General features: G+C 68.4%; 50 protein-coding genes and 1 tRNA gene (2 of these 51 running past the window's edge). 24 read left to right on the top strand and 27 right to left on the bottom strand.

Annotated elements, in window-relative coordinates; translation table 11 throughout:
* Both LPN01_RS01335 and LPN01_RS01340 read left to right on the top strand, forming a co-directional pair.
* Positions 1 to 289 carry the 3' portion of a TadE/TadG family type IV pilus assembly protein gene (locus LPN01_RS01335; RefSeq protein WP_262826555.1) on the top strand. 245 nt of this gene lie to the left of the window's left edge, so only the last 289 of its 534 coding nucleotides appear in the window; its start codon lies beyond the left edge, outside the window; the stop codon is at positions 287 to 289.
* Positions 290 to 313: 24 nt separating this feature from the next.
* Positions 314 to 1,813, top strand: a complete 1,500-nt coding sequence (locus LPN01_RS01340; protein WP_262826556.1) for a vWA domain-containing protein — start codon at positions 314 to 316, stop codon at positions 1,811 to 1,813.
* Between the two features lie 63 nt (positions 1,814 to 1,876).
* Here the strand turns inward: LPN01_RS01340 and LPN01_RS01345 are convergent, their stop codons facing one another.
* Entirely contained in the window at positions 1,877 to 3,265 is a 1,389-nt protein-coding gene (locus LPN01_RS01345) for a pyruvate dehydrogenase complex E1 component subunit beta (protein WP_262826557.1), read from the bottom strand.
* A 1-nt stretch (position 3,266) separates the two neighbouring features.
* Positions 3,267 to 4,307 (bottom strand): pyruvate dehydrogenase (acetyl-transferring) E1 component subunit alpha, encoded by a 1,041-nt coding sequence (pdhA, locus tag LPN01_RS01350; RefSeq protein ID WP_262826558.1) that lies wholly within the window; start codon positions 4,305 to 4,307, stop codon positions 3,267 to 3,269.
* A gap of 207 nt (positions 4,308 to 4,514) precedes the next feature.
* Here pdhA and LPN01_RS01355 point away from each other — a divergent pair, with 207 nt between their 5' ends.
* The 3 genes from LPN01_RS01355 to LPN01_RS01365 are packed head-to-tail and all read left to right on the top strand — an operon-like array spanning position 4,515 to position 8,112.
* Positions 4,515 to 5,867 (top strand): MFS transporter, encoded by a 1,353-nt coding sequence (locus tag LPN01_RS01355; protein ID WP_262826559.1) that lies wholly within the window; start codon positions 4,515 to 4,517, stop codon positions 5,865 to 5,867.
* Positions 5,864 to 6,784, top strand: coding sequence for a cysteine synthase A (gene cysK, locus LPN01_RS01360; RefSeq protein WP_262826560.1), 921 nt, complete (start codon positions 5,864 to 5,866; stop codon positions 6,782 to 6,784). The genes LPN01_RS01355 and cysK overlap by 4 nt, the downstream gene beginning before the upstream one ends.
* The gene (locus tag LPN01_RS01365) at positions 6,781 to 8,112 is read left to right on the top strand and encodes a cell wall hydrolase (RefSeq protein WP_262826561.1); all 1,332 of its coding nucleotides are present in this window, start codon (positions 6,781 to 6,783) and stop codon (positions 8,110 to 8,112) included. Before cysK ends, LPN01_RS01365 begins: the two co-directional genes overlap by 4 nt.
* Before the next feature lie 171 nt (positions 8,113 to 8,283).
* Here LPN01_RS01365 and LPN01_RS01370 read toward each other — a convergent pair whose 3' ends face one another.
* A complete protein-coding gene (locus LPN01_RS01370; protein ID WP_262826562.1) occupies positions 8,284 to 8,535 on the bottom strand; it encodes a Rho termination factor in 252 nt (83 codons plus the stop codon).
* Between the two features lie 128 nt (positions 8,536 to 8,663).
* Here LPN01_RS01370 and purF point away from each other — a divergent pair, with 128 nt between their 5' ends.
* The 3 genes from purF (at position 8,664) to LPN01_RS01385 (ending at position 11,754) form a co-directional block, all read left to right on the top strand.
* Complete coding sequence (gene purF / locus LPN01_RS01375) at positions 8,664 to 10,121, top strand: amidophosphoribosyltransferase (protein ID WP_262826563.1); 1,458 nt, start codon at positions 8,664 to 8,666, stop codon at positions 10,119 to 10,121.
* Between the two features lie 40 nt (positions 10,122 to 10,161).
* Positions 10,162 to 10,869 carry an SDR family NAD(P)-dependent oxidoreductase gene (locus LPN01_RS01380; protein ID WP_262826564.1) on the top strand — a complete coding sequence of 236 codons (708 nt, stop codon included), beginning with the start codon at positions 10,162 to 10,164 and terminating at the stop codon, positions 10,867 to 10,869.
* A 75-nt stretch (positions 10,870 to 10,944) separates the two neighbouring features.
* Positions 10,945 to 11,754, top strand: a complete 810-nt coding sequence (locus tag LPN01_RS01385; protein WP_262826565.1) for a glycoside hydrolase family 16 protein — start codon at positions 10,945 to 10,947, stop codon at positions 11,752 to 11,754.
* Positions 11,755 to 11,812: 58 nt separating this feature from the next.
* Here the strand turns inward: LPN01_RS01385 and LPN01_RS01390 are convergent.
* Positions 11,813 to 11,898, bottom strand: a tRNA-Tyr gene (locus LPN01_RS01390).
* Positions 11,899 to 12,038: 140 nt separating this feature from the next.
* On the opposite strand from LPN01_RS01390, the gene LPN01_RS01395 reads away from it, so the two are divergent.
* From LPN01_RS01395 to LPN01_RS01405, 3 genes are read left to right on the top strand one after another with little or no spacing between them, the layout of a single operon-like run.
* Entirely contained in the window at positions 12,039 to 13,634 is a 1,596-nt protein-coding gene (locus tag LPN01_RS01395) for a M20/M25/M40 family metallo-hydrolase (RefSeq protein ID WP_262826566.1), read from the top strand.
* A gap of 36 nt (positions 13,635 to 13,670) precedes the next feature.
* Positions 13,671 to 14,417 carry a 23S rRNA (guanosine(2251)-2'-O)-methyltransferase RlmB gene (gene rlmB, locus LPN01_RS01400; RefSeq protein ID WP_262826567.1) on the top strand — a complete coding sequence of 249 codons (747 nt, stop codon included), beginning with the start codon at positions 13,671 to 13,673 and terminating at the stop codon, positions 14,415 to 14,417.
* Between the two features lie 21 nt (positions 14,418 to 14,438).
* Positions 14,439 to 15,011, top strand: coding sequence for a hypothetical protein (locus tag LPN01_RS01405; protein ID WP_262826568.1), 573 nt, complete (start codon positions 14,439 to 14,441; stop codon positions 15,009 to 15,011).
* Between the two features lie 10 nt (positions 15,012 to 15,021).
* On the opposite strand, the gene LPN01_RS01410 is transcribed toward LPN01_RS01405, so the two are convergent.
* A complete protein-coding gene (locus LPN01_RS01410; RefSeq protein ID WP_262826569.1) occupies positions 15,022 to 15,339 on the bottom strand; it encodes a 2Fe-2S iron-sulfur cluster-binding protein in 318 nt (105 codons plus the stop codon).
* Positions 15,340 to 15,396: 57 nt separating this feature from the next.
* On the opposite strand from LPN01_RS01410, the gene LPN01_RS01415 reads away from it, so the two are divergent.
* The 11 genes from LPN01_RS01415 to LPN01_RS01465 all read left to right on the top strand — a co-directional run bounded on the left by LPN01_RS01415 (position 15,397) and on the right by LPN01_RS01465 (position 32,134).
* Positions 15,397 to 16,032, top strand: a complete 636-nt coding sequence (locus tag LPN01_RS01415; protein ID WP_262826570.1) for a DNA-3-methyladenine glycosylase family protein — start codon at positions 15,397 to 15,399, stop codon at positions 16,030 to 16,032.
* Between the two features lie 197 nt (positions 16,033 to 16,229).
* Positions 16,230 to 17,537 carry an Nramp family divalent metal transporter gene (locus tag LPN01_RS01420; protein ID WP_262826571.1) on the top strand — a complete coding sequence of 436 codons (1,308 nt, stop codon included), beginning with the start codon at positions 16,230 to 16,232 and terminating at the stop codon, positions 17,535 to 17,537.
* A 79-nt stretch (positions 17,538 to 17,616) separates the two neighbouring features.
* Positions 17,617 to 20,070: a glycogen/starch/alpha-glucan phosphorylase gene (locus LPN01_RS01425; protein ID WP_410482772.1), complete on the top strand. Its 2,454-nt coding sequence runs from the start codon at positions 17,617 to 17,619 to the stop codon at positions 20,068 to 20,070.
* Positions 20,067 to 22,232 (top strand): 1,4-alpha-glucan branching protein GlgB, encoded by a 2,166-nt coding sequence (gene glgB / locus LPN01_RS01430; protein ID WP_262826572.1) that lies wholly within the window; start codon positions 20,067 to 20,069, stop codon positions 22,230 to 22,232. Before LPN01_RS01425 ends, glgB begins: the two co-directional genes overlap by 4 nt.
* Before the next feature lie 24 nt (positions 22,233 to 22,256).
* On the top strand, positions 22,257 to 23,519 hold the full coding sequence (glgC, locus tag LPN01_RS01435) for a glucose-1-phosphate adenylyltransferase (RefSeq protein WP_262826573.1): 1,263 nt from the start codon (positions 22,257 to 22,259) through the stop codon (positions 23,517 to 23,519).
* Positions 23,516 to 24,958, top strand: coding sequence for a glycogen synthase GlgA (gene glgA, locus LPN01_RS01440; RefSeq protein WP_262826574.1), 1,443 nt, complete (start codon positions 23,516 to 23,518; stop codon positions 24,956 to 24,958). The genes glgC and glgA overlap by 4 nt, the downstream gene beginning before the upstream one ends.
* Positions 24,955 to 26,574, top strand: a complete 1,620-nt coding sequence (locus LPN01_RS01445; RefSeq protein WP_262826575.1) for an alpha-D-glucose phosphate-specific phosphoglucomutase — start codon at positions 24,955 to 24,957, stop codon at positions 26,572 to 26,574. Before glgA ends, LPN01_RS01445 begins: the two co-directional genes overlap by 4 nt.
* Positions 26,571 to 28,361, top strand: coding sequence for a glycogen debranching protein GlgX (gene glgX / locus LPN01_RS01450; protein WP_262826576.1), 1,791 nt, complete (start codon positions 26,571 to 26,573; stop codon positions 28,359 to 28,361). The genes LPN01_RS01445 and glgX overlap by 4 nt, the downstream gene beginning before the upstream one ends.
* On the top strand, positions 28,358 to 29,950 hold the full coding sequence (treA, locus tag LPN01_RS01455; protein WP_262826577.1) for an alpha,alpha-trehalase TreA: 1,593 nt from the start codon (positions 28,358 to 28,360) through the stop codon (positions 29,948 to 29,950). Before glgX ends, treA begins: the two co-directional genes overlap by 4 nt.
* A complete protein-coding gene (locus tag LPN01_RS01460) occupies positions 29,928 to 30,566 on the top strand; it encodes a TetR/AcrR family transcriptional regulator (protein ID WP_262826578.1) in 639 nt (212 codons plus the stop codon). The genes treA and LPN01_RS01460 overlap by 23 nt, the downstream gene beginning before the upstream one ends.
* The gene (locus tag LPN01_RS01465; RefSeq protein ID WP_262826579.1) at positions 30,536 to 32,134 is read left to right on the top strand and encodes a choline dehydrogenase; all 1,599 of its coding nucleotides are present in this window, start codon (positions 30,536 to 30,538) and stop codon (positions 32,132 to 32,134) included. Before LPN01_RS01460 ends, LPN01_RS01465 begins: the two co-directional genes overlap by 31 nt.
* A gap of 17 nt (positions 32,135 to 32,151) precedes the next feature.
* Here the strand turns inward: LPN01_RS01465 and cyoD are convergent, their stop codons facing one another.
* The 12 genes from cyoD to LPN01_RS01525 form a co-directional block, all read right to left on the bottom strand.
* Positions 32,152 to 32,532, bottom strand: coding sequence for a cytochrome o ubiquinol oxidase subunit IV (cyoD, locus tag LPN01_RS01470; protein WP_262826580.1), 381 nt, complete (start codon positions 32,530 to 32,532; stop codon positions 32,152 to 32,154).
* The gene (cyoC, locus tag LPN01_RS01475; RefSeq protein ID WP_262826581.1) at positions 32,529 to 33,152 is read right to left on the bottom strand and encodes a cytochrome o ubiquinol oxidase subunit III; all 624 of its coding nucleotides are present in this window, start codon (positions 33,150 to 33,152) and stop codon (positions 32,529 to 32,531) included. The genes cyoD and cyoC overlap by 4 nt, the downstream gene beginning before the upstream one ends.
* Positions 33,149 to 35,155, bottom strand: a complete 2,007-nt coding sequence (cyoB, locus tag LPN01_RS01480; RefSeq protein ID WP_262826582.1) for a cytochrome o ubiquinol oxidase subunit I — start codon at positions 35,153 to 35,155, stop codon at positions 33,149 to 33,151. Before cyoB ends, cyoC begins: the two co-directional genes overlap by 4 nt.
* Positions 35,156 to 35,158: 3 nt before the next feature.
* Entirely contained in the window at positions 35,159 to 36,016 is an 858-nt protein-coding gene (cyoA, locus tag LPN01_RS01485; protein ID WP_262826583.1) for a ubiquinol oxidase subunit II, read from the bottom strand.
* A gap of 236 nt (positions 36,017 to 36,252) precedes the next feature.
* Positions 36,253 to 36,573 carry a GCN5-related N-acetyltransferase gene (locus LPN01_RS01490; RefSeq protein ID WP_262826584.1) on the bottom strand — a complete coding sequence of 107 codons (321 nt, stop codon included), beginning with the start codon at positions 36,571 to 36,573 and terminating at the stop codon, positions 36,253 to 36,255.
* Positions 36,573 to 37,973 carry a dihydrolipoyl dehydrogenase gene (gene lpdA / locus LPN01_RS01495; protein WP_262826585.1) on the bottom strand — a complete coding sequence of 467 codons (1,401 nt, stop codon included), beginning with the start codon at positions 37,971 to 37,973 and terminating at the stop codon, positions 36,573 to 36,575. Before lpdA ends, LPN01_RS01490 begins: the two co-directional genes overlap by 1 nt.
* A 129-nt stretch (positions 37,974 to 38,102) precedes the next feature.
* On the bottom strand, positions 38,103 to 39,362 hold the full coding sequence (gene odhB, locus LPN01_RS01500; RefSeq protein ID WP_262826586.1) for a 2-oxoglutarate dehydrogenase complex dihydrolipoyllysine-residue succinyltransferase: 1,260 nt from the start codon (positions 39,360 to 39,362) through the stop codon (positions 38,103 to 38,105).
* A 48-nt stretch (positions 39,363 to 39,410) separates the two neighbouring features.
* Complete coding sequence (locus LPN01_RS01505; RefSeq protein ID WP_262826587.1) at positions 39,411 to 42,383, bottom strand: 2-oxoglutarate dehydrogenase E1 component; 2,973 nt, start codon at positions 42,381 to 42,383, stop codon at positions 39,411 to 39,413.
* Positions 42,384 to 42,574: 191 nt separating this feature from the next.
* A complete protein-coding gene (sucD, locus tag LPN01_RS01510; protein WP_262826588.1) occupies positions 42,575 to 43,459 on the bottom strand; it encodes a succinate--CoA ligase subunit alpha in 885 nt (294 codons plus the stop codon).
* A 50-nt stretch (positions 43,460 to 43,509) separates the two neighbouring features.
* Positions 43,510 to 43,779: a GIY-YIG nuclease family protein gene (locus tag LPN01_RS01515; RefSeq protein ID WP_262827041.1), complete on the bottom strand. Its 270-nt coding sequence runs from the start codon at positions 43,777 to 43,779 to the stop codon at positions 43,510 to 43,512.
* Between the two features lie 109 nt (positions 43,780 to 43,888).
* Positions 43,889 to 44,851 (bottom strand): malate dehydrogenase, encoded by a 963-nt coding sequence (gene mdh, locus LPN01_RS01520; protein WP_262826589.1) that lies wholly within the window; start codon positions 44,849 to 44,851, stop codon positions 43,889 to 43,891.
* Positions 44,852 to 44,956: 105 nt separating this feature from the next.
* A complete protein-coding gene (locus tag LPN01_RS01525; protein ID WP_262826590.1) occupies positions 44,957 to 46,036 on the bottom strand; it encodes an acyltransferase family protein in 1,080 nt (359 codons plus the stop codon).
* A gap of 122 nt (positions 46,037 to 46,158) precedes the next feature.
* Between LPN01_RS01525 and LPN01_RS01530 the strand changes: the two genes are divergently transcribed.
* Positions 46,159 to 47,757: a hypothetical protein gene (locus tag LPN01_RS01530; RefSeq protein ID WP_262826591.1), complete on the top strand. Its 1,599-nt coding sequence runs from the start codon at positions 46,159 to 46,161 to the stop codon at positions 47,755 to 47,757.
* Here the strand turns inward: LPN01_RS01530 and zapE are convergent.
* From zapE to LPN01_RS01580, 10 genes are all read right to left on the bottom strand, one after another.
* Positions 47,696 to 48,796, bottom strand: a complete 1,101-nt coding sequence (gene zapE, locus LPN01_RS01535; RefSeq protein ID WP_262826592.1) for a cell division protein ZapE — start codon at positions 48,794 to 48,796, stop codon at positions 47,696 to 47,698. The genes LPN01_RS01530 and zapE overlap by 62 nt on opposite strands.
* An 85-nt stretch (positions 48,797 to 48,881) precedes the next feature.
* Entirely contained in the window at positions 48,882 to 49,352 is a 471-nt protein-coding gene (locus tag LPN01_RS01540; RefSeq protein WP_262826593.1) for a PaaI family thioesterase, read from the bottom strand.
* A 7-nt stretch (positions 49,353 to 49,359) separates the two neighbouring features.
* Entirely contained in the window at positions 49,360 to 50,145 is a 786-nt protein-coding gene (locus LPN01_RS01545; protein ID WP_262826594.1) for a succinate dehydrogenase iron-sulfur subunit, read from the bottom strand.
* A gap of 81 nt (positions 50,146 to 50,226) precedes the next feature.
* On the bottom strand, positions 50,227 to 50,808 hold the full coding sequence (locus tag LPN01_RS01550; protein WP_262826595.1) for a ClpP family protease: 582 nt from the start codon (positions 50,806 to 50,808) through the stop codon (positions 50,227 to 50,229).
* 135 nt (positions 50,809 to 50,943) lie between these two features.
* The gene (locus tag LPN01_RS01555; RefSeq protein WP_262826596.1) at positions 50,944 to 52,746 is read right to left on the bottom strand and encodes an acyl-CoA dehydrogenase C-terminal domain-containing protein; all 1,803 of its coding nucleotides are present in this window, start codon (positions 52,744 to 52,746) and stop codon (positions 50,944 to 50,946) included.
* A gap of 18 nt (positions 52,747 to 52,764) precedes the next feature.
* The gene (locus LPN01_RS01560; RefSeq protein WP_262826597.1) at positions 52,765 to 53,190 is read right to left on the bottom strand and encodes a MerR family transcriptional regulator; all 426 of its coding nucleotides are present in this window, start codon (positions 53,188 to 53,190) and stop codon (positions 52,765 to 52,767) included.
* 37 nt (positions 53,191 to 53,227) lie between these two features.
* Positions 53,228 to 53,722 carry a hypothetical protein gene (locus LPN01_RS01565; protein WP_262826598.1) on the bottom strand — a complete coding sequence of 165 codons (495 nt, stop codon included), beginning with the start codon at positions 53,720 to 53,722 and terminating at the stop codon, positions 53,228 to 53,230.
* A complete protein-coding gene (gene hisI / locus LPN01_RS01570; RefSeq protein WP_262826599.1) occupies positions 53,719 to 54,078 on the bottom strand; it encodes a phosphoribosyl-AMP cyclohydrolase in 360 nt (119 codons plus the stop codon). The genes LPN01_RS01565 and hisI overlap by 4 nt, the downstream gene beginning before the upstream one ends.
* An 80-nt stretch (positions 54,079 to 54,158) precedes the next feature.
* Positions 54,159 to 54,575: a MerR family transcriptional regulator gene (locus LPN01_RS01575; protein ID WP_262826600.1), complete on the bottom strand. Its 417-nt coding sequence runs from the start codon at positions 54,573 to 54,575 to the stop codon at positions 54,159 to 54,161.
* Between the two features lie 16 nt (positions 54,576 to 54,591).
* Positions 54,592 to 56,283 carry a long-chain-fatty-acid--CoA ligase gene (locus LPN01_RS01580; protein WP_410482773.1) on the bottom strand — a complete coding sequence of 564 codons (1,692 nt, stop codon included), beginning with the start codon at positions 56,281 to 56,283 and terminating at the stop codon, positions 54,592 to 54,594.
* 121 nt (positions 56,284 to 56,404) lie between these two features.
* On the opposite strand from LPN01_RS01580, the gene LPN01_RS01585 reads away from it, so the two are divergent.
* Positions 56,405 to 57,387: the 5' portion of a thiolase family protein gene (locus LPN01_RS01585; RefSeq protein ID WP_262826601.1), read on the top strand. 154 nt of this gene lie beyond the right edge of the window; only the first 983 of its 1,137 coding nucleotides appear in the window; its start codon is at positions 56,405 to 56,407; its stop codon lies beyond the right edge, outside the window.

Below are 57,387 nucleotides of genomic sequence, written 5' to 3' on the forward strand. Positions count from 1 at the left end.
TTCGCCCTACGCGATGGCCAACGCCGAGATGGTCGTCAGCCAGGTGGTGATCGACGCCAGCGGCAATGCGACGGTGGCCTGGAGCCGTGGCCTGAACGTGGCCGCGCGTGCGCCGGGGTCGAGCTTCTATGTGCCCTCGGCGTACCGCCAGAATGGTGCGACGGTCATCGTCGCCGACGTGACGTACCGGTACAGGCCGACCTTCGCCTCGTCGTATATCGGACCGCTCGCGCTCACCGAGCAAGTGACGATGTACCCGCGCAAATCCTCCTCCATCACGAAGACCTGAGCCATGCGCGTCTGCACACTCACGTTGAGCCGGGCCCTGACGCGTGCGGCCGAGGCGATGCGGCTCCGGCTGCGGCGCGCGCTGGCCGACCGGCGCGGCAACGTGATGATGATCATGGCATTTGCCCTTATTCCCATGACGTTTGCCACCGGCATGGCGGTGGATTATTCCCGAGCGGCACGTCTTCAGACCAAATTGAACGCCGCCGCCGATGCCGCATCGCTGGCCGCGGTCACGAAACCGATGCTCGACCAGCCCTTGCAGGCGGCCTGCAACATCGCGCGCCAGACGTTCCTCAACGCCGTCCAGCAGAGGAGTGGCGGCCTGACCCTTTCCCCGGCCGACGTCATCATCACCGTTGCCGAGGCCTATGGTACGGCGACCACCACCACCACGGCGTGTGCGTCGTCGCTCGTGCCCGTACCGTCGAGCTTCACCAAGCCGACGAGCCGGATCGTAACCGTTACCTATACCGGACAGTCGCGCAACGCCTTTGCCGGCGTGCTCGGCAAGGCGACGATCGCGATCGGGGGCAGCGCGAAGGTCCGCGCCGGACTGGGCGGCTATTACCAGATCGTATTCCTCGTCGACGTCTCGAACTCGATGGCGATCGGCGGCACGCCTGCCGCGATCGCAGGACTGGGCGGGGAACGCACGATCCAGTGCGCCTTCGCCTGTCACGATCCCAATGGGCTGATCGCGGTCGGCGCGAGCAGCTATTGCAACGCCAATCCTCTCGACGCGAATTGCCGCCGCCAGGGGTCATGGTATTGCCCGTCGGGGGTCGCGTGCAATTGGCTCGCCAACTCGCCGGTCTATTCGGATCGTCGCGGGCTGGCCAAATTGTACGGGTACAAGCTCAAGATCGACTATATCCGGGACGCACTGAACAGTTTCATGGCCAAGCTCCAGCCGACGATGGATGCCAAGCCGATGAACTACAGCGTCGGGCTATACACGTTCGGGAGCACCTTCGCGCAGCTGCAACCCCTGACCAACAGCTCGCCCGCCATCCAGAGGGCGATCAACACCGTCGATATCGAGGTCGCGTCGCGTTACCTGCCCGCCTATGCCAACCAGGGCTGGACGTTCACCAGCGCCGGGCTGCAAAGCACCCTCGATTCCCTGACCAATATCGGCGACGGCAGCGCGCCGGACCGCCGCAAGACCTACGTCATCCTGTTGAGCGACGGCGTCGAGGACGATGTCGGCCAGCTGATGTACAACCGCGGCACCTATTACAACTATCTGCAGAAATGCCAGGCGATCAAGAACGCCAACGTGACGCTCTTCTCGATCGAGGCGAGCTATCCCGCGATCACCGACGACACCGACGGCCAATATACGACGCTGGTCGGCAATCTGCCGTCGCGCAACAACGGCATGACGATTCAGCAGGCGATGCAGCAATGCGCCTCGTCACCGGACCGTTTCTTTTCGGCCGACGACGGCCCCGGGATCCAGACTGCGGTGGATCACGTCTTCACGTCGATCAACGTCGACACGACCCGCCTGACCCACTGACGCGGGGGGGCGTGATCGTCGGGGGCGGACGTGGCCGGGACCGGCCGCGTCCACCCCCGGCGGTTACAGCACCTTGCGGACGGTCGCGACGATCTTCGCGGCGTCGATCAGCGCCTTTTTCTCGAGGTTCGCCGCATAGGGCAGCGGCACGTCCTCGTTGGTGACGCGCAGCACCGGCGCGTCGAGGTCGTCGAACCCCTCCTCCATCACGATCGCGGTGATCTCCGATGCGATCGAACAGGTCGGCCAGCCCTCTTCGACCACGACGAGGCGGTTGGTCTTGGCGAGGCTCTTCAGCACCGTGTCCTTGTCGAGCGGGCGCAGCGTGCGCAGGTCGATGACCTCCGCCTCGACGCCTTCGCCCGCCAGCTGCTCGGCGGCTTCCAGCGCCAGGCCGACGCCGATCGAATAGCTGACCAGCGTGACGTGGCTGCCCTCGCGCATGATCCGCGCCTTGCCGATCGGCAGGACATGGTCGTCGAGCCTGGGCACGTCGAACGAGCGGCCGTACATCAGCTCGTTTTCGAGGAACACGACCGGGTCTTCCGACCGGATCGCCGCCTTCAGCAGGCCCTTGGCATCGGCCGCGTCATAGGGCGCGATCACGATCAGGCCGGGGACGGATGCGTACCACGGACCGTAGTTCTGGCTGTGCTGCGCGCCGACGCGGCTGGCGGCGCCGTTGGGGCCGCGGAACACGATCGGGCAGCGCATCTGGCCGCCGGACATGTAGTTGGTCTTGGCCGCCGAATTGATGATGTGGTCGATCGCCTGCATGGCGAAGTTGAACGTCATGAATTCGATGATCGGCCGCAGCCCGCCCATCGCCGCGCCCGTGCCGACGCCGGCGAAGCCATATTCGGTGATCGGCGTGTCGATGACGCGGCGGTCGCCGAATTCGTCGAGCAGCCCCTGCGTGACCTTGTACGCGCCCTGATATTGCGCGACCTCCTCGCCCATCACGAAGACGCGCTCGTCGCGGCGCATTTCCTCCGCCATCGCATCGCGCAGCGCCTCGCGCACCGTGGTCTTCACCATCTCGGTGCCCTCGGGGATCGCGGGGTCGGACTTGCCCTTCTTCTCGGCGGAGGCGACGAGCTGCGCGGTGCCGGTTTCGGGCGCCTTGGGCGCTTCCGCCGGAGATTCCGCCTTCTGGTCGGACGGCGTCTCGGTGGCGGCGGGTGTGGGCGATGGCGTGGCGGTGTCCTCGCCCTCGCCCGCCAGCGTCGCGATGACGGTGCCGACCTTCACGTTGTCGGTGCCCTCGGCGATCAGGATCTTGAGGATCGTGCCCTCGTCGACCGCCTCGAACTCCATCGTCGCCTTGTCCGTTTCGATCTCGGCCATGATGTCGCCGGACCTGACGGTGTCGCCCTCCTTCACCAGCCACTTGGCGAGCGTGCCTTCCTCCATCGTGGGGGAGAGCGCGGGCATCTTGATCTCGATTCCCATCTCAGTACGTCTCCACCAGCACGTCGGTATACAGCTCGGCCGCATCGGGCTCGGGCGTGCTTTCGGCGAAATCGGCGGCTTCGTTCACGGTCTTGCGGATCTCTTGTTCGATGGTCTTGAGGTCGGCCTCGGTCACGCCCTGCGCTTCCAGCAGCTTCTTGACGTGCTCGATGGGATCGGACTTGTCGCGGACCCCCTGCACCTCCTCGCGGCTGCGATACTTGGCGGGGTCGGACATCGAATGGCCGCGATAGCGATAGGTCTTCATCTCGAGGATGACCGGCCCCTTGCCGGCGCGGACCCAGGCGAGCGCCTCCTCGGCGGCACCGCGACAGGCGAGCACGTCCATGCCGTCGACCTGGATGCCGGGGATGCGGAAGCTCTCGCCGCGGCGATACAGCTGGTCCTCGGCCGAGGCGCGGTTGACGCTGGTGCCCATGGCGTACTGGTTGTTCTCGATCACGAAGATGATCGGAAGCTTCCACAGCTCAGCCATGTTAAAGCTCTCGTACACCTGGCCCTGGTTGGCCGCGCCGTCGCCGAAATAGGCGAGGCAGACGCCACCGTCGTTGCTGTACTTGTGACCGAAGGCGAGGCCGGTGCCGAGGCTGACCTGCGCGCCGACGATGCCGTGGCCGCCGTAGAACTTATGCTCGGTCGAGAACATGTGCATCGACCCGCCCTTGCCGCGGCTGATGCCGGCGGCACGGCCGGTCAGTTCGGCCATAATGACCTTGGGATCGATGCCATAGGCGAGCATGTGGCCATGGTCGCGGTAGCCGGTGATGACCGAATCCTTGTCGCCGTCGAGCGCCGACTGGAGGCCGACCGCCACCGCTTCCTGTCCGATGTACAGGTGACAGAAGCCGCCGATGAAGCCGAGGCCGTAGAGCTGGCCCGCCTTTTCCTCGAACCGGCGGATCAGCAGCATGTGCTTGTAGAAGTCGAGCAGCTGCTCCTTCGAGGCTTCGAACGGTTTGGGATCGGCGGGACGCTCGCGGTTGGTGAGCGGTACGGCGGGAGGAGCAGGCGATTTGGCCACGTATTACCTCAACGGTCCTGGGGATGTGGGGCAGCCTATAGGCCGTGTTCGCGGGGAACATCAATTCCCCGGGGCAAGATGGCCGTAACGTTACGTTACCCGGGCCGCGCCGGACGCCGCGATCGGATGGCCGAAGGCCGCGCGGCCAGGCCGCGATAGCGCAACTATGTTGCCCTACCCGCGGCGGCCGTGCCAAAGCCGCCGGCGATGGACACCCCGATGCATCCGTTCCGGATCGCCAATTTCCGTGCCTACTGGCTGTCGCGTTTCAGCGGGACGATCGCGGTCAGCGCGATGTCGATCGTGATCGGGTGGCAGGTCTACAACCTCGCCCGCGAGACGATGGACGTGCGGCAGGCGGCGTTCATGCTCGGCATGATCGGTTTCGCGCAGTTCGTGCCGCTGTTCCTGCTGACGCCGGTCACCGGCCTCGTCGCCGACAGCGTTGACCGGCGCTGGATCGTGCGCGGCACGACCGCGCTGCTGGTGGCGACCGCGGCGGCCTTGTGGCTGCTGACCTGGTCGGGGCACCTCAGCCTGACCGCGCTGTTCGCCGCGGCGGTCGCATTCGGGATCGCGCGCGCCTTTTCCGGGCCGGCCTATTCGGCGCTGGCGCCCAACCTCGTCCCGCGTGCCAGCCTGCCGACCGCGATCGCGATCAGTTCGATCGCGTGGCAGGTCGGCACGATCGCGGGGCCGAGCGTCGGCGGGCTGCTCTATGCCATCCATCCGGAGGTCGCCTATGGCGTCGCCACCGTCCTGTTCGCGGTGGCGCTCGGCTTCATGTTCCTGATCGGCCCGGTGCCGCAGCCGCCCTCGCAAAGCGATCACCGGCCGCTCGCGCGAATCGCCGAGGGGTTCCGCTACGTGCGCCGCAACCGGCTGGTCCTCGCCACGATCACGCTCGACCTGTTCGCGGTGTTGCTCGCCGGCGCCACCTCGCTGCTGCCCGTCTATGCGCGCGACATCCTGCACGTCGGCTCGCAGGGCCTCGGCGTGCTCGCCGCGGGGATGGGGATCGGCGCGGCGGGGACCGCGATCTGGTTCTCGGTCCGGCCGATGACGCGCAACGTCGGGATCAAGATGCTGTGGGCGGTGGTGGTCTTCGGCCTCGCCATACTGACCTTCGGCGTCGCGACGATCGTCACCGACGCGCTCGGGCTGCACGCGGGCGCAGTGGCGCTCGGCGGCACGTCGGTGCCGATCCATCCGGCCTTCCTGCTCAGCCTTGCCGCGCTCGTCGTCGCGGGGGGCGCCGACATGGTGTCGGTCTACGTCCGCCAGTCGCTGATCCAGCTCCACACGCCCGATGCGATGCGCGGGCGGGTCAGCGCGGTGTCGCAGCTCACCATCTCCGCCTCCAACGAACTCGGCGAATTCGAAAGTGGCGTGATGGCGTCGCTGCTCGGTCCGGTCGGTGCGGTGGTGTTCGGCGGGGTGGGCGCGATCGCGATCACGCTGGGATGGGCACGGCTGTTCCCGGAACTCGGGGCCGCGCGAACCTTTGATCCCCCCGACATGCTCGAAACAGAACCCCAACACGGAGAAGCGAAGCCATGAAGGTCAACACCGTCCTGGAAACGATCGGCAACACGCCGCACATCCGCCTCGCCAAGCTGTTTCCCGATTCGGAGGTCTGGATCAAATCCGAACGGTCGAACCCCGGCGGATCGATCAAGGACCGCATCGCGCTGGCGATGATCGAGGCGGCGGAGGCCAACGGCGACCTCAAGCCCGGCGGCACGATCATCGAGCCGACCAGTGGCAACACCGGCGTCGGCCTCGCGATGGTCGCGGCGGTCAAGGGCTACCGGCTGGTGCTGGTGATGCCCGAATCGATGTCGCTGGAACGGCGCCGGCTGATGCTCGCCTATGGCGCGACGTTCGACCTGACCCCGCGCGAAAAGGGCATGAAGGGCGCGATCGAGCGCGCGCTCGAGCTGGTCGGGCAGACGCCGGGCGCGTGGATGCCGCAGCAGTTCGAAAACCCCGCCAACATCGACGTCCACGTCAGGACGACGGCGCAGGAGATCCTGAACGACTTCCGCGACACGCCGATCGACATCATCATCACCGGGGTCGGCACCGGCGGTCATATCACCGGCGTCGCCGAGGCACTCAAGCAGCACTGGCCCGCGCTCAAGGTCTTCGCGGTCGAGCCCGCCGCCTCCCCCGTCATCGCCGGCGGCCAGCCCGGTCCGCATCCGATCCAGGGAATCGGCGCGGGCTTCATCCCGCGCAACCTCCACACCCAGGCGCTCGACGGGGTGATCGAGGTCGACGCCGCGGTCGCCAAGGACATGGCGCGCCGCTCCGCCGCCGAGGAAGGGCTGCTGGTCGGCATCTCGTCCGGCGCGACGCTGGCGGCGATTCTGCAGAAACTGCCCGACCTGCCCGATGGCGTGCGGGTGCTCGGCTTCAACTACGATACCGGCGAACGCTATCTGTCGGTCCCGGACTTCCTGCCCGAACAGTGAGTCCCAAGGATCCAGGCGAACCGGCCGGCGTCGCGCGGGACGCGACGCCGGCGTGGCTGCGGCCGCTGCTGGCGGTGACCGCGCTCGCGGCGGTGGCCGTGCCGGCGTTCGTCGTCACCCACCCGCCGGCGATCGCGCGCCCTCACCAGCGCGTCGTCCTGCCGCGCCGGGTCGTACCCGCGGCCGAACTGCCCCCGGTCGAGCCGGTCGCCTATGTCGACCTGGCGCCGGAGGATGCGAAGGCGTTCAACGCGAGCGTGCCCTTCTCGACGCTGCCCAACCCGGCGGCGCGGCCGTTCCGGTTCTCCGGGGGCTCGGAGGATCGCGCCCGCGCGACCGACTGCCTCGCCGCCGGCGTGCTGTACGAGGCGGGCGACGATGCGCAGGGCGAGCGGGCGGTCGCGCAGGTGGTGCTCAACCGCCTGCGCCACCCCGCCTTTCCCAAGACGGTCTGCGGTGTCATCTTCGAGGGGCAGGAACGCAGCACCGGCTGTCAGTTCAGCTTCGCCTGCGACCATGCGCTGACCCGCTGGACGCCGACCGCCGATGCGTGGCGGCGCGCGCGCGAGGTCGCGGCGGCGGCGCTGTCCGGCTCGGTCTACAAGCCCGTCGGCTATGCGACACATTACCATACCGACTGGGTGGTGCCCTATTGGCAGGCGAGCCTCGACAAGGTCGTCGCGGTGCACAGCCATCTGTTCTTCCGCTGGACCGGCTGGTGGGGCACCCCGCCCTCCTTCAACCGTCAGGTCGGCGGCGAGGAACCCGTCATCGCGCAGCTCGCAGCGCTGTCGCCCGCGCACGGCGGAAGCGCGACGCCGGAGGATGCCGAGACGCAGGCGGCGCTGGTCGACGGCTCCACGGCGCTCGGCCTGTTCGGTGACGATGCCCCCGTCCTTGTCGCGGACACGCTCGCGCCGCCGGCGGCGCCCCCCGATGCGGACAGCCTGCTCGTGTCCCTGCCCAAGGCCGATTCGCCCGACGCCTATCCCGCGATCGCGGCGAAGGCGTGCGGCGATCGGAAGACGTGCAAATTTTCCGCCTGGGCCTATGGCGCCGCGCCGATCGGCCTGCCGCTGACGCCGGCGCAGGTCGCGGCAATGACCTTCAGCTATTGGCGCGATCGCGATGCGGGGATCGAGAAGACGCTGTGGAACTGTACGCAGGTGCATCGCCCCGATCGCCGGCAGTGCATGAAGCAGCAGGTGCTGCTGACCGCCGCGCCGGTGACACCGACCGAACCGCTGGGCGGCGTGCGGCGCAAGCCTGCGGCGGCGCCGCTGGGCGATCCGGTCCCGCCGCCGGGTAGTGCGCCGACAAAGCCCTGAGTCGATCCGGCTCGCACAGTCACGCCGTTCGACGTTTCTCCCCGACAAAGGCCGGGCCCGGTCAGGAAGGCCCCGGGATGACGCGCTACGTGCGCCCGGGATCGTTCGCCAACCCGGCCCCGGCCTTCGCCGAGGTGGCGACCGTGGCTGGAGCGGCTGCAATCGCCCCCCTTACCGATGGTTGCGGATCGCGCTTGCCAGCGCAGCCTTGTCCATCGTCGATCGCCCGGCGATGCCGATCTCGCGCGCTTCCTTCAACAGGTCGGCCTTGGTCCGGTCGTCGAGCCGGTCGCCGCGGTGATCGAGCGAGCCGTTCGCCTTCGCATTGGCGATCCGCGCGGCCTTCTCCTTCGAATCGCCCTGCTTGCGCAGCTCTTCGTAGAGGCCGTCGTCCTTGATCTGGGTGCCGTGATCCTTGGCCATCGCAACCGCTCCTTCCGGTCACGCCAACGCGGCGGCGGCAAAACGGTTCGACAGTGATATTACAAGCAGGCGACAAGCGCGGAATGCGCTCCTATATGGCCACCCGCACGATGTGAGCCCCCGCCACCATGCTGACGACCAATCCGTTCGAAGACGACAAGCTGCATGAAGAGTGCGGCGTGTTCGGTGTATCCGGCAGCGACAGCGCCGCCGCGCTCGTCGCGCTCGGCCTGCACGCCCTCCAGCACCGCGGGCAGGAGGCCGCCGGGATCAGCAGCTTCGACGGCCATCATTTCCACACCCACCGTGCGATGGGCCATGTCGCGGGCAATTTCGACCGCGACGACGTGATCCGCGCGCTGCCCGGCGATTATGCGGTCGGCCACGTCCGCTATTCGACGACGGGCGAAACCGCGCTGCGCAACGTCCAGCCGCTCTACGCCGAGCTTGCCAGCGGCGGCTTCGCGGTCGCGCATAACGGCAATATCTCCAACGCCATGAAGCTGCGCCGCGAGCTGATCCGGCGCGGATCGATCTTCCAGTCGACGTCGGACACGGAAACGATCATCCACCTCGTCGCGACGTCGAACTACCGGACGCTGCTCGACCGGTTCATCGACGCGCTGAAGCAGATCGAGGGGGCCTACAGCCTGGTGGTGATGACGCCCGAGGGCATGATCGCCTGCCGCGACCCGCTCGGCATCCGCCCGCTCGTAATGGGGCGGCTGGACGGTGCGGTGATCTTCGCGTCGGAAACGGTGGCGCTCGACGTGTGCGGCGCGACCTTCGAACGCCAGGTCGAGCCCGGCGAACTCGTGATCGTCCAGCATGGCGAGGTCCGCTCGATCCGCCCGTTCGCACCGATGGCGCCGCGGCCCTGCATCTTCGAATGGGTCTATTTCAGCCGCCCCGATTCGATCGCCGGCGACCAGTCGGTCTACACCGTCCGCAAGGAGATCGGCGCGCAGCTGGCGCACGAATCGCCGGTCGAGGCGGATCTCGTCATCCCGGTGCCCGATTCGGGCGTGCCCGCGGCGATCGGCTATGCGCAGGCGTCGGGCATTCCGTTCGAACTCGGCATCATCCGTTCGCACTATGTCGGTCGCACCTTCATCCAGCCCGGCGACAAGGTCCGCCACCTGGGCGTCAAGCTGAAGCACAATGCCAACCGCGCGCTCATCAAGGGCAAGCGCATCATCCTTGTCGACGATTCGATCGTCCGCGGCACCACCAGCCTCAAGATCGTGCAGATGATGCGCGATGCCGGCGCGGCGGAGGTGCACATGCGCATCGCCAGCCCGCCGACGCGGCACAGCTGTTTCTACGGCGTCGACACGCCCGAGCGGGCGAAGCTGCTCGCCGCCAAGCACGACGTCGGCGGCATGACCGATTTCATCCATGCCGACAGCCTTGCCTTCGTGTCGATCGACGGGCTGTACAAGGCGCTGGGCGAGGCGAAGCGCGCCGACGTGCGGCCGAAATATTGCGATGCCTGTTTCACCGGCGACTATCCGACGACGCTGACCGATCAGGACGACAGCGTCGCGGTCGATCAGTTCGCGATGCTGGCGGAGCGCGTCAACTAGCTCTTGTCCGACCCGCCCGGCTCCGGCTAGCGCCGCGGGGATGACCAAGCCTCTTGCAAACCAACTCGCGCTGGTGACCGGCGCGAGCCGCGGCATCGGCGCCGCCACCGCCATCGCGTTGGGCGCCGCCGGTGCCCATGTCGTGCTGACCGCGCGCACCGCCCGGGATCTGGAGGCGGTCGAGGAGACGATCTTCGCCGCCGGCGGCTCCGCGACGATCGCGCCGCTCGACCTGACGCAGAGCGACAGCATCGCACGGCTGGCGACGGCGATCGGCGAGCGCTGGCAGGCGCTCGACGTGCTGGTGCTCAACGCCGCGACGCTCGGCAGCCTCGCCGCGGTGCCGGCGATCGATCCCAAGGAACTGGCGCAGGTGCTGACGCTGAACGTCAGCGCGCAGGCATCGCTGATCGCCGCCTTCGACCCGATGCTGCGCAGGGCGCCGGCAGCGAAGGTCATCGGCCTGACGTCCAGCGTGGCGCGCAACGCCCGCGCCTATTGGGGAGGCTACGGCGCGTCCAAGGCCGCGTTCGAGACGCTGCTCGGTGCCTATGGCGACGAAACCAGCGAGATCAGCGGCATCCGCACTGCGATCGTCGATCCCGGCGCGACGCGCACGGCGATGCGCGCGCGCGCCTATCCGGGCGAGAGCCCCGATTCGGTGAAGCCGCCAGAGGTCGTGGCGGAACGGATCGTCGCCCTGGCGATCGCCGGGTTCCAGCCGGGGCATCGCGAACGCATCGGCTGACCGCACGCACGCGGCGGCCGCCTCCGCCGACCCACGACGACCGGGCGGCAGCGACCGCACCGGCGAGGAGAGACGATGATGCTGCTGATCCTGCTCGCCGCACAGGCCGCCACCGCGACGCTGGGCGCGGCCGACCATCAGGTCGACCGGCCGCTCGCGGTGCCGACGCGAAAACCCGACTTCGCCGATGAATTCCGCGGTACGCGCGTCGACACCCGCGTCTGGCGGTTCGACGCGTCGCGCAATGCCGAAGGCTGGGCCAACCACGAGAAGCAATATTACGACGCCCGCAACGCGCGGGTCGCGAACGGCACGCTGGTGATCGAGGCGCGGCGCGAACGGCCCAGGGGTGCCGACAGCGGCGGGCAGGACTATACCTCGGCCAAGCTCGTCAGTCGCAAGGCGCTGGGCTACGGCACCTACGAAATCCGCGCGAAGCTGCCCTGCGCGCGCGGCACGTGGCCGGCGGTATGGATGCTGCCCGCCACCGGCAACTGGCCGGCGATGGGCGAAATCGACATCATGGAGATGGTCGGGTGGGATGCCAACGTCGTCCATGCGACGGTGCATTCCGAAGCCTATAACCACGTCAGGGGAACGCAGCGGGGCGCGCAGGTCACGGTGCCGACCGCCTGTACCGCCTTCCACCGTTACCAGCTCGAATGGCGATCCGATGCGATCCTGATCGGGGTCGACGGCCGCGCCTATATGCGGGTCGCCAACGATCGCCCCGGCGGCGCGGCGGCATGGCCCTTCGACCGGCCGTTCCAGATGATCCTGAACCTCGCGATGGGTGGCGACTGGGGCGGCACCAGGGGCATCGACGATGCCGCGCTGCCGCAGCGCATGACGGTCGATTACGTGCGCTACTGGCGCCCTCGCTGAAGGCCGTCGATCCTGTCGGTGGAGGGGGGTCCGGGACCTCCCCGCCGAAGCGGGGAGGTGGTGGACAGGGCTGGATTCGAACCAGCGTACGCTTGCACGGGCAGATTTACAGTCTGCTGCCTTTAACCACTCGGCCACCTGTCCAGATGGGAGCTTCGTCGAAGCGAGGCGGCCTATTGGCGAAGCCCGGCGCGGCTGTCAACGCCACGGAAGCGCGAATTGCGCAACTTGCACGAAAGCCGGCACCCGCCTAGCACCGCGCTCGCCGCAACACCGGGGATCCCATGCGCCGTTCGCTGACCATCACTGCCGCCGTCGTCGCGCTCGGCGCCGCTCCCGCCCCGGCGCAGGATCGCGCCGCGGTCGCGACGATCATCGACCAGGGCACCAATCACAGCCAGGTCGTCCAGACCGCGCAATATCTAACCGACGTGATCGGCCCGCGGCTCGCCAATTCGCCGGGTGCGCGTCAGGCGGAGGAGTGGACGCAGCGCCGCTTCCGCGAATGGGGCCTCAGGAACGTCCGCAAGGAAGGCTTCGTTTTCGGCCGCGGCTGGTCGATCGATCGCGCCAGCGTGCGCATGGTGACGCCCCGCGTCGTCCAGCTGACCGCGATCCCGATCGCATGGACGCCGGGGACGAACGGCACGATCACCGCGCCGGTCGTGGTCGCGCCCATCACGCGCGAGCGCGACTTCGCGCGCTACCGCGGGCAGCTGCGCGGCAAGATCGTGATGGTGACGCTGCCCCGCGCCGCGGGCGATCCGACCGACATCGCCTTCCGCCGCCTGTCGGGCGACGACATCGGCAAGCTCGACCAGTTCCAGCAGCCCAGCTACGATCCCGCGACCGCCGACCGGCGGACCAGGCGCCTTGCCTTCGCCAAGCAGCTCGACGCGTTCCTGAAGGCGGAGGGCGCGGTGGCAATGGCGACGATGTCGTATCGCGACGGCAAGCTGGTGCACGGCGAGGGGTATCTTTTCGGCGTCGGCGACACCCCCTCGCTGCCCGCGGTTCAGATCGCGCAGGAGGATTACCTGCGCCTCGCCCGCCTCGCCAAGACCGGTCCCGCACCGACGCTGGAGATCGCGAGCGACGTCCGCTTCGACGACAGCGATACGCAGGCGTACAACGTCATCGCCGAACTGCCCGGCACCGATCCCAAGGCGGGCTACGTCATGGCCGGCGCGCATCTCGACAGCTGGGTCGCGGGCGACGGCGCCGCCGACAATGCGGCGGGATCGGCCGAGGTGATGGAGGCCGCACGCATTCTCGCCGCCAGCGGCATCCGGCCGAAGCGCACGATCCGCTTCGTCCTCTGGGCCGCCGAGGAAGAGGGGCTGCTCGGTTCGGTCGCCTATGCCAAGGCGCATCTCGCGCGGCGCGGCCCGGGCGATCCGCAGGGGACCGATCTGGGCCATGCCACGCGCTGGCCGATCGTGCCGCTTGCCGGCCATGGCGAGGTCGCCGCCTATTTCAACATCGACAACGGCTCCGGCCGCCTGCGCGGCCTGTATGCCGAAAACAGCCCGGCCGTGGTGCCGATCTTCCGCGACTGGCTAGCGCCGTTCGCGTCGATGGGGGCGGGCAACGTCGTCGCGCGCCAGACCGGCGGCACGGATCACATGACGTTCCAGCAGCTCGGCATCCCCGGCTTCCAGTTCATCCAGGATCCGCTCGACTATGGCAGCCGCGTCCATCACAGCTCGGTCGACACCTTCGACCACCTGCGCGCCGAGGACCTGCGCCAGGGTTCGATCGTGCTCGCATCGGTGCTGCTGTCCGCCGCCAATGCCGACAAGGCCCTCCCCCGCCCGCCGCTGCCGACGCAGCCGGTGGTCACCGACCCCTTTGCATATAGCGACCCGAACGATGACTGATCGACACGCCCCTTCCCGCCCCGCGGACGCCCGCTGATGGCCCGCCGCGGCCATCGCCCGTCGACGGGCACCGCCAACCGTCCCAAGTTCTGGGGCCGGCATCCCGTGACGGCCGCGCTCGCCAACCCGAACCGGGTGGTGCGCAAATTGTGGGGCACGCGCGAGGCGCTGGCCGCGCTCGACCTGCCGTCGACGCTGCCCGTCGTCTACGCCGATGTCGCAGACCTCGGCAGGCTCGTCCCGTCCGACGCGCCGCATCAGGGACTGGTCGCGGAGGTCGAGCCGCTCGACGACGCGTGGCTCGCCGACCTGCTGATCGAGGGCAAGGACGACCAGCGGCCGCTCGTCGTGCTCGACCAGGTCACCGATCCGCACAACGTCGGCGCGATCCTGCGCTCGGCTGCGGCGTTCGACGCGCTCGGCATCGTCACGCAGGACCGCCACGCGCCGCCCGAGAGCGGGACGGTCGCGCGATCGGCGTCGGGTGCGCTGGAGACGGTGCCGTGGATCCGCGTCGTCAACCTCGCCCGCGCGCTCGAGGAAATCGCCGAGGCCGGCTTCTGGCGCATCGGCCTGACCGGCCACGCCGACCAGACGCTGGCGGAGGCGATGGGCACTCAGCGCATCTGCATCGTCCTCGGCGCGGAAGGCGAAGGCATGCGCCAGAATACCGAGGCGCATTGCGACGAGCTTGCCAGGCTGCCGATCAGCGGCAAGGTCGAAAGCCTCAACGTGTCGAATGCCGCCGCGATCGCGCTCTACGCGGTGGCGGCGCGGGGCTGATCCGGCGGAAGGGGCGTGGTGATGGGTGGCTATGTCGAACCCGGAGCCGCGCGCCATCGGATCGTCGTCGTCGACGGGTTCGAGACGCTGCGGATACCGCCGCGCCGGCAATGGTTCGTCATCGCCTTCCTGCCGATCTGGCTGACGATGTGGACGTTCGGCGGCGTGCAGGCGATGAAACAGGTCGTGCTGGACCACGAACCGTTCCTCGTGGTCTGGCTGGTCGGCTGGGCGGCCGGATGGATCTATGCGACGACGACACTGGCGATGCAGGTGGCGGGATCGGAGCTGGTCCGCGTCGTCCATGGCGACCTGGAGGTATCGAGCGGCGTCGGCCCGCTGCGTCGCACCTGGCGGTATCGCGGCAGCGTGATCGGCGACCTGACGTCGCACGTCCCGACCGATTCGATATGGACTGGACGCGGGCTCGACCGGCCGTTCTTCCTCACCCCGACCTCGGGCGCGGTCCGCTTTTCGTACGGCGCCAAGACCGTGTACCTCGCCCCGGGTATCGACGAGCCCGAGGGGCGACAGATCGTCGCGTGGATGATGCGGCGCCTGCCGCAACGGGCCGCAGCCGCACCATCCGCCTGAACGGAAACGCTCAGTCCTCGCCGGCGATCGTCACTTTCAGCCCGTCGAGCGCGCTGGTCATCTGCAACTGGCAGGACAGGCGCGAGGTGGCGTTGCGCTCGTCGCTCGAATCGAGCAGGTCGTCCTCGTCCGGCCCCATCGGCGGCAGCATGTCGGCAAAGGCGGGGTCGACGTGGACGTGGCAGGTCGCGCAGCTGCAACAGCCGCCGCACAGCGCGAGCAATTCGTCGATGCCGGCATCGCGGATCACCTCCATGACCGACAGACCGGCCTCGCCGTCGATTTCGCGTTCTTCCCCCTCACGCGTGACGACGATAAGCTTGGGCATGATATTCTCCGCTGAAGTTGCCGCCGGCCATGCCGCGCCCGGGCACAAGGATCAAGCATGGGCCTGAGTGCAGAACAGATCCGCCGCGCGATGGATGCGCTCGCCGCCGCCGAACCCGCGTTCGCCGCCGGCCTCTCGCGCGTCGGCTATCCCCCGCCGCGACTGCGCGAGCGCGGCTATGCGACGCTGCTGCGCACGATCCTCGGCCAGCAGGTGAGCGTCGCATCCGCCGCCGCCGTCTATCGCAAGCTGGAGACGCTGGTCGGCGATCCCGGCGATCCGCACACCATCCTCGCCGCGAGCGACGAGACGCTGCGCGCCGCCGGCCTGTCGCGACAGAAAGCGAGCTATGTCCGCAGCCTCGCCGACGAGGTGACGAGCGGCCGCCTCGATCTCGACGATCTGCCCGCCGACGACGAGGCGGCGATCGAACAGCTCGTGCGCGTCAAGGGCATCGGTCGCTGGTCGGCGGAAATCTACCTGCTGTTCGCCGAGGGGCGGGAGGACGTGTGGCCGGCCGGCGACCTCGCGGTGCAGATCGAGATCGGACGACTGCTCGGCCATGACGAACGGCCGTCGGAAAAGCTGACGCGCGCACTGGCGGAGGCGTGGCGGCCGCATCGCGGCGCGCTGGCGATCTTCACCTGGCACCATTACGGCGCCGGCCCGGACGTCGACGCGGCGCCGGTCTAGGGCGGTCGGCCATACCGTCCCCACCGTCGGCCCGGCGACGATGTGGCTGGGGCAAAGCCGACCCCCGCAAGCCCAACTATCCTGCGGCCCCTAAACGATAAGCGCACCGCGCTCGCCGCCGTCGATGATACGGAGCGCCCGAAACCCGGCACGGCCCCGCTTGCCCACGCCGCCGCCTTCCGCCACAGACCGTCGCGATGACGCCGCCCGCCTCCCCGTCCACCGGTTCGCTGATGGGCAGCCATCGCAGCATCGCCCTGCCCGTCGGTGGATCTGGCTGGCGGCGGCTCGCCGCCTTCATGGGGCCGGGCTTCCTCGTCGCGGTCGGCTATATGGATCCCGGCAACTGGGCGACCGACATCGCCGGCGGGTCGGCATTCGGCTACACGTTGCTGTCGGTCATCCTGCTGTCGAACCTGATGGCGATCGTGCTGCAGGCGCTGTCGGTGCGGCTGGGCGTCGCGGCGGGGCTCGACCTCGCGCAGGCCTGTCGCGCCTATTACAGCCGGCCCGTCACGCTCGCGCTGTGGATGCTGGCGGAGGTGGCGATCATCGCCTGCGACCTCGCCGAGGTGCTCGGCACCGCGATCGCGCTGAAGCTCCTGTTCGGGGTGCCGCTGGTCTGGGGCGTGGTGGTGACCGCGCTCGACGTCTTCCTGATCCTGGCGCTGCAACGCTACGGCTTCCGGAAGATCGAAGCGTTCATCCTCGCGCTGCTCGTCATCATCGCCGGCTGCTTCGCCTACGAACTGTTCCATGCCGCACCCGACGTCGGCGCGGTGCTCGCCGGCTTCGTGCCGTCGCCGGGGATCGTCACCGATCCCGCCAAGCTGTACCTGGCGATCGGCATTCTCGGCGCGACGGTGATGCCGCACAACCTCTACCTCCATTCCTCGATCGTGCAGACGCGCGCCTTCGCCCCCACCGACGCCGGCAAGGCGGAAGCGGCAAAGCTGGCGACCCTCGACAGCACGATCGCGCTCGGCCTCGCCTTCTTCATCAACGCCGCGATCCTGATCGTCGCCGCCGCGGTCTTCCACACCGCCGGCCGGACGCATGTGGCGGAGATCGACGAGGCGTACCGCCTGCTCGCGCCGATGATGGGCGTCGGCGCCGCCAGCGTCGTGTTCGGCGTCGCGCTGCTCGCATCCGGCCAGAACTCGACCGTCACCGGCACGCTTGCCGGGCAGATCGTGATGGAGGGCTTCCTCAACCTGCGGCTGCCGGTGTGGCTGCGGCGGATGGTGACGCGGCTGCTGGCGATCGTGCCGGCGGTGATCGTCGTCGGCGCGGCCGGCGACAGCGGCGCGACGCGCCTGCTGGTGCTGAGCCAGGTCGTGCTCAGCCTGCAATTGCCGTTCGCGGTCGTACCGCTGGTCCTGTTCACCGGCCAGCGCCGGGTGATGGGACGATTCGTCAGCCCGATGTGGCTGCGCACGCTCGCCTGGGCGATCGCGGCGATCATCATCGGGCTCAACTGCACGCTGCTGATCGGCATGCTTTGATCCCGATGCGGGCGTTTAAGCGGGTGACAATCCACGCAAGCCAGCGTCTATTGCGTCCTCCTCTTGCTACGGACATGCCGTGACAGACAGCCAAGCCGCCGCCACCCCAGCCGTCGCCGACACCACCCTGCCCGCCCGCACCGAACTCGCCTCCGCCATCGTCGACACGCTGGTCCATCGCATCGGCAAGGACGCGCAGGCGGCACGGCCGCACGACTGGCTGGCGGCGACGATCTTCACGCTGCGCAACGAGATCATCGAACGCTGGATGGCGTCGACCAAGGCGGCGCATGCCGCCGGCGCGAAGCGCGTCTATTACCTCAGCCTCGAATTCCTGATCGGGCGGCTGCTGCGCGACGCGCTGTCGAACCTGCGCCACAACGACGAGGTCGCCGAGGCGCTGGCGTCGCTCGGCGTGAGCCTCGCCGAGATCGAAGAGATCGAGCCCGACGCGGCGCTCGGCAACGGCGGCCTTGGCCGGCTCGCGGCATGCTTCATGGAAAGCCTCGCCAGCCTCGACCTCCCCGCCTACGGCTATGGCATCCGCTACGTGAACGGCATGTTCCGCCAGCGGCTCGACGACGGATGGCAGGTCGAGCTGCCTGAAAACTGGCTGGCGCACGGCAACCCGTGGGAATTCGAACGCCGCGAGAGCGCCTATTTCGTCGGCTTCGGCGGCGAGGTGACGAGCGTCGCCGACGGCCGCGTCCACTGGTCCCCCGCCGAGGCGGTCGAGGCGGTGGCGTTCGACACGCCGATGGTCGGCTGGCGCGGCAAGCGGGTCAACACGCTGCGGCTGTGGAACGCGCGCGCCTTCGACCCGATCAAGCTCGACCAGTTCAACGCCGGCGACTTCCAGGGCGCGCTCGCCGGCCAGATGCGCGCGGAGACGCTGACCCGCGTGCTCTATCCCAACGACAGCACGCCGGCAGGCCAGGAACTGCGGCTGCGACAGGAATATTTCTTCTCCTCGGCCTCGATCCAGGACATCGTGCGACGGCATGTCCAGTATTTCGGCGACATCGCGACGCTGGCGGACAAGGCGGCGATCCAGCTCAACGATACGCATCCGGCGGTGGCCGTCGCCGAACTGATGCGCATCCTCACCGACTTCCACGACCTGTCGTTCGATGCGGCCTGGGACATCACCCGCGCGACGTTCGGCTACACCAATCACACGTTGCTGCCCGAAGCGCTCGAAAGCTGGCCGCTGCCGCTGTTCGAGCGACTGCTGCCGCGCCACATGCAGATCGTCTACGCGATCAATGCGCGGCTGCTGCGCGAGGCCGGGCGCACCGCGGGCATCGACGAGCGCGCCATCGCCGCGATCAGCCTGATCGACGAGGGCGGCGAACGCCGCGTCCGGATGGCGAACCTCGCCTTCGCGGGCAGCCACAGCGTCAACGGCGTCGCCGCGCTGCACACCGAATTGATGAAGAAGACGGTCTTTTCCGACCTGCACCGGCTCTACCCCGACCGGATCAACAACAAGACCAACGGCATCACGCCGCGCCGCTGGCTCCAGCAATGCAACCCGGGGCTGACCGGCCTGCTGACCGAAGCGATCGGCGAGGATTTCCGCGACGACGCCGCCCGGCTGACCGCACTGGCGCCATTCGCCGACGATGCGTCCTTCCGGGAGCGTTTCGCCGCGGTGAAGCGTTCCAACAAGGTGGCGCTATCGACCTACCTCAAGGACAGCATGGGATTGCGGCTGAACCCCGACGCGATCTTCGACGTGCAGATCAAGCGCATCCACGAATACAAGCGCCAGCTGCTCGGGATCGTCGAGACGGTGGCGCTCTACGACCAGATGCGCAGCCATCCCGAACGCAACTGGACGCCGCGGGTCAAGCTGTTCGCGGGCAAGGCGGCGTCGAGCTATCACAACGCCAAGCTCATCATCAAACTGGCGAACGACGTCGCCAAGCGGATCAACGCCGACCCGGCGATCGGCGACCTGCTGAAGGTCGCGTTCATCCCCAATTACAACGTCAGCCTGGCGGAACGGATCATCCCCGCGGCCGATTTGTCGGAACAGATTTCGACCGCGGGGATGGAAGCGTCGGGCACCGGCAACATGAAGTTCGCGCTGAACGGCGCGCTGACGATCGGAACGCTCGACGGCGCCAATATCGAGATCAGGGATCACGTCGGCGACGCCAATATCTTCATCTTCGGCCTGACCGCGGACGAGGTCGCCGAGACACGGGCGAGCGGCTATCGCGGTCGCGACGTCATCGAACGCTCGCGCGAGCTGGGACAGGCGGTCAACGCGATCGCGTCGGGCGTCTTCTCGCCGGACGATCCCGGCCGCTACGCCGGGCTGATGGACGGACTGTACGAGCACGACTGGTTCATGCTCGCCGCCGATTTCGACGCCTACGCCGCCGCGCAGCGCGACGTGGATGCGCGCTGGGCCGATGCCGACGCCTGGGGGCGTTCGGCGGTGCTCAACGTCGCCAACATGGGCTGGTTCTCGTCCGACCGGACGATCGGCGAATATGCCAAGCAGATCTGGGGGGTGATGTGAAACCACCACGTGGCGCCATCGCCGCCCTGCTGGAAGGGCGCCACGACGATCCGTTCTCGCTGCTCGGCGCGTTCGCGGGGCCGACGGGAACGTTCGCGCGGGCGTGGATACCCGGCGCCGAAACGGCGGAAGCGCACGATCTCGCCGGCCGTTCGCTCGGCGTGCTGGCGCGCGTCGCCGACGCCGGCCTGTTCGAAGGACCCGTGCACGGCGCGCCGCAGCCGGTGAAGTACAGGGCGCAGGGATTCGGCGCCGAATGGTGGGTGACCGATCCCTACAGCTTCGGGCCGGTCCTCGGCCCCACCGACGACTATCTGATCGCCGAGGGATCGCACCGCCGCCTCTACGACAAGATGGGCGCGCACCTGATCGAGCATGAGGGCGCGAGCGGGATGCACTTCGCGGTCTGGGCGCCCAATGCCCGGCGCGTGTCGGTGGTCGGCGACTTCAACGACTGGAACGAGGGCCGCCACGTCATGCGGCGGCGCGCCGACGTCGGCGTGTGGGAGATTTTCCTGCCCGACATCGGCGCCGGCCGCAGCTACAAATATGCGATCGTCGGCCCCGACGGCACGCTCCAGCCGCTGAAGGCCGATCCCTACGCCTTCGCCGCGGAACTGCGTCCCCGCACCGCATCGATCACCACCGCGCCACCCGCGCACGTCTGGGGCGACGATGCGCATCGCGCGACATGGGCGAAGGTCGATGCGCGCCGCGTGCCGATGAGCGTGTACGAGGTCCATGCCGGCAGCTGGGACCGCGACGAAAGCGGCTGGTACCTGTCGTGGGATGCGCTGGCCGACCGGCTGATCCCCTATGTCGTCGACATGGGGTTCACCCATATCGAATTCATGCCGATCAGCGAGCATCCCTATGATCCGTCATGGGGGTATCAGACGACGGGGCTCTATGCGCCCTCCGCGCGGTTCGGCGACGCGGACGGCTTCGCGCGCTTCGTCGATGGCGCACACCGCGCCGGCGTCGGCGTGCTGCTCGACTGGGTGCCGGCGCATTTCCCGGTCGATCCGCACGGCCTGACGCGTTTCGACGGGACCGCCCTGTACGAGCACGAGGACCCGCGGCTGGGCTTCCATCCCGACTGGAACACCGCGATCTACAATTTCGGGCGGCGCGAGGTGCGGTCGTTCCTCATCAACAACGCGCTGTTCTGGCCGGAACGCTATCATGTCGACGGCCTTCGGGTCGATGCGGTCGCATCGATGCTGTACCGCGATTACAGCCGCGACGCGGGCGAATGGATCCCCAACGAGGACGGCGGCCGCGAAAACTGGGAGGCGGTGCATTTCCTGCGCGACATGAACCGCGCCGTCTACGCCAAGGGCGACGGCGTCTTCACCGTGGCGGAGGAATCGACCAGCTGGCCGGGGGTGTCGATGCCCGCGTTCGAAGAGGGGCCGCGCCAGAACCTGGGGTTCGGGTTCAAATGGAACATGGGCTGGATGCACGACACGCTCCAGTATTTCGCGCGCGAGCCGGTGCACCGGCGCCATCACCACGACGAGATCACGTTCGGGCTGGTCTATGCCTTCGACGAGAACTTCCTGCTGCCGCTGAGCCATGACGAGGTCGTCCACGGCAAGGGTTCGCTGCTCGCCAAGATGGCCGGCGACGACTGGCAGCAGTTCGCCAACCTGCGCAGCCTGTATGCGTTCATGTGGGGCTATCCGGGCAAGAAGCTGTTGTTCATGGGGCAGGAATTCGCCCAGCGGCAGGAATGGAGCGAGGAGCGCGCGCTGGACTGGCACCTGCGCAGTTCCGCGGCGCACGAGGGCGTGCGCAAGCTGGTCCGTGACCTCAACCGCCTGTATCGCGACACGCCGGCGCTGCACGCGCGCGATTGCGAGAGCGAGGGGTTCGAATGGCTGATCGGCGACGATGCGACCAATTCGGTGTTCGCCTGGCTGCGTAAGGCGCCGGGTGAAAAGCCGGTTGCGGTGATCGCCAACCTGACGCCGGTGGCCCGCGCGCCATATCGCGTGCCGTTGCCGCATGACGGTCGCTGGCGCGAGATCATCAATTCCGATGCGCACGATTACTGGGGATCGGGCCTGGGCAATCTGGGCGGGGTCGAGGCCCGGCAGGGTGCGGCATGGGTGACGCTGCCGCCGCTGGCGACGGTGATGCTTCAATACGACGGCTGACAAGACGATAACAGGAGGGTGCCGATGGTAGACAGACGAGGACAGCCGCTTTCGCGCGACGCGATGGCCTATGTACTGGCGGGCGGGCGCGGCAGCCGGCTGATGGAGCTGACCGACACGCGCGCCAAGCCCGCGGTCTATTTCGGCGGCAAGAGCCGGATCATCGACTTCGCGCTGTCGAACGCGATCAATTCGGGCATCCGCCGGATCGGCGTCGCGACGCAGTACAAGGCGCATTCGCTGATCCGCCATCTGCAGCGTGGCTGGAACTTCCTGCGCCCCGAACGCAACGAGAGCTTCGACATCCTGCCCGCCTCGCAGCGCGTGTCCGAATTCCAGTGGTACGAAGGTACCGCCGATGCCGTGTTCCAGAACATCGACATCATCGAGGCGTATAACGTCGAGTATATGGTGATCCTGGCCGGGGATCACATCTACAAGATGGATTACGAGATCATGCTCCAGCAGCATTGCGACAGCGGCGCCGACGTCACCGTCGCCTGCATGGAGGTGCCGCGGATGGAGGCGGTCGCGTTCGGCGTGATGCACGTGGACGAGCAGGACCGGATCATCGATTTCGTCGAGAAGCCCGCCGATCCGCCCGCGATCCCCGGCCAGCCCGACATCGCGCTCGCCAGCCTCGGCATCTATGTCTTCCGCACCAGGTTCCTGATCGAGGAACTGCGCCGCGACGCCGATACCGAAGGATCGTCGCGCGATTTCGGCAAGGATATCATCCCCTACCTCGTCAAGCACGGCAAGGCGCAGGCGCACCGTTTCTCGGCCAGCTGCGTGCGCACGAGCGAGGAACCGGCGGCCTATTGGCGCGACGTCGGTACGCTGGACGCCTATTGGGAGGCGAACATCGACCTGACGGACATCATTCCCGAACTCGATGTCTACGATCACGAATGGCCGCTGTGGACCTATTCGGAGATCACGCCGCCCGCCAAGTTCGTCCATGACGCCGACGGCCGGCGCGGGTCGGCGGTGTCGAGCCTGGTGTCGGGCAATTGCATCGTGTCGGGCTCGGCGATCCATCGCAGCCTGTTGTCGACGGGCGTGCGCGCGCACAGCTATTCCTCGCTCGACGAGGCGGTGGTGCTTCCCTACTGCCACATCGGCCGCAATGCGCAGCTGAGCCGCGTCGTGCTCGATCGCGGCGTCGTCATCCCCGACGGACTGGTCGTCGGGCAGGATCCCGACCTCGATTCGCGCCGCTTCCGCCGGACCGAAAAGGGCATCTGCCTCATCACCCAGCCCATGATCGACCGCCTCGGCGCGTGACGCTCCGCGTCCTCTCGGTCGCGTCGGAGGCGTTCCCCCTCGTCAAGACCGGGGGTCTGGCCGACGTCGTCGGCGCGCTGCCGGACGCGCTGGCGCCGCATGGCGTCGCCACGACCACGCTGATCCCCGGCTATCCGGCGCTCGCCCCCGCCATGAAGGGGGCGAAGGTCGTGCATCGCTGGCCGGACCTGATGGGCACCCCGGCGCGGCTGCTCGGCCTGCGGCTGGGCGCGCACCCGTTGCTGGTGCTGGACGCGCCGGCGTTGTTCGCGCGCGCCGGCGGATTGTACGGCCATGACGACGACTGGCGGCGCTTCGCGGCACTGGGGCTCGCCGCGGCGGACATCGCGGCGGGCGCGGCGCCGAAGCTGCGCTTCGACCTGCTCCATGCGCACGACTGGCAGGCGGCGATGGCGCCCGCCTATCTGCGGTTCGGCCGGCCGGAGGCGACGGTGCCTAGCGTGATGACCGTCCATAACATCGCCTTCCAGGGCCATTTCGGTGCCGAGGTGTTCGCGCAGCTGGGGCTGCCCGCGGGCGCCTATGCGCTCGACGGCGTCGAATATTACGGCGGCGTCGGCTTCCTGAAGGGCGGGCTGGAGGCGGCGGACGCGATCACCACGGTCAGCCCGACCTATGCTGCGGAGATCCGCGAGGGCCGGTTCGGCATGGGGCTCGAAGGATTGATCGAGAACCGGCGCGGCAGCGTGCACGGCATCGTCAACGGCATCGATCCGGCGGTGTGGAACCCGGCGACCGATTCCGCGCTCGCCACCCGCTATACTCCGCGCGCGCTGGGACGGCGGAGCGCCAACAGGCGCGCGATCGAACGCGCGTTCGGGCTGGAAACCCTTGCCGGCGACCGCGGCGGGCCGATCTTTACCGTCATCAGCCGGCTGACGTGGCAGAAGGGCATGGACGTGCTCGCCGAATGCCTCGACGAACTGGTCGCGCTCGGCGGACGGCTGGCGCTGCTCGGATCGGGTGACGCGCATCTGGAGGCGGCGTTCCTCGCCGCCGCCGATCGGCACCCGGGACGGATCGGCGTCCGGATCGGCTATGACGAACCGCTCTCGCACCTGTTGCAGGGCGGGGCCGACGCGATCCTGATCCCGTCGCGGTTCGAACCGTGCGGGCTGACCCAGCTCTACGGCCTCGCCTATGGCTGCGTGCCCGTCGTGGCGCGGACCGGCGGCCTCGCCGACACGGTGATCGACGCCAACGAGGCCGCGATCGCCGCGGGCGTGGCGACCGGCTTCCAGCACGGCGAGACCGGCTATCACACGCTGGCCCACGCGATCCGGCGTGCGATCGATGCCTATGCGCGGCCCGAGCTGTGGAGCGCGATCCAGCGCAACGGCATGCGCGCCGATTTTTCCTGGGCGGAAAGCGGACGCCGCTACGCCGACCTCTACAAAAACCTGACAGGAGCCGCATGACCCGCACCGTCGCCACCCGACCGTACACCGACCAGAAGCCCGGCACATCGGGCCTGCGCAAGAAGGTGACGGTGTTCCAGCAGCCGAACTATGCCGAGAATTTCATCCAGTCGGTGTTCGACGTCATCGACGGCAAGGCCGGCGCGACGCTCGTCATCGGCGGCGACGGCCGTTTCCTCAACCGCGAGGTGATCCAGAAGGCGATCCGCATCGCCGCCGCCAACGGCTTTGCCCGTGCGGTGGTGGGCCGCGGCGGCCTGTTGTCGACGCCGGCGGCGAGCAATCTGATCCGCATCCGCGGGGCGCTCGGCGGGCTGGTGCTTTCGGCGAGCCACAATCCCGGCGGACCGACCGAGGATTTCGGGATCAAGTACAATATCGGCAACGGTGGCCCCGCGCCCGAGTCGATCACCGACGCGCTGTACGAACGGACGCGGACGATCGACCGCTGGCTGACGGTCGATGCCGACGACGTGGATCTCGACCGGCTGGGCGAAGTGCAGGTGGGCGGCATGACGGTCGAACTGGTCGACCCCGTCACCGATTACGCCGCGCTGATGGAAACGCTGTTCGACTTCGACGCGATCCGTGCCGCCGGCCTGACGATGGCGTTCGACGCGATGAACGCGATCACCGGCCCCTATGCGACCGAGATCCTGGAAAGGCGGTTGGGCTTCGCACCGGGCACGGTGCGCAACGGCAACCCGCTGGAGGATTTCGGCGGCCATCATCCCGATCCCAACCTCGTCCACGCGCATGCCTTGTACGAAACGATGATGGCGGCGGACGCGCCCGATTTCGGCGCGGCGTCCGACGGCGACGGCGACCGCAACCTCATCATCGGCAAGGCCCGGTTCGTGACCCCGTCGGACAGCCTCGCGATGCTCGCCGCGAACGCCCACCTCGCGCCCGGCTATGCGCAGGGCCTGAAGGGCATCGCCCGATCGATGCCGACCAGTGCCGCGGCCGACCGGGTGGCGGAACGGCTGGGCGTGCCGCTGTTCGAAACGCCCACCGGGTGGAAGTTCTTCGGCAACCTGCTCGATGCCGGCATGGCGACGATCTGCGGCGAGGAAAGCGCGGGCACCGGGTCGGATCACGTCCGCGAAAAGGACGGTCTGTGGGCGGTGCTGCTGTGGCTCAACATCCTCAGCCGTCGTGGCCAGTCGGTCGACGACATCGCGCGCGACCATTGGGCGACCTATGGGCGCAACTATTACGCGCGCCACGACTATGAAGGCGTCGAGAGCGACAGGGCGGACGCGTTGATGGCGGACCTGCGCGGGCGGCTTGCGGCGCTGCCGGGCACGCGGGTCGGCGACCTGACCGTCGCGACCGCGGACGACTTCGCCTACACCGATCCGACCGACGGATCGGTCAGCCGCAACCAGGGCGTGCGCATCCTGTTCGAGGGCGGCAGCCGCGTCGTCTTCCGCCTGTCGGGCACCGGCACCAGCGGTGCGACGCTGCGCGTCTACCTCGAGCGCTACGAGCCCGCCGGGGGCGCCCTCGACCGAGAGACGGGCGCGATGCTCGCCGATATCGTCGCCGCGGCGGATGCGATCGCGGGCATCGTGCGCCATACCGGGCGGACCGCGCCGGACGTCATCACGTGAGCCCTGCGCCCGAACCGGGCGCGACCGTCGACGCCGCCGGCACCCGCTTCGCGGTCCGCTCGACCACGCCCGTCACGCTGTGCCTGTTCGACGCGGACGGCGAGCGCCGGGTGGCGATGACGGGGGTGGACGGCCTGTGGTCGGTGGACGTGGCGGGTATCGGCGCCGGCGCCCGCTACGGCTATCGTGCGGCGGCGGATGCCGCGAAGCTGCTGGTCGATCCCTATGCCATGGAACTCGACCGGCCGTTCCGGTTCGACCCCCTGCTGGCCCGGCCGGGCGTGGACACCGCGCATCTGGTGCCGCGCGCCATCGTCCAGCCCGCGGCGCCGGACGCCGGGCCCCATGCGCCGCCGCCGCCGCTCTTCGCGCCGGGCGGGCTGATCTACGAAGTGAACGTGCGCGGGTTCACCATGCTGCATCCCGACGTGCCCGCCGCGCAGCGCGGGACGATCGCGGCGCTGGCGCACCCCGCGATCATCGCGCACCTGCAGTCGCTGCGCGTCGCCGCGATCGAGGTGATGCCGATCGTCGCGTGGATCGACGAACGCCACCTCCCCGCGCTGGGGCTTGCCAACGCGTGGGGCTATAATCCGGTCGTGCCGATGGCGCTCGACCCGCGCCTCGCGCCGGGTGGCGTCGCGGAGCTGCGTGCAGCGGTCGCCGCGCTGCGGAACGCGGGGATCGGCGTGATCCTCGACCTCGTCTTCAACCATACCGGCGAAAGCGACGCACAGGGGCCGGTACTGGCGATGCGCGGCCTCGACGCGCGCGGCTATTATACGCACACCCCCGACGGCGTGCTGGTCAACGACACCGGCACCGGCAACACGCTCGACTGCGCGCGCCCCGCGGTCCGCGATCTGATCCTCGCATCGCTGCGCCATTTCGCCGCGATCGGCGTCGACGGCTTTCGCTTCGACCTCGCCACCGTGCTCGCCCGTGCGCCGGGGTTCGATCGCGATGCCCCGATCTTCGCGGCGATCGCGGCCGACCCGCTGCTCCGCACCCGCGTGATGATCGCCGAGCCGTGGGACATCGGGCCCGGCGGCTACCAGCTCGGCGCCTTCCCGCGCGACTGGCTCGAATGGAACGACCGCTATCGCGACGACGTGCGCAGGTTCTGGAAAGGGGACGGGCGCGCCGGCGATCTCGCGACGCGGATCGCGGGATCGGACGACGTGTTCGGCGGGGGCGACACGCGCACGGTGAACTTCCTCGCCGCGCACGACGGCTTCACGCTGGCCGACACCGTCGCCTATGCCGAACGGCACAATCATGCGAACGGCGAGGACAATCGCGACGGCCATGGCGACAACCACAGCTGGAACAACGGCGTGGAGGGCCCGACGCAAGACGGGGCGGTGCTTGCGTGCCGCGACGCCGACGTCCGCGCGATGCTCGCGACGCTGTTCGCCTCGCGCGGTACCATCCTGCTGACCGCGGGCGACGAATTCGGCCGCACTCAACACGGCAACAACAACGCCTATGCGCAAGACAATGCGACCGGCTGGGTCGACTGGACGGCGCGCGACCGCGATCTGGCGGACTTCACCGCCCGGCTGGCAGCATTTCGGCAGGCGCACGGCCTCGACCGCCCTGCCCCCTGGCACGCCGCCGAATGGCGGCGGCTGGATGGGGACCCGATGACGGACGACGACTGGAACGGCGCCGACGGGTTCGCGCTGCGCTTGCCCGGCGCCGACGGCCGGGTCACATTGCGGTTCGATCGCCGGACGCGACGCGTGTCGCTATCGTCCGGCACGCTGTTGGAGAGCCGCCGATGATCCGTCCCCTGTTGCTGGCGCTTGCCGGCCTGCTCGTCGCCGCGACGGCGCCGCCAACCGTGCCGCGATCGCCCGCGCAACGATTCGGCGCTCTGTTCCACGACGTGCAGATGCGACGGCTGTTCCCCGATTCGAAGACCTTCGCCGATGCGCAGCCACGCCGCGGCGATGCGGCGATCCTCGCCGCCTATCGTCGCCGCGCGTGCCGTGACGATACGGCGTTGAAGGCGTTCGTGCTGGCCAATTTCACGCTGCCGGTGACGCCCGCCGCGCCGCCGCCGTCGCGCCGGCTGGGGCTGTCCGCGCATATCGACGCCCTGTGGCCGCAACTGACGCGCACCCTGCCCGGCGTGCCCGCCGGATCGTCGGCGCTGTCGCTGCCCCGCCGCTTCGTCGTGCCCGGCGGCCGCTTCCGCGAAATGTATTATTGGGACAGCTGGTTCACGATGCTGGGTCTCCAGGCATCGGGCCGGCAGGACCTGGTCGAGGACATGATCGCCGACTTCGGCAGCCTGATCGACCGCTACGGCCGGATTCCCAACGGCACCCGCACCTATTACCTCAGCCGCTCGCAACCGCCCTTCTTCTACCTGATCGCGGCCATGTCGCGCGACCGGGCGACGCTGGCACGGCGGACCGGATGGCTGCGGGCGGAGCATGATTTCTGGATGGCGGGCGCAGCCGGCCTGACGCCCGGGACGGAACGCGCGCGCGTCGTCCGGCTGGCGGACGGATCGCTGCTCAACCGCTATTGGGACGACCGTGACGATCCGCGCGACGAAAGCTATCGCGAGGATGCGACGCTCGTCGCGGCGACGCCCGGACGCGATCCGAAGGCGATGTACCGCGACCTGCGCGCCGGTGCCGAAAGCGGCTGGGATTTCAGCGCGCGCTGGCTGGGCGACGGTCGGACGCTGGCGACGATCCGGACGACGCGGATCGTGCCGGTCGATCTCAACAGCCTGCTTTACGGACTGGAGCGCAGCATCGCCGCGGATTGCGCGAAACTCGCCGACCGTGCGTGCGTCGCGCGGTATTCCGCCGCCGCGTCGGCGCGGGCGACCGCGATCGCGACGCATCTGTGGAACGGCGAGGGTTTCTATGCGGATTACGACCTGGACGCGCGCCGCCCCGCGTCGACCCGGACCGCGGCGATGGCGTTCCCCCTGTTCGTCGGGCTCGCCGATGCGCAGCGGGCGCGCGCCACCGCACGGGCGCTCGCGCCGCTGATCGGTGATGGCGGCCTCGGCACCACCGCGGTGCGGACCGGCCAGCAATGGGACGATCCCAACGGCTGGGCGCCGCTGCAATGGGTCGCGATCCGCGGCCTGCAACGCTACCACGAGGACGCGCTCGCGACGCGGATCGCGCGCCGATGGCTGGCGACGGTGGAGCGCGAATATGGGGCGAGCGGAAAATTGCTCGAAAAATACAATGTCGTCGATGCGCTGCCCGGCGGCGGCGGCGAATATCCGTTGCAGGACGGCTTCGGCTGGACGAACGGCGTGACCCGCGCCCTGATCGCGCAAGGCTTTACCGCGGACGACGGCCAGCATAACATTCGTCATGGCCAACGCACCGGCAAATGAACCGCGCGCCGCGCGACCGACCGACCTGGCACCGCACGACTGGCTTGAGGCGGGGCAGTCGCTGCTGCGGCAGGGCGGGCTGCGCGCGCTGAAGCTGCGCCCGCTGGCGAGCGAGCTGCGCGTATCGACGGGCAGCTTCTATCACCATTTCGGCGACTTCGACGAATATCAGGGGCTGCTCGCCGACTATTTCGCGGGCGCGCAGATCGCCGGGCTGATCGACGCGATCTCCCGATCCGAAGCCGACCCGATCGGGCGCATCCGCCTGCTCGCGCAGGTGGTGCGACGGCGCGGCATGTCGCGCCTGTCGATCGCGATGCGCGCCTGGGCGGAAAGCGATCCACGAGCGCTCGCCGCGGTTCAGCGCCACGACGAACAGGTGCTCGGATTCCTCGCGGCCTGCCTGCAGGCGCGCGGCTTCGCCCGCCACGACGCCATGGTGCGCGCCTATGCACTGATGACGCTGGGGCTGAGCAAGGTGCATGCGCCCGAACTGAACCTGGCGACGCTGATGGACGAGATGATCGCGCTCTTCTGCCACCCGTCGGCCGACACGAGCGTAACGGACGCGGGGGAGCACGGGGCATGGACCGGCGGAGCTACGACTATATCGTGATCGGCGGCGGATCGGCGGGCTGCGTGCTCGCCGCCCGCCTGTCCGAAGACCCGGCGGCCAGCGTGCTGCTGATCGAGGCGGGCGGCCGCAACCGCGAATTGCTGGTGCGCATGCCGGCCGGCGTCGGCGAGCTCATCAAGGCGAAGGGCAAGCACAATTGGGGGTTCTGGACCGCCCCCGAACCCCACCTCGACGGGCGGCGGCTGTGGTGGCCGCGCGGGCGGGGACTGGGCGGCAGCTCGGCGATCAACGGCATGATCTATTCGCGGGGGCATCCGCGCGACTACGACCGCTGGCGCCAGTCAGGCCTCTCCGGCTGGGGCTGGGACGACGTCCTGCCGTATTTCCGCAAGCTGGAACGCCACCATCGCGGCGGCCCGCTGCATGGCGACGCGGGGCCGCTCCACGTCTCGCCGGGCGAGAGCGACAGCCCGTTCAACCGGGCCTTCGTCGATGCGGGGCGGGAAGCCGGCTATCCGGTGACCGACGATTTCAACGGCGCGCGGCCCGAAGGGTTCGGCCCCTACGACCTGACGATCGCGGACGGCCGGCGCTGGACCGCGGCGGAGGCGTATCTGGTGCCGGCGCTCGCCCGCCCCAATCTCACCGTGCTGACCGATGCGCGCACGACGCGGATCCGTATCGCCGGCGGACGCGCGGTCGGCGTCGACTATGTCGTCGGGCGCGACGCGCGGACGGCGGATGCCCGGGGCGAAGTGCTGGTCGCCACCGGCGCCGTGCAGTCGCCGCAGCTGCTGCAAGTGTCCGGGATCGGCGATCCCGCCCGCCTGCGCGCGGCAGGCGTCGCGGTGAACCACGACCTGCCGGGCGTCGGGGAAAATCTTCACGACCACCTCGACGTCATCATGAACTGGCGCAGCCGGGGCCTTCGCACGGTCTTCAGCGAGGTGAAGGGCCTGCGCCAGCTCGGCGTCGGGCTGCGCTATGCACTGACCGGCAAGGGCGTCGGGAGACAGAATTTCCTCGAATCCGGCGCCTTCATCCCCTCGCGCGAGGGGATCGAGCATCCCGACATCCAGATCCATGCCGTGCTGGCGATCATGCGCGACCACGGCAAGGTCAAGGCGACCGAGGACGGCTTCTCGCTGCACCTGTGCCAGTTGCGCCCGGAAAGCCGCGGCCGGATCGGCCTGGCGAGCGCCGACCCGTTCGCCGACCCGCTGATCGAGGCGAACTATCTCGCCACCGCGGAGGATCGCCGCGTCCTGCGCGAAGCGGTGCGGGTCGGGCGCGACGTGGTCGGCCAGTCGGCGCTCGCGCCCTATCGCGATGCCGAACTGGCACCGGGGCCCGACATCGAATCCGACGCACAGGTTGATGCCTGGGTGCGCGCCACCGCGGAGACGATCTACCACCCCGTCGGTACGTGTCGGATGGGGGCGGCCGACGATCTGCTGGCGGTCGTCGACGCATCGCTGCGGGTGCGCGGGATCGCCGGACTGCGCGTCGTCGACGCATCGGTGATGCCCAGCCTCGTCAGCGGCAACACCAATGCGCCGACGATCATGATCGCGGAAAAGGCCGCCGACATGATCCGCGCCGCCTGACGACGGCGCGGGGGCGCTCACATCGCCGGCATGCCCGCGGGCATCAGATTGTGATCGAGATGCGCCATGATCCAGATCGATCCGATCAGCACGAGCCCGACGATCAGCACGCCGAACGCCAGTGCGAGCACGTTGTTGGTGTTGTCCGGCCCGCTGGTGACATGGAGGAAGAACACGAGGTGCACCCCCATCTGGGCGATCGCGAGCGCGACAAGCGCGACCGGGATCGCCGGCCCGTAGACATAATTACTGTGCACCACCGCGAACGACGCCGCGGTCAGGATCGCGGCGAGGACGAACCCCGCGCTATAGGTCAGCACCTGGCCGCGGATATCGTCGGCCTCGCCCCCGCCCTCGCCGGGTGCGCGATCGTCGTCGAGTTCGGTATCGTCGCTCATCGCGCGACTCCCAGCAGATAGACCATGGTGAACAGCGCCACCCAGATGATGTCGAGCGCATGCCAGAACAGGCTGAAGCACGCGATGCGGCGGACGGTTTCCTCGCGGAAGCCCTTGGCCTGCACCTGCGCCATCATCGTCGTCAGCCACACCAGCCCGAGCAGGACGTGCACCCCGTGGCACCCGACCAGCGCGAAGAAGGCCGACAGGAAGGCGCTGCGCTGCGGGCCGTGCCCCGCGCCGATCAGCGTTAGGAATTCATGGAGCTCCAGCGCCAGGAACCCGGCGCCGAGCACGGCGGTGACCGCCATCGCCGCCTGGAACCAGAAGCGGTTCTTGGCCGCGGTCGCGATCCCCGCCATGCCGCAGGCGAAGCTGGACGCGAGCAGCAGCGCGGTTTCGGCACCGACCATCGGCAGTTCGACGATGTCGCGCGCCGCCGGCCCGCCCGCGGTCGCCTTGGCCAGCACCGCATAGGCCGCGAAGAACCCGGCGAAGAGAATGAAGTCGGTAAGCAGGAAGATCCAGAAGCCATAGGCGACGACGATCCGCTTGGGCGCCGGCCCCCGTTCGCTGGGGGCGGTGTCGCCACGGCCCAGCTTGTGCGGATCGCCGCTCATGCGCGGGCGTCCGCGGGAATGTCGAGCAAGGCCGCCTTGGCGTCACGGCGGTCCCGGTCGAGCCGCTCCGCATCGGCGGCGGTCACCTCGATCTCGTTCTCGTCGCGCCAGGCGAAGACGACGAAGGTCGCCCACGCACCGAGGAAGCCGAGCGCGAACAGCCACCAGATATGCCAGACCGCCGCAAAGCCCAGCGCGGTGGTGAAGAAGGCGGTAACGACGCCGGTCGGCGAATTGCGCGGCATGTGGAACGCCTCGTAGCGCGGACGCTCGGACAGTTCGCGGTTCTCGCGCGCCTGGCCCTTGATGCCCCAATAGGCTTCCTCGCCCTTCACGTCGGGCAGCACCGCGAAATTGAACGGCGGCGGCGGCGAGGTGGTGATCCATTCGAGGCTGCGCCCGTCCCAAGGATCGCCGCTGCGGTCGACGAGGTCCTTGCGCCGCCTGATCGAGACGTAGAGCTGGATGACCTGACACGCGATCCCCCCGGCGATCATCAGCGCACCGAACGCCGCCGCGATCAGCCACGGATGCCATTCGGGCACGTCGTAATGCTGCATCCGGCGGGTCATGCCCATCAGCCCCAGCACGTACAGCGGCATGAACGCGACGTAGAAGCCGATCACCCACAACCAGAATGCCGCCTTCCCCCAATATTCGTCGAGCGTGAAACCGAACGCCTTCGGGAACCAGTAATTATATCCCGCGAAACAGCCGAACAATACGCCACCGATGATGACGTTGTGGAAATGCGCCACGAGGAACAGCGAGTTGTGCAGCACGAAATCGGCGGGCGGCACGGCCAGCAGGACGCCGGTCATCCCGCCGATGACGAAGGTTATCATGAACGCCACCGCCCACATCATCGGCACGTGGAAACGGATGCGCCCGCCGTACATGGTGAACAGCCAGTTGAAGACCTTCACCCCCGTCGGGACCGCGATAATCATCGTCGTCACGCCGAAAAAGCCGTTGACGTCGGCCCCCGCCCCCATCGTGAAGAAGTGGTGCAGCCACACCATGAATGACAGGATGCATATGACCATCGTCGCGACGATCATCGAGCGGTAGCCGAACAGCGGCTTGCCGGAGAACGTCGACACCACTTCGCTGAAGATGCCGAATGCGGGCAGGATCAGGATGTACACCTCCGGATGCCCCCACGCCCAGATGAGGTTGACGAACATCATCTGGTTGCCGCCGGCATCGTTGGTGAAGAAATGGAAGCCGAGGTAGCGGTCGAGCAGCAGCATCGCGAGGCAGGCGGTCAGGATCGGAAAGGCGGCGATGATCAGCAGGTTGGAGGCGAGCGCCGTCCAGCAGAACATCGGCATCCGGGTATAGCCCATTCCGGGCGCGCGCATCTTGAGGATGGTGGTGACGAGGTTGACGCCCGACAGGAGCGTGCCGACGCCGGAAATCTGCAACGCCCACAGATAGTAATCGACACCGACGCCGGGCGAGAAGCGCAGCTCCGACAGCGGCGGATAGGCGAGCCAGCCGGTCTTTGCGAATTCGCCGATCACTAGGCTGAGGTTGATGAGCAGCGCGCCGCTTGCGGTCAGCCAGAAGCTGACGTTGTTGAGCGTCGGAAACGCCACGTCGCGCACGCCGAGCTGCAGCGGCACGACGAAATTCATGATTCCGATCACGAACGGCATCGCGACGAAGAAGATCATGATCGTCCCATGCGCTGAGAAGATCTGGTCGTAATGCTCGGGCGGCAGGTAACCGGGATTGCCGTAGGCGACCGCCTGCTGGCTGCGCATCATCGCCGCATCGACGAAGCCGCGGACCAGCATGACGAGGGCGAAGATGCAGTACATCACCCCGATCCGCTTGTGATCGACCGAGGTGATCCATTCGCGCCACAGATAGGGGATGTGCCCGGCGCGCCACGTCCAGACCAGCGCGGCGAGCAACAGCCCGCCGACGACCGCGGCGGCGATCAGCGGGATCGGCTGGTCCCATGGGACCGAATGGAGCGTCAGCTTTCCGAACATGGCTCAGCTCTCCCGCCCGCCGCGCTGCGTGTCGTGGACGGGGGCGCCCGCCTGTCGCACCGCGGCCGCGAAGAAGCCCGCCGGAACGCTGCGATAGGTGAACGGCCGCGCAGCCGCCTTGTGCTGCGCGAGCGCCAGATAGGCGCGACCGTCGAGCGCCGGCCCCTGCCCATTCGCCTTGGCCGCCCAGCCCGCGAACGCGCCGGCCGGTATCGCGTCGACCGCAAAGGCCATGTCGGAGAAGCCCTCGCCGCTGTAATGCGCGGACAGGCCGCGGAAGCGGCCGGGGCGATCCGCCATCAGATTCAGCTTCGCCTCCATCCCCGCCATCGCGTAGATCTGGCTGCCGAGCCGCGGCACGAAGAAGCTGTTCATGACGGTGGCCGAGGTGATGCGGAAAGTGACCGGCGTACCGACCGGGATCACCAGCCGGTTGACGCTCGCGATGCCCTGTTCGGGGTAGATGAACAGCCATTTCCAGTCGAGCGCGATCACCTGAACCGTCAGCGGCCGTTGCCGCGCGGCGATCGGGCGCGACGGATCGAGCCGGTGGCTGGCGATCCACCCCATGCCGCCGAGAAAGATGATGACGAGCAGCGGGACTGACCAGACGAGCAATTCGAGCTTGCCCGAATAGGACCAGTCGGGTCGGTGCCGCGCGCGCGTGTTGGACGCGCGGAACCACCAGGCGAACACGATCGTCGCGACGATCACCGGCACGACGATGCCGAGCATGATCGCGACCGAATTGATGAGTAGCGTGCGCTCTCCCGACGCGACCGGTCCGGCAGGATCGAGCAGCGCGGGCGTGCAGCCGCCGACGATCGTCGCGATCGCGGCCACCGCGACGGGTTTCACCATGAACGTAGCGGCCAACGGATCATCGGGTCCCTTTTGCGGAGCCGCCATCGCGGTTCTTCCTCTCGGCGCCCAACGCCCGGTGCAACGCTAGGGTCCGTGCCGCGTGTCAAACTGTTGCCGAAATGCGGGAACGCCGGCGTCCGTCGAACCGCCGTCGCCGGATGCCGCCCCGACGCCGTGATCCGGCACTCGCGCAATGGTTCGTTTGCAGGCGACGGGCAGCGTCGGGCTTGCCGCTAGCCGGCCTTGCGCTGGCGACGCCAGGCCAGCGATCGCCGATTGAGGTCCGCCACGTCCGCGGTGCCGGCCGCCGCCGCCCGCGCGAGCGCCACCGCTGCCGCCAGCACCGCAGGCGGCGCGTGGCTATAGGCCGGTCGGCCGGCGATGGCGTCGTACCAGACGCCGCCCACCGCCGTGTCGAGCAAGATGCGCTGGAAACAATGATCCGCGCGGACCGGCCAACGGCGCGATGCCGCCAGCGCCGGCAGCGTCTCGCGCGTCAGGCACAGCCATTCCGCCTCCAGCGCGGCGCGATCGGGCGTCGCGCCGGGCGGCATCAGATGTGGATCGGCTTGCCCGTCACCGCCATCGCCGCTTCCTTCATCGCTTCGGAATGCGTCGGATGGGCGTGGCAGGTATAGGCGATGTCCTCCGACGTGGCGCCGAACTCCATCGCCTGCGCCGCCTGCGCGATCATCGTGCCCGCGACGCTGGCGATCGCCCAGACGCCGACGACGCGATCGGTCCTGGCGTCCGCGATGATCTTCACGAAGCCGTCGGGCTCGTGATTGGTCTTGGCGCGGCTGTTGGCCATCATCGGGAACTTGCCGACCTTGATCTCGCCCTTCGCGCGGGCCGCTTCCTCGGTCAGGCCGACGCCGGCGAATTCGGGCAGCGTGTAGACGACGCTCGGGATGATGTCGTGGTTCACGATGCCAGTCAGCCCGGCGATGTTTTCGGCGACCGCGATCCCCTCGTCCTCCGCCTTGTGCGCCAGCATCAGGCCGGGCGCGACGTCGCCGATCGCCCAGATGCCGGGCACGCTCGTCGCGAAATCATGGTCGATGTCGACCTGCCCGCGCGCATTGACGGCAAGGCCCGCCGCATCGAGCGCCAGCCCGTCGGTGTTGGGCCGGCGCCCGATCGCGAGCAGCACGCAATCCGCCGCGATCGTCTGCGCCTCGCCACCGGCGGCGGGCTCGACCGTCAGCGTGGCGGCACCGTCCGCCACCGCGACGCCCGTGACCTTGGTCGACAGGCGGAATTCCATCCCCTGCTTCTTGAAGATCTTCTGTGCTTCCTTGCGGACGTCGCCGTCGAAGCCGGGCAGGATCTGGTCGAGATATTCGACCACCGTCACCTTGGCGCCGAGCCGCCGCCAGACGCTGCCGAGCTCCAGCCCGATCACGCCGCCGCCGATGACGACCATGTGCTGCGGCACCTTGGCAAGCTCCAGCGCACCCGTGCTGTCGACGACGACGGTCTGGTCGACCGTCACGCCCGGCAGCGGGGTGACCGACGAACCCGTGGCGATGACGATGTTCTTCGCGCGCACCACGGTGCCCGCGACGTCGACGCTGTCCTTGCCGGTGAAGCGGGCATGCCCCTTCAGCCAGGTGACCTTGTTCTTCTTGAACAGATATTCGATCCCGCCGGTCAGCTGCTTGACCGCGTCGCGCCGCTGCGCGTGCATCGTGCCGAGGTCGAGCTCGGCGGTGACCTTGATCCCCATCTGCGCCATCGTGCCATTGGTCGCGGCGTCGAAGAATTCCGACGCGTGCAGCATCGCCTTCGACGGGATGCAGCCGACGTTGAGGCAGGTGCCGCCCAGCGTCTCGCGGCTGTCGACGCACGCGGTCTTCAACCCCAGCTGCGCCGCGCGGATCGCCGCGACATAGCCGCCGGGGCCGGCGCCGATCACGAGGACGTCATAATCGTATTGCTGTTCGTCGGCCATCTTGAGGTCTCCTCCCCGGCGCGGGCCGGGGTCCAGTTGGGGGACATATGGGAAGAGCGAGGCGCTTCGTCACCGCCGCCTTCCCAACTGGGCCCCGGCCGTCGCCGGGGTGGGTCGGGGTCGCGACCCTTACAGGTCGATCAGGATACGCGTCGGGTCCTCGATCGCGTTCTTGAGCGCGACGAGGAACGTCACCGCCTCGCGGCCGTCGATCAGCCGGTGATCATAGCTGAGCGCGAGGTACATCATCGGGCGCACCACGACCTGTCCGTCGACGACGACCGGGCGGTCCTCGATCCGGTGCAGGCCGAGCACCGCCGACTGCGGCGGGTTGATGATCGGCGTCGACATCAGAGAACCGAACACGCCGCCGTTCGAGATGGTGAACGTGCCGCCGCGCATCTCGTCCATCTTGAGCGTGCCGTCCTTGGCGCGCTTGCCGAAATCGCCGATCGTCTTCTCGATCCCCGCGACCGTCAGGTCCTGCGCATCGCGGATCACCGGCACGACGAGGCCGCCCGGCGACGACACCGCGACCGAGATGTCGGCGTAATCGTGATAGACGATCTCGTCGCCCTCGATGCTGGCGTTGACCGACGGAATGTCCTTCAGCGCCATCGTCGCGGCCTTCACGAAGAAGCCCATGAAGCCCAGCCGCACGCCGTGCTTCTTCTCGAACAGATCCTTGTATTTAGCGCGCGCCGCGATCACCGCGGACATGTCGACGTCGTTGAACGTCGTCAGCATCGCCGCGGTATTCTGCGCCTCCTTCAGGCGCTTGGCGATCGTCTGGCGCAGGCGCGTCATCTTGACGCGTTCTTCCTTGCGACCCGTCGCGGGCGCAGCGGCGGGCGCTGGCGAGGCGGCGGGGGCCGGCGCTGCCGCCGGCTTCGACGCGGCGGCGGCGGTCACGTCCTCGCGCGTGATGCGCCCGTCCTTGCCGGTGCCGGTGATCGACGACGGGTCGAGCCCGTATTCCAGCACCGCACGACGGACCGACGGCGACAGGGCGGCGGGCGAATCGTTCGACGCCTCCGGCTGCAGGGCCGCGGCGGGCGCAGGCGCGGGCGCAGCCGTGGGGGCCGCTGCCGGGGTGGTCGGAGCGGCGGCAGGCGCCGGAGCGGCGGGCGCCGGCGAGGCCGCCGCGCCACCGCCGGCCTCGATCGTCGCGAGCATCGCGCCGACCTGCACCGTATCGCCGACCTGAACCGCATGGCTGCCCATCACGCCGGCGACGGGCGACGGCACCTCGACCGACACCTTGTCGGTTTCCAGGCTGGCGATCGGCTCGTCCGCCTTGACCGGGTCGCCCGGCTGCTTGAGCCATTCGCCCACGGTCGCTTCGGTGATGGATTCACCCAATACGGGCACGGTGACTTCGGTTGCCATTGCTTGCATCCTTCTCCCCGGGGAGGCGGGGTCTCGATCGGGGGGTGGTTAGCTGCTGGGAGCCTGTGCGGGGCGGGCGGTCGTCGTCGACCCCTCGCTGCGGGTACGGCGGATTTCCTCGCGGACGTTGTGGCCGAGCGCGTCGGCGACCAGCGCACCCTGTTCGGCGGTGTGCCGCTTCATCAGCCCGGTCGCGGGCGAGGCGGCGGCGGCGCGGCCGGCGTAGCGCGCGCGCGTCACCGCACATCCGGCAGCGGCGAGCGATTCCTCGATCAGCGGCTCGACGAAGAACCAGTAACCGTTGTTCTTCGGCTCTTCCTGCGCCCAGACGACATGTTCCAGCTTCGGCATCCGCGCGATCCGGCGGGCGAGCGCGTCGCCGGGGAAGGGATAGAGCTGTTCGATCCGGACGATCTGCGTGTCGGTGTCGCCCGCGGCGTTGCGCGCCTCGATCAGGTCGTAGGCGACCTTGCCGGTGCACAGCACCAGCCGCTTCGTGTCGGCGTCCGCCGCACCGTTGGTGTCGGACAGGATGCGCTTGAAGTGGCTGTCGCCCTGGAAGTCCGCCGCGGCCGACACCGCCAGCTTGTGGCGGAGCAGCGACTTGGGCGTCATCACGATCAGCGGCTTGCGGAAGTTGCGATGCATCTGCCGGCGCAGCAGGTGGAAATAGTTCGCCGGCGTGGTGCAGTTCGCGACCTGGATATTGTCCTGCGCGCAGCTTTGCAGGAAGCGCTCCGGGCGTGCCGAGCTGTGCTCGGGGCCCTGCCCCTCGTAGCCGTGCGGCAACAGCATGACGAGGCCGTTGGCGCGCAGCCACTTGGATTCGCCGCTGGTGATGAACTGGTCGATCATGATCTGCGCGCCGTTGACGAAATCGCCGAACTGCGCCTCCCACATCACCAGCGTCTTGGGATCGGCGAGCGCATAGCCATATTCGAAGCCGAGCACGCCATATTCGCTCAAGGGGCTGTCGAGCACCTCGAACCGGCCGTGCTCCACCGTCGTCAGCGGCACGTATTTGTGCTCGTCGGTCTGGTCGACCCACACGGCATGCCGCTGCGAGAAGGTGCCGCGGCCCGAATCCTGCCCCGACAGACGGACGCCATAGCCCTCCGACAGCAGCGATCCGAACGCCAGCGCCTCGCCGGTTGCCCAGTCGAAGTTCGCGCCGCTGGTGAACATCTGGCGCTTGGCATCGAGGACGCGGGACAGCGTCTTGTGGATCTGGATGCCCTCCGGCACCGTCGTCAGCGTCCGGCCGAGCGCGTCGAACAGCTTCAGCTCGATGCCCGTCTCGACGTTGCGCCGCTCGGTGCCGCCGTCGGTCGGCGCCGACAGGCCCGACCAGCGACCGGCGAACCAGTCCGCCTTGTTGGGCTTGTAGCTCGCGCCCGCCTCGAACTCGCCCTCGAGCAGCGTCGTGAACTGGTGGACCTTTTCATCCAGCCACGCCTGGTCGATCACGCCTTCGGAAATCAGGCGCTTGCCGTAGATCTCGCTGACGCCGGGATGCGAACGGATCGTGTTGTACATCAGCGGCTGGGTGAAGCCCGGCTCGTCGCCTTCGTTGTGGCCGAAGCGGCGATAGCACCACATGTCGATGACGATGTCGCGATGGAACTTCTGGCGGAACTCGATCGCCATCTTGGTCGCGAAGGTCACCGCCTCGGGATCGTCGCCGTTGACGTGGAACACCGGCGCCTGCACGCCCTTCGCCACGTCCGAGGGATAGGGCGACGATCGCGCGAATTGCGGGCTGGTGGTGAAGCCGACCTGGTTGTTGATGATGAAATGGACGCAGCCGCCCGTATTGTAGCCGCGGATGCCGGAGAAGCCGAGGCATTCCCAGACGATCCCCTGCCCCGCGAACGCCGCGTCGCCGTGGATCAGCACCGGCAGCGCGCCAGTATGCTCCTTGAGGTCGCCGGCGATCGTCTGGATCGCGCGCGTCTTGCCGAGCACGACCGGGTCCGCCGCCTCGAGGTGCGAGGGGTTGGCGACCAGCGACATATGCACCTTGTGCCCGTCGAACTCACGGTCGGTCGAGGTGCCGAGGTGATACTTGACGTCGCCCGATCCGCCGATGTCGTCGGGGTTCGCCGACCCGCCGGCGAATTCGTGAAAGATCACGCGCAGCGGCTTCGCCATGACGTTGGCGAGCACGTTCAGCCGGCCGCGATGCGCCATGCCGAACACCATTTCGCGCACGCCCGCCTGGCCGCCGTACTTGATGACGCTTTCCAGCGCCGGGATCATGCTTTCGCCGCCGTCGAGGCCGAAGCGCTTCGTCCCGACATACTTCTTGCCGAGGAACTTCTCCCACTGCTCGGCCTCGATGACCTTGCTCAGGATCGCCTTCTTGCCGTCGACGCTGAACTCGATCGCCTTGTCCTTGCCCTCCATGCGGTCCTGGAGGAAGCGGCGTTCCTCGACATCGACGATGTGCATGTATTCGAGGCCGACGTTGCCGCAATAATTGCGGCGCAGCGTGTCGACGAGCTCACGCACCGTCGCCCATTCGAAACCGAGCGTGCCGCCGAGGTAGACCGGGCGATCGATGTCGGCGTCGGTGAAGCCGTGATATTCGGTACGCAGGTCCTCGGGCATGTCGCGGTGCGACAGGCCGAGCGGATCGAGATTGGCGGCGAGATGGCCCCGGACGCGATAGGTGCGGATGAGCAGCTGCGCGCGGATCGCATCGCCGGCTGCCTTGATGATGTCGTCCTTCGACGGCGCGGCCGCCGCGGCGGGGGCGGGCTTGCCGCCCTTCGCCGGCCGGGGGGCGGGCTCCATCTGCGTCGGGTCGAGGCCGGCGGTCAGGTCGTCGGTCGTCGTCAGCGGCCAGCGCTTGTTGGTCCAGCTCGGCCCGCCGGTGCCCGCCTCCAGCCCCTCGAAGAACCCGCGCCAGCCGAGGTCGACCGACGACTGGTCCGCCTGGTACTTCGCGTAGAGCGCCTCGATGAACGCAGGCGACACGCCGCTGGCGATGTCGCTAAAATCCTGACCTTCGTAGCCCATGGTAACTTCCTATACCCTTCTCCCCTTGGAAGAAGGAGGGGCCCGCCCGCGCCAGCGGGTGGGAGGATGAGGGTCGAAGGGGAAGGGCCCACTGCCCTCACCCTTCCGCGCCTGCGGGACCCCATGAAAGCAATACTTCACGGGCACCCTACGGCGCTCCCTCCCTCTCCCGATGGGAGAGGGATCGTCGTTTAACCGTTCAGCACTTCGAGCAGCGTCGAACCCAGTTCCGACGGGCTCGCCGCGACCTTGATCCCGGCGGCTTCCATCGCCGCGATCTTGCTCTCCGCATCGCCCTTGCCGCCCGACACGATCGCACCGGCATGGCCCATGCGGCGACCCGGAGGCGCCGTGCGACCCGCGATGAAGCCCGCCATCGGCTTGCGTCGGCCGCGCTTCGCCTCGTCGATCAGGAACTGCGCGGCCTGCTCCTCGGCGTCGCCGCCGATCTCGCCGATCATGATGATCGACTGCGTCGCCTCGTCGGCGAGGAACAGTTCGAGCACGTCGATGAAGTTGGTGCCGTTGACGGGATCGCCGCCGATGCCGACCGCGGTGGTCTGGCCGAGCCCGGCGTTCGAGGTCTGGAACACCGCCTCATAGGTGAGCGTGCCCGAGCGCGAGACGACGCCGACGCTGCCCTGCTTGAAGATGCTGCCCGGCATGATGCCGATCTTGCATTCGCCCGGCGTCAGCACGCCGGGGCAGTTCGGCCCGATCAGCCGCGACTTGCTGCCCGACAGCGCGCGCTTGACGCGCACCATGTCGAGCACCGGAATGCCTTCGGTGATGGCGACGATCAGCGGGATCTCGGCATCGATGGCCTCCAGGATCGAATCCGCGGCGAAGGGCGGCGGCACGTAGATCACCGACGCATCGGCGCCGGTCTTCGACTTCGCCTCGGCGACGGTGTTGTACACGGGCAGGCCGAGATGCTCGGTCCCGCCCTTGCCCGGCGTCACGCCGCCGACCATCTGCGTGCCGTAATCCAGCGCCGCCTTGGTATGGAAGCTGCCGGTTTCGCCGGTCATCCCCTGCGTGATGACCTTGGTGTTCTTGTTGACGAGGATGCTCATCTAGGTTCTCTTCCTCTTGCGCTGCCACGATGGCGGCAGCCCAGCTTGCGTCATCCGAACAGCGACTCGAACAGATCGAGCCAATCGGGGTTTCTCTCTTCGATCAGTCGCAACTTCCAGGCCCGGTTCCACTTTTTCAACTGGCGCTCGCGATATCGCGCCGCTTCCAGATCGTCATGGGCCTCATACCAAACCAGAAGCGTACAACCGTATGTCTTGGTGAAGCCCTCGACCAGTCCGTTGCGGTGCTGATACACCCGGGCAGGCAGGTCGCTGGTCACACCCGTGTAGACCGTCCCGTTCAGCCGGCTGGCCATCATATAGACGCAGCCGGACTTCACTACGCCGCTCCATGTGCTCCCGCGAAGGCGGGAGCCCAGTCCCGGGTCCCCGCCTTCGCGGGGACACATGAAGGCCCGCGATGCACGATCAGTTCAACGAACCATCGATCCCCTTGCACGCGACGAGCAGCTCCTTCACCGCGTCGACCGACACCGTCAGGTTCGCCTTCGCCTCGTCGTCGAGCGCGATCTCGACGATCTGCTCGACGCCGCCCGCCCCGATCACCACCGGCACGCCCACGTACAGATCGTTGACGCCGTACTGGCCATCGACATAGGCGGCCGCCGGCAGCACGCGCTTCTGATCGTACAGATACGCCTCCGCCATCGCGATGCCGCTGGTCGCGGGGGCATAATAGGCCGAGCCGGTCTTGAGCAGCGCGACGATCTCGCCGCCGCCGCCGCGCGTCCGCTTGACGATCGCATCGATGCGCTCCTGCGACGACCTGCCCATTTTGATGAGGTCCGGAACGGGGATGCCCGACACGGTAGAGTAGCTGATGACCGGCACCATCGTGTCGCCATGGCCGCCCAGCACGAAGCTGGTGACGTCCTTCACCGACACCTTGAACTCGTCCGCCAGGAAGTGGCTGAACCGCGCGCTGTCGAGCACGCCGGCCATGCCGACGACCATGTGATGCGGCAGGCCGGAGAACTCGCGCAGCGCCCAGACCATCGCGTCGAGCGGGTTGGTGATGCAGATCACGAAGGCGTCCGGCGCATTGACCTTGATGCCCTCGCCGACCGCCTTCATCACCTTGAGATTGATGCCGAGCAGATCGTCGCGGCTCATGCCCGGCTTGCGCGCGACGCCGGCGGTGACGATGATGACGTCCGCACCGGCGATGTCGGCATAGTCGTTCGAGCCGATGATCGTCGCGTCGAAACCCTCGACCGGTCCGCACTGGCTAAGGTCGAGCGCCTTGCCCTGCGGCACGCCCTCGGCGACGTCGAACAGGACGATGTCGCCCAGCCCCTTCAGCGCCGCGAGGTGCGCGAGCGTGCCGCCGATGTTGCCGGCGCCGATCAGCGCGATCTTCTTGCGAGCCATCCAATCCATCTCCGTTCAGGCCCAGACGAGGGCAAGGCGTGGTTGGCCAAGCCGCATAGGCCCATTGGCACGGCCGCACAACCACCGATCAGCGACCCCCGTCAACTATCTATGATAACTATTCGCAATAGCGATATGCTGTGCTGACCCATGGTCGGAGGGTGCGGAGCGGTTCGCCAGCCGGTATCGCGATGCCATGAACGGCCGTTCGATACAGGCCGAAATCGCGGCGGCGCCGCCGGTCGCGACGGCGTAGCGCCACGCCGTCGCGACCGGCGGATCGTCGATCCCCATCGCCGTCGCCAGCGCATCGGCGACCTGCGCCAGGCTCGCATGCCAGATGTACAGGGAATAGGAGATGCCGCCCAGCCAGCCCAGCGCCGCCACGGGACCGGCAAACGGCGATGTCCGCGGCCGGTGACGAAGGCCGAGGATCAGGAGCGCACTCGCGCCCCAGGCGATGGTCAGCCCTGCCCCATAGCGCCACTGCACGTCGTCGACATACGCCAGCAGTGCGAACCCCGCCGCCGCGCCCGCGATACACCAGCGTCGATGCCGCAAGACGCGTGCGACATGGCCGGGCCGATAGCGCTCGCCCCACGCCAGCAACACCCCCGCAGCGATGGCATCGATCCGGTAGGGCGTCTGCCATTGAACGGCCGTCGGCGGCGCACCGCCCGCCAGCGCGGCGATCCGCAGCACCAGACATCCGATCAGCACCGCCACCAGCACGATGGCCACGCGTCCGGCCCCACGCCGCAGCAGCCACGGCAGGCCCAGCGCTGCGACCAGATAGAAATGCTCCTCCACCGCCAGCGACCAGAGGTGGCTCGGCCCATGCGTCGCATAATTCTGGACGTGCAACAGCACGGGCGACACCATCGCCCACGCTGCGCCGCCGCCGGCGATCATCATCGCCGCCAGGTAGAGGTAGAGCACCGGCCACAGCCGCAGGGCCCGCCGCGCGAAGAAGCGGCTGCGGGAGAAGCCGGCGGGGCTGTCCGCCTCCGCCAGGATCATCGTGCCGACCAGCAGTCCGCTGAGCACGAAGAACAGGTCGACACCGACCCAGCCGACATCGACGATCGGGCGCAACGCCCGGTCGAGCGCCGGCACGCCGGTCGCGATGCGCAGATGGAAGACGAGCACGGCGAGGATCGCGCCACCGCGAATCGTATCCAGCATGTGATCGCGTTCGACCGCCATGCGTCCCGGCTAGCGCCCACGCCTTAAGATTTCCGCCGCATCGCGCGCCGCGGGGTACACGGTGAACGCCGTCGAAAGCATTTCGCGCCTAGAAGCCGGCAATGTCTTCGTTCCACCCACCCGCCGATGCGCGACGGTTACGCGCCGGCATCGCCGCGCTGATCCTCGCCTGGGCGCTGCTGACGGCGCTGGCCTGGGACCTGCCACTCAACAACGATGTGGCGTGGCAATATTGGGTGGCGCGGCAGGTGCTGGGCGGCGCGCGCCTCTATCGCGACATCGTCGAATCGAATCCGCCGCTGTGGTTCTGGGAGGCCATGCCGCTGACCCGCGCGGCCGACGCGATCGGGATCGATCCGGCACATCTGGCGATCGCGGCGGTGATGGCGCGGATCGTCGCCGCGGCGGCGCTGGTCGGCGCATTGGTCGGGCGCGGCGCCGGGCGCCACCGGACCGTCGCCGCCGCGATCCTGATCCTTGCCGGCGGTTTCAGCTTCGGCGAACGCGACGTACTGATGGCGGTCGGGGGCCTGCCCTATGCGCTGCTGATCGCCCGCCGCGCCGCAGGCGCCCCGACGGCCCCGTCGCTGGCAGTCGCCGTCGCGGGGCTGGCTGGCTGGGGCTTTGCGATGAAGCCGCATTTCGTGCTGGTGCCGATCCTGCTCGATCTGTGGCTCGGCTGGCGCCTGCGTCGGCAGTGGCGGATCGCGCGGCCGGAGACGGTGACGATCGCACTGCTCGCCGCGGCCTACCTCGTCGCGATCCGCGTGGCGACGCCGGCCTATGTCACCGACCAGCTGCCGCTCGTCCTGTCGGCCTATGCCGATTTCAAGCCGCCGTTCGCCACGCTCTGGGCTGGACAGGTCTATGCCCCCGTCTGGGTGCTGGGTGGCGCTGCGTTGCTGGCCGCGGCGCGGCTTTCGCCGTCCGTCGCCGCGGCCGCGGTCAACGCGACGGCATGCCTCGCGATCTATGCGGTACAGGGCAAGGGCTTCCCGTATCATGCCGCGCCGGTGACGATCGCTGTCACCTGGGCGGCGTGGCTGCTGCTCGCCGACGAACGCCGGTTGGCGGCGCGGATGCTGGCGTGGCTGACGCTGTTCGCGGCGGCGCTGATCGTCGTGCTGGTCGGCCCTTTCCGCCCCTCGCGCCTCGCGGGGATCACCACCGCAGTCGAGGCGCTTCCCCCCGGCGCGACATTCGCGCTCGTCTCGGCGCACAGCTGGGACGCGTTTCCGCTCGTCGAGCGTCGGCGGCTGGTGTGGCCGATGCGCGGCCTGTTGCTATGGACGTTGCCCAGCGTGGCGCGCACCGGCGAGGACGGACCGCTGGCACGCCGCGTGCGTGCCGAAATTGTCGCCGACCTGTGGTGCCACCCGCCCGACGCGATCCTTTTCGACGACCCGCGGCGCTCTCCGGCAATGCCGCACATTGGGCGCGGCGCAGGGTTCGATTACCGTCGCTTCGTGCTCGGCGATCCGTCGGCGGCCACGTTGCTGAACCGCTATCGCCTGGCCGCCCGCTCCGGCGGCGCGACGCTGTGGCGGCGAGCCGGGCCAGTGGCGCCGCGCGGCACCGGATGCCGGGCCATCTCGATCCGGCCGGCCACGACGACCGCGGTATGGCCGGTCGCGGCGATCAGCCTGTTCCGTGCCCCTGCGCCAGATACGTCTCCGACCGCATCTCCTCCAGCCGGCTGACGGTGCGCTGGAACTCGAACCGCCCGTCGCCCTCCGGGTAGAGGGCGTCGGGTTCGGCATCCGCCGCGGCGAGCAGCTTGACCTTGTGCTCGTACAGCGCGTCGATCAGCGCGACGAACCGCGCCGCCTCGTTGCGGTTTTCCGGGCCGAGCCGGGGAATGCCGACGAGTATGACGGTGTGGAAACGGCGCGCGACCGCGATATAGTCGGCGGCGCCCCTTGCCTCCCCGCAGAGCTTGCGGAACGAAAAGACGGCGACGCCCTTCAACGTCTTGGGCACATGCAGCGTCCGTCCCTGCACGGTCAGATCCTCCGCCGGGATCGGCTCGGTCACCTCGTGATCGGTCAGGCGGAAGAAGGCGGCGGAAAGGTTCGCCGTCGCCTCCGGCCCGTTCGGTACCAGCCAAGTGTTCTGCTGGCCCAAGCGGTCGCGGCGGTAATCGATCGGGCCGTTGAGCGTCAGCACATCCAGCCGCGCCTCGATCAGCGCGATGAAGGGCAGGAAATGCTCGCGGTTGAGGCCGTTCCGATAGAGGTCCCCCGGCGCGCGGTTCGACGTGGTGACCATCGTCACCCCCGCCTCGATCAGGGCGGTGAACAGCCGGCTGAGGATCATCGCGTCCGGCGAGTTGGTGACCATCATCTCGTCGAAGGCGAGCAGGCGCGTCTCGTCGGCGATCGCGGCGGCGACCGGCGCGATCGGGTCGCCCGCCTCCTTGCGGCGCTCGATCGCGATGCGGCCGTGCACCTCGATCATGAATTCGGAGAAATGGACGCGGCGCTTCCGCGCCATCGCGACGTTCGCGAAGAACAGGTCCATCATCATCGACTTGCCGCGGCCGACATCCCCGAACATGTAGATGCCGCGCGGCGCGGCCGGCCCACGGCCGGTCAGCCGGGCGAGCAACCCCGCCCTGCGCGGACGTTCCAGCGCGGCCGCCAGCGCGTCGAGCCGCTCGGCGGCGGCACGCTGCTCGGGATCGGTACGCAACTCGCCCGCCGCGACCAGGGCGTCATAGGCGTTGAGGACTTTGGTCATGCAGGGCTCCCGGTCGTCGCGACCGTCCTGGGGTGTCGGCCGTGGGGAGGAGGGCCCCCGGCACGCGGCCGACTGCGGTGAGCGACTAGCGCAACGATGGCGGGGGCGTGGATTTGCGCAGCGTGCCGGTGAAGCTGGCGATCGTCGGCAGTCCGTCCTGCACGATTAGGCCGCGCAGGAACAGCATCCGGCTCGTCTCGCGGAGCAGTTCGATCCGCGCCTCGAGCGGCTGGCCGATCGCGCCGCCGCCGATGAACTGCGCCGACAGGTCGAGCGTCACCGCACCGCCCGCACCCAGCACCCCGAAGCCGCGCGACGCGGCGAACAGCGCGACATCCATGAACCCCAGCAGCGCCCCGCCATGGACATTGTCGCGCATGTTCGAATGATCCCGCCGCGGCAGCATCCGCACGCGGGCGATGTCGCCCTCGACACGGACGTGCAGCGGCTCGATAAACGCATTGTACCGCGTCGCATCGCGAAACTGCCAGCGTTTCCACCCCGGCAGGTCCGGATCGTCCTCATAGGCGAAGACCGGCGAATGATGGTCCGACACGATCCGCTTACAGGATGCGTTCGGCTTCCATCTTCTTGACCTCGGCGATCGCCTTGGCGGGGTTCAACCCCTTGGGACAGGTATTCGCGCAGTTCATGATCGTGTGGCAGCGGTACAGGCGGAACGGGTCCTCCAGCTGGTCGAGCCGGTCGCCGGTCATCTCGTCGCGGCTGTCGGCCAGCCAGCGATAGGCCTGCAACAGGATCGCCGGCCCCAGGAACTTGTCGGCGTTCCACCAATAGCTCGGGCACGACGTCGAGCAGCACGCGCACAGGATGCACTCGTAGAGGCCGTCCAGCTTGGCACGATCCTCGGGCGACTGGAGCCGCTCCTTGCCCGACGGCGGCGGACTGACCGTCTGGATCCACGGCTTGATCGAGCTGTACTGCGCGTAGAAGTGCGTGAAGTCGGGGACGAGATCCTTGATGACGTCCATCGCGGGCAGCGGCGTGATCTTCACCTCGCCCTTCACGTCCTCGATCGCGGTGGTGCAGGCGAGGCCGTTGCGCCCGTCGATGTTCATCGAGCACGACCCGCAGATGCCCTCGCGGCACGAGCGGCGAAAGGTCAGCGAACTGTCCTGTTCCGCCTTCATCTTGATAAGCGCATCGAGCACCATCGGGCCGCAATCGTCGAGATCGATCTCGAACGTGTCGTAGCGCGGATTTTCCGCGGTGTCGGGGTCGTAGCGATAGACCTTGAACGCCTTGACGCGTTTGGCGTCCGCGGAGGCTTTGTGAACCTTGCCCTTCGCCTTGACCTTGCTGTTCTTGGGCAGGGTAAACTCGGCCATCGCCGCTACGCTCCTATGAATGCTGCGTTGCGGCTATGCCTTTCGGGGGCGCGGCGCAACCCCCGAGAGATAGGCGCGCGATCAGATCACATCAAGAACGATGCCGCGATCCCGTGCCTCCTCCGCCTCCAGATACCAGTTGGACGGCGCCTTGCTCTGCAACTCCTCGAAGGTGACGCCCGAACCGCGCACGATGTCGCGGAACCCCTCCTCCTGGATCTTCACCGATTCCTCGATCTCGTGCAGCTTCGCGCGCAGCACCGCCGGCAGCGTCGTAAGCGGGCCCGACAGCTGGATCGTGCTCGACATCGACCGCTCGTGCAGCATCAGCCGCGTACCGCGGGTGAGGAAACGCTTCTCGACCGGAAACGCCGACATGAAGGTCGCGCCCGCGGAATAGACGGCGACCTTGCCGAGGAACAGCATCTCGCGCCCCGTATAGTCGCGCAGCAACCGGATATCCGCGCCCATCGCGCGACCCATTTCGGGATCGCCGCCCAGCGTCGTGATCGATACCACCAGCGGTCCCTCGCGCGGCGCGTCGGCCAGCTGCGTCTTGAAGCGCGCATACATCATGTCGTCGACGACGCCATGAAGCTGGATGTGCGGGAAGGCGAGCAGCGGGTATCTGCTGGCGGTGTTGGCGGCGTTGTTGTCGGTCATGGCGCGGCGAACCGTTTGCGGTGCAGCAAGTTCCCGGAGCGGCCGTAAACATGCTTGACGCAGGTCAAGCGCACGGCGGCGCGGCGGACGGGGGCGGCAATACCCCTTCGTCCGCCGCGCCGCCCCCGGCCGGCCTCACGCCGCGCGGAACATCTCCGGCGGCAACGCCATCAGCGTGTCGGCGCCGCCTTCGATCTTGCGGCGCAATGCGCCTGCATCCGGCACGATCCGTTCGGCGAAGAAGCGTGCGGTGACCAGCTTGGCATCGAGGAAGGCGGCATCGCCCTCGCCCGCCGCCTTCAGCTCGGCCGCCGCCCTGGCCATCCGCAGCCACATCAGCCCGGTCGCGACGATGCCCATCAGGTGCATGTAGGGAACCGCACCGGCGCCGACGTTCTCGGGGTTCTTCATGCCGTTCGCCATGAACCACATCGTCGCCGCCTGGAGCTCGCCGAGCGCCTTCCTGAGCGCGCCCGCGATTACCGCGGTCGCCTCGACACCCTCGGCTGCAGCGGTTTCCTCGCCGACGATGCGGAACAGCGCCTGCACCGCACGGCCACCCTTGGTGGCGAGCTTGCGGCCGACCAGATCCATCGCCTGCACGCCGTTGGTGCCTTCATAGATCATCGCAATCCGGGCATCGCGGACATATTGCTCCATGCCCCATTCGGCGATGTAGCCGTGGCCGCCATAGACCTGCTGCGCGTTGGTCGCGATCTCATAGCCCTTGTCGGTGCCGACGCCCTTGATGACCGGGGTCAGCAACCCGATCAGGTCCCCCGCCATCTCGCGCTCCTCCTCGGTCGCGCCGTGATGCTCGAGGTCGACCTGGAGCGCGCCCCACAGGCACAGCGCGCGCAGCCCCTCGGTCCACGCCTTGCCCTCCATCAGCATGCGGCGGATGTCGGGGTGCACGAACAGCGTGTCGGCCTTCTCCCCCGGTTCCTTCGCGCCGGTCAGCGCCCGGCCCTGGCGCCGGTCCTCGGCATATTGCACGGCATTCTGATAGGCGACCTCGGCGATGCCCAGCCCCTGCAGGCCGACGCCGAGCCGCGCGGCGTTCATCATGATGAACATCGCCGCGAGGCCCTTCATTTCCTCGCCGACCAGCCAGCCGGTCGCGCCGTCATAGTTCATGACGCAGGTCGAATTGGCGTGGATGCCCATCTTGTGCTCGATCGAGCCGCAGGTCACCGCATTGCGCGCGCCGAGCGACCCGTCGTCGTTGACCAGCACCTTTGGCACCACGAACAGCGAGATGCCCTTCGAACTGTCCGGCGCGCCAGGCGTCTTCGCCAGCACGAGGTGGATGATGTTGTCGGTCAGATCGTGCTCGCCCGCCGAGATGAAGATCTTGGTCCCGGTGATGGCATACGATCCGTCGGCCTGCGGCTCCGCCTTCGTGCGGATCAGGCCCAGGTCGGTGCCGCACTGCGGCTCCGTCAGGTTCATCGTGCCGCCCCATTCGCCCGACACCATCTTGGGGACGTACATCGCCTGCTGCTCGGGGCTGCCCTTGGCGACCAGCGCGGCGATCGCGCCGTGGGTCAGGCCGGGATACATGGCGAACGCCATGTTCGACGAGATCATATATTCCTGGAAGGCGATCGAGACGACGTGCGGCATCCCCTGCCCGCCATATTCGGGCGCGTTGCCCAGCGTCGCCCAGCCGCTCTCGACATAGCGGGCATAGGCTTCCTTGAACCCGGCGGGGGTGGTGACGCTGCCGTCCTCGTGCCGGGTGCAGCCTTCCTGATCGCCCGACTGGTTGATCGGGAACAGCACCTCGGCGACGAAGCGGCCGCCCTCTTCCAGCACCGCCTCGACCACATCGGGCGTGGCGGCGTCGAACCCGGGCAGGTTGCTGTAGTTCTGCAAGCCGACGACATGCTCGAGGATGAAGCGCGTATCGCGGACGGGGGGCGTATACTGGGGCATCCGGGTATCCCTTAAAGATTATGCGTGTGTGTCTTGCGTATGGACGGCCTCGACGACCGTCACGAAGGCGTTGAGTTCGGCGATGGCGGCGTCGATGTCCTGCTTCTGCCGCTCCAGCAGCGCGATCCGCGCGCGGCAGCGATCGATCGACACCTGCCGCTGCACCCGGCGATTGTCGCCGAGGTCGTAGAGGTCGATCATCTCGCGGATCTCGCCCAGCGAGAAGCCGACGCGCTTGCCGCGCAGGATCCACGCCAGCCGCGCGCGATCGCGATGCGAATAGATGCGCTGCGTCCCGCGCCGCTCGGGGGCGATCAGCCCCTCGTCCTCGTAGAAGCGCAGCGCGCGCGCGGTGACGCCGAACTCGTCCGACAGGTCGGAAATGGTGAAATGCTCGCGATCGTGGCGATGCTCGATCAGGGCATAAGCGGGTGACGCGGCCATGACCGGGGCGCTACATCACGTTTACGTCAACGTCAATCTATTCCCCCGTGCTGCACAGGCGTTTGCCCGACGGCGTGCGCAGCGTTTCCGCCTCCGATCGCGATCCGCTCAGCCGTTCGACCGAAAGCGCGGCGAGCGAGGCACGCGCCGTGCACAACCGGTCGCAGGCCGCCGGCAATTCGGCGGGAAAGACGATCCGCGTGCCCTCGAACGCGGCGTCGAACCGGCAGGCGCCGAACGTCACCGCGACGCGGTCGCCCTGCCGGCGCGCCGTCCCCGACGCAGCGCAGCCCTGCCCCTCGCCATAATCGATCATCGCGCCGATCCGGTAGGTGTCGCGGCCTTCCGGCACCACGCAGACGCGGTCGGTGTCCAGCGCCCAGGATCCGACCAGACTGACCTTCGCCGGATCGACGACCAATCCCGCGCGGTCCGCCGCCGCCTCCAGCCGCGCACCCGGCGTGTCGACCGCGCCATCGGGCTGCGAACCGCATCCGGCGAGCGACAGCGCAAGCGCGAGCGTGCGCCTCATTCGAGCGGGACCAGCCGCTCGCCCTCGACCCGGCGATAGAAGCAGCTGGTCGCGCCGGTGTGACACGCCGGTCCCGCCGGATCGGCGATCACCCACAGCGCATCCTGATCGCAATCGATCCTGAGTTCGACGACGCGCAGCACGTTGCCCGACGTCTCGCCCTTCGTCCACAGCCGCCCGCGGCTGCGCGACCAGAAGGTCGCCTCGCCGCTCGCCTGCGTTGCGGCGAGCGCGTCGGCATTCATGTGCGCGACCATCAACAGCGCACCGTCGCGCGTCGTCACCACCGCGGTGATGAGGCCGGCGGCATCGTATTTGGGGTTCAGCACGGTGTCGGTTTCGCGGAGATCGGGCATGATGCCGTCCTACCGTGCCGACCGCGGTCCGTCACCGGCCTTCGCCGGCGCGGCGGCGCGCGACAATCGACGCAACCGCCTCACCCCGCCACGCGGGCCGGCTCGTGGGCGTGGACCCGCGCCAGCGCCTCGCCCTCCAGCTTGGCGAGATCGGCGAGCGTCTGGTCGAGCGCGTCGCGTTGCTGTTCCAGCTCGTCGATCCGCATCCGCACCCGTTCGGCCAGGGCGCGCATCTGTTCGAGGTGCTGCGGGTCGGCGTCGTACAGGTCGAGGAACTCGGCGATGTCGGTCAGCGAGAATCCCAGCCGCTTGCCGCGCAGGATCAGCTGCATCCGCGCGATCTCGCGCCGGCGATAGACGCGGGTCGTGCCGATCCGGCACGGCTCGATCAGGCCCTTGTCCTCGTAGAAGCGCAGCGTCCGCGGCGTGATGCCGAGCATCATCGCCACCGCCTGGATCCCCTTCAGATCGCCCCTGTCGTCCCCCTTGTCGCGCATCGTCTCCCCCGGGCGACTAACGCGCCGCCTTCGCCTCTTCCTCGGCCACCAGTTCCTTTTTGGAAAGCTTGCCGATCAGCGTCTTGGGCAGAGTGTCGCGGATTTCGACCTCGCGGGGAAGCTCGATCTTGCTGATCTTGTCGCGCAGGAAATCGCGCAGTGCCGCGCCGGTGACGGCGGGATCGTTGACGACGACGAACGCCTTGGGCGCCTGGCCGCGGTGCGCGTCGGCGACGCCGATCACGACCGCCTCGACGACCGCGGGATGCTCGTACAGCGCTTCCTCGATCACGCGTGGATAGACGTTGTAGCCGCCGCACAGGATCATGTCCTTGATCCGGTCGACGATGAACAGATAGCCATCGGCATCGAGATAGCCGACATCGCCGGTGCGCAGCGCACCGTCGGCGAAGACCGCCGCGGTCGCCGCCGGGTTGCGCCAATAGCCCGACATCACCTGCGGCCCGCGCGCGCAGATCTCGCCCTTCTCGCCCGCCGCCACGATCCGCGCCGGATCGTCGCGATCGCGGATCTCGATCGTCGTGCCGGGGAAGGGAAGCCCCGCCGACCCTTCCTTGTTCAGCCCCTCGAACGGGTTGCAGGTGATGATCGGCGACGCTTCCGACAGGCCATAGCCCTCGACCAGCTTCGCGCCGGTGTTCGCCTCGAACGCGTGGCGCACCTCCTGCGGCAGCGGCGCGCCGCCCGAGATGCAGACCTTCACCGACGACAGGTCGGGGCGCTCGCCCTCGCCCACGTTGGCGAGCACGTTGTAGATCGTCGGCACCGCCGGGAAATAGGTCGGCCGGGTGCGCTTAAGCGTGGCGAGCAGCTGCTTCAGCTCGAACCGCGGCAGCAGGATCATCTCCGCCCCCACCAGCGTCGCGAAGGTCAGGACGTTGGTCAGCGCGAAGACGTGAAACAGCGGCAGGACGCCGAGGACGCGGTCCTGATCGGCGCTTTCGCCGCCGACGTGGACCAGCATCGCGTCGGTGTTCGCGACGATGTTGGCGTGGCTCAGCATCGCCGCCTTGGGCACGCCGGTGGTGCCGCCGGTATATTGCAGCACCGCGACCTCGTCCGGATCGACCGCGACCGGCGCGGGCGTGCCGCCGCGCGCCATGAAGCCGGCGAACGAGAGGTGGCGCCCGTCCGTGGCCGCCCGGCCGATTTCCTTGCGCTTGACCAGTTTATAGCCGAACTTCTTGAGCGGCGGCAGCGCATCGGCGATCGGGCAGCTGATGACGTGGCGCATCCCCGTAACGCTTGCCACCTTCAGCACGCGCGCCTGGATCTCGGCGATGTCGCAGGTCGCGATGACCTCCGCGCCCGAATCCTCGATCAGGTGGGTCAGCTCGCGCTCGACGTAGAGCGGGTTGACGTTGACGACGATCCCGCCCGCCTTCAGCGTCGCGTAGAACAGGATCGGGTAATATGGCGTGTTGGGCAGGCAGAGCGCGACGCGCGTGCCCTTGACGACGCCGAGCGCCTGCAACGCCGCCGCGGCCCGATCGACCGCCGCGCCCAGTTCGCCCCAGCGGGTGACCTTGCCCATGAAGTCGATCGCCGCGCGATCCGGGAACCGTGCCACCGACCGGTCGAGCATGTCGCCGAGCAGCCGCGGCCGGGCCTCGAGCGGCACGCCGTGCCTGACCGCCAGCGGCAGGGTGGCCGGCGCAGCGGCGTCCCGGCTTCCGATGTCGCTCATCCGTGCATCCTCTCATTCCCGCTATCGAGCATATTGTCCGCCCGTACCACTTGACGTAAAGGGAAGCTATCGCACCAATACGGCATACCGCAAGGCCGGATGCCGGCACTGAGAGGATTTCATGACCAACGCCGTCATCGCCGGTTATGCGCGCTCGCCCTTCCACCTTGCCGGCAAGGGCGCGCTCGCGCGCGTCCGTCCCGACGATCTTGCCGCCCAGACGATCCGGGGCCTCATCGAGCGCACCGGCGTCGATGCCGCCCGAATCGAGGACATCATCCTCGGCTGCGCCTTTCCGGAAGGCGAGCAGGGCCTCAACGTCGCGCGGCTGATCGGCCTGCTCGCCGACCTGCCGCTGTCGGTCGGCGGGATGACGGTCAACCGCTTCTGCGGATCGTCGATGAGCGCGATCCATATCGCGATGGGCCAGATCCAGATCGGCGCGGGCGAGGCGTTCATCTGCGCCGGGCTCGAATCGATGAGCCGCATTCCGATGGGCGGCTACAACCCCCTGCCCAATCCCGCGCTCGCGAAGGCGAACCCGGGCGCCTACATGGGCATGGGCGATACGGCCGAGAACGTCGCGACCAAATATCAGATCACCCGCGGCGAGCAGGACGCCTTCGCGGTTGAAAGCCAGCGCAAGGCCGCGGCGGCGCGTACCGACGGTCGTCTGGCCGACGAGATCGTGCCGATCGCGACGAAGGCCGGCACCGTCGGCGAGGACGGCACGATCCGTCCCGATACGACGGTCGAGGCGCTCGGCGCGCTGAAGCCCGCGTTCAGCCTCGACGGATCGGTGACCGCCGGCACGTCGTCGCCGCTGACCGATGGTGCGTCGGCGGTGCTCGTCACTTCGGAGGATTTCGCGCGGCAGCACGGCCTCAGGATCCTCGCGCGGATCAAGGCGGTCGCGGTGTCGGGGATCGAGCCCGAGACGATGGGCCTCGGCCCGATCAGCGCGTCCCGCAAGGCGCTCGATCGCGCCGGCGTGACCGTCGCCGACCTCGACGTGGTCGAGATCAACGAGGCCTTCGCCAGCCAAGCGATCGCCTGTATCCGCGACCTCGGCCTGAAACCGGAAACGATCAATCTCGACGGCGG

The sequence above is a fragment of the Sphingomonas sp. A2-49 genome, assembly GCF_025548555.1.
Taxonomy (GTDB): domain Bacteria; phylum Pseudomonadota; class Alphaproteobacteria; order Sphingomonadales; family Sphingomonadaceae; genus Sphingomonas.

What these genes read in the sequence shown, in the direction of transcription:
- LPN01_RS01345 (WP_262826557.1), bottom strand. Translation starts at nt 3,265, where the DNA reads ATGGGAATCGAGATCAAGATGCCCGCGCTCTCCCCCACGATGGAGGAA.
- LPN01_RS01355 (WP_262826559.1), top strand. Translation starts at nt 4,515, where the DNA reads ATGGACACCCCGATGCATCCGTTCCGGATCGCCAATTTCCGTGCCTAC.
- cysK (WP_262826560.1), top strand. Translation starts at nt 5,864, where the DNA reads ATGAAGGTCAACACCGTCCTGGAAACGATCGGCAACACGCCGCACATC.
- LPN01_RS01370 (WP_262826562.1), bottom strand. Translation starts at nt 8,535, where the DNA reads ATGGCCAAGGATCACGGCACCCAGATCAAGGACGACGGCCTCTACGAA.
- purF (WP_262826563.1), top strand. Translation starts at nt 8,664, where the DNA reads ATGCTGACGACCAATCCGTTCGAAGACGACAAGCTGCATGAAGAGTGC.
- LPN01_RS01380 (WP_262826564.1), top strand. Translation starts at nt 10,162, where the DNA reads ATGACCAAGCCTCTTGCAAACCAACTCGCGCTGGTGACCGGCGCGAGC.
- LPN01_RS01385 (WP_262826565.1), top strand. Translation starts at nt 10,945, where the DNA reads ATGATGCTGCTGATCCTGCTCGCCGCACAGGCCGCCACCGCGACGCTG.
- LPN01_RS01395 (WP_262826566.1), top strand. Translation starts at nt 12,039, where the DNA reads ATGCGCCGTTCGCTGACCATCACTGCCGCCGTCGTCGCGCTCGGCGCC.
- rlmB (WP_262826567.1), top strand. Translation starts at nt 13,671, where the DNA reads ATGGCCCGCCGCGGCCATCGCCCGTCGACGGGCACCGCCAACCGTCCC.
- LPN01_RS01405 (WP_262826568.1), top strand. Translation starts at nt 14,439, where the DNA reads ATGGGTGGCTATGTCGAACCCGGAGCCGCGCGCCATCGGATCGTCGTC.
- LPN01_RS01410 (WP_262826569.1), bottom strand. Translation starts at nt 15,339, where the DNA reads ATGCCCAAGCTTATCGTCGTCACGCGTGAGGGGGAAGAACGCGAAATC.
- LPN01_RS01415 (WP_262826570.1), top strand. Translation starts at nt 15,397, where the DNA reads ATGGGCCTGAGTGCAGAACAGATCCGCCGCGCGATGGATGCGCTCGCC.
- LPN01_RS01420 (WP_262826571.1), top strand. Translation starts at nt 16,230, where the DNA reads ATGACGCCGCCCGCCTCCCCGTCCACCGGTTCGCTGATGGGCAGCCAT.
- glgC (WP_262826573.1), top strand. Translation starts at nt 22,257, where the DNA reads ATGGTAGACAGACGAGGACAGCCGCTTTCGCGCGACGCGATGGCCTAT.
- LPN01_RS01445 (WP_262826575.1), top strand. Translation starts at nt 24,955, where the DNA reads ATGACCCGCACCGTCGCCACCCGACCGTACACCGACCAGAAGCCCGGC.
- treA (WP_262826577.1), top strand. Translation starts at nt 28,358, where the DNA reads ATGATCCGTCCCCTGTTGCTGGCGCTTGCCGGCCTGCTCGTCGCCGCG.
- LPN01_RS01460 (WP_262826578.1), top strand. Translation starts at nt 29,928, where the DNA reads ATGGCCAACGCACCGGCAAATGAACCGCGCGCCGCGCGACCGACCGAC.
- LPN01_RS01465 (WP_262826579.1), top strand. Translation starts at nt 30,536, where the DNA reads ATGGACCGGCGGAGCTACGACTATATCGTGATCGGCGGCGGATCGGCG.
- cyoD (WP_262826580.1), bottom strand. Translation starts at nt 32,532, where the DNA reads ATGAGCGACGATACCGAACTCGACGACGATCGCGCACCCGGCGAGGGC.
- cyoC (WP_262826581.1), bottom strand. Translation starts at nt 33,152, where the DNA reads ATGAGCGGCGATCCGCACAAGCTGGGCCGTGGCGACACCGCCCCCAGC.
- cyoB (WP_262826582.1), bottom strand. Translation starts at nt 35,155, where the DNA reads ATGTTCGGAAAGCTGACGCTCCATTCGGTCCCATGGGACCAGCCGATC.
- cyoA (WP_262826583.1), bottom strand. Translation starts at nt 36,016, where the DNA reads ATGGTGAAACCCGTCGCGGTGGCCGCGATCGCGACGATCGTCGGCGGC.
- LPN01_RS01490 (WP_262826584.1), bottom strand. Translation starts at nt 36,573, where the DNA reads ATGCCGCCCGGCGCGACGCCCGATCGCGCCGCGCTGGAGGCGGAATGG.
- lpdA (WP_262826585.1), bottom strand. Translation starts at nt 37,973, where the DNA reads ATGGCCGACGAACAGCAATACGATTATGACGTCCTCGTGATCGGCGCC.
- odhB (WP_262826586.1), bottom strand. Translation starts at nt 39,362, where the DNA reads ATGGCAACCGAAGTCACCGTGCCCGTATTGGGTGAATCCATCACCGAA.
- LPN01_RS01505 (WP_262826587.1), bottom strand. Translation starts at nt 42,383, where the DNA reads ATGGGCTACGAAGGTCAGGATTTTAGCGACATCGCCAGCGGCGTGTCG.
- sucD (WP_262826588.1), bottom strand. Translation starts at nt 43,459, where the DNA reads ATGAGCATCCTCGTCAACAAGAACACCAAGGTCATCACGCAGGGGATG.
- LPN01_RS01515 (WP_262827041.1), bottom strand. Translation starts at nt 43,779, where the DNA reads ATGATGGCCAGCCGGCTGAACGGGACGGTCTACACGGGTGTGACCAGC.
- mdh (WP_262826589.1), bottom strand. Translation starts at nt 44,851, where the DNA reads ATGGCTCGCAAGAAGATCGCGCTGATCGGCGCCGGCAACATCGGCGGC.
- LPN01_RS01525 (WP_262826590.1), bottom strand. Translation starts at nt 46,036, where the DNA reads ATGCTGGATACGATTCGCGGTGGCGCGATCCTCGCCGTGCTCGTCTTC.
- LPN01_RS01530 (WP_262826591.1), top strand. Translation starts at nt 46,159, where the DNA reads ATGTCTTCGTTCCACCCACCCGCCGATGCGCGACGGTTACGCGCCGGC.
- zapE (WP_262826592.1), bottom strand. Translation starts at nt 48,796, where the DNA reads ATGACCAAAGTCCTCAACGCCTATGACGCCCTGGTCGCGGCGGGCGAG.
- LPN01_RS01545 (WP_262826594.1), bottom strand. Translation starts at nt 50,145, where the DNA reads ATGGCCGAGTTTACCCTGCCCAAGAACAGCAAGGTCAAGGCGAAGGGC.
- LPN01_RS01550 (WP_262826595.1), bottom strand. Translation starts at nt 50,808, where the DNA reads ATGACCGACAACAACGCCGCCAACACCGCCAGCAGATACCCGCTGCTC.
- LPN01_RS01555 (WP_262826596.1), bottom strand. Translation starts at nt 52,746, where the DNA reads ATGCCCCAGTATACGCCCCCCGTCCGCGATACGCGCTTCATCCTCGAG.
- LPN01_RS01560 (WP_262826597.1), bottom strand. Translation starts at nt 53,190, where the DNA reads ATGGCCGCGTCACCCGCTTATGCCCTGATCGAGCATCGCCACGATCGC.
- LPN01_RS01565 (WP_262826598.1), bottom strand. Translation starts at nt 53,722, where the DNA reads ATGAGGCGCACGCTCGCGCTTGCGCTGTCGCTCGCCGGATGCGGTTCG.
- hisI (WP_262826599.1), bottom strand. Translation starts at nt 54,078, where the DNA reads ATGCCCGATCTCCGCGAAACCGACACCGTGCTGAACCCCAAATACGAT.
- LPN01_RS01575 (WP_262826600.1), bottom strand. Translation starts at nt 54,575, where the DNA reads ATGCGCGACAAGGGGGACGACAGGGGCGATCTGAAGGGGATCCAGGCG.
- LPN01_RS01580 (WP_410482773.1), bottom strand. Translation starts at nt 56,283, where the DNA reads ATGAGCGACATCGGAAGCCGGGACGCCGCTGCGCCGGCCACCCTGCCG.